Source organism: Enterobacter sp. 296B2 (genome assembly GCF_034106185.1).
Lineage (GTDB): Bacteria > Pseudomonadota > Gammaproteobacteria > Enterobacterales > Enterobacteriaceae > Enterobacter > Enterobacter cloacae_N.
Map to the genome: position 1 here is coordinate 1 of NZ_JAWNCA010000035.1, position 41,229 is coordinate 41,229.

Annotated in this window: 42 protein-coding genes, 2 tRNA genes and 1 other RNA gene; 23 read left to right on the plus strand and 22 right to left on the minus strand. The window is 55.4% G+C overall.

The features are described from left to right. From URZ40_RS20070 to URZ40_RS20090, 5 genes are all read left to right on the plus strand, one after another. On the plus strand, positions 1-1,912 hold a 1,912-nt coding region (locus URZ40_RS20070), incomplete at its 5' end, for a YadA family autotransporter adhesin (protein WP_320721037.1). 50 nt (positions 1,913-1,962) lie between these two features. Further along, entirely contained in the window at positions 1,963-2,736 is a 774-nt protein-coding gene (locus tag URZ40_RS20075) for an OmpA family protein (protein ID WP_116340784.1), read from the plus strand. A 10-nt stretch (positions 2,737-2,746) separates the two neighbouring features. Continuing rightward, entirely contained in the window at positions 2,747-3,652 is a 906-nt protein-coding gene (locus URZ40_RS20080) for a hypothetical protein (protein WP_302220011.1), read from the plus strand. Between the two features lie 28 nt (positions 3,653-3,680). Further along, complete coding sequence (locus URZ40_RS20085) at positions 3,681-4,280, plus strand: LuxR C-terminal-related transcriptional regulator (protein ID WP_320721038.1); 600 nt, start codon at positions 3,681-3,683, stop codon at positions 4,278-4,280. Positions 4,281-4,309: 29 nt separating this feature from the next. Then, entirely contained in the window at positions 4,310-4,864 is a 555-nt protein-coding gene (locus tag URZ40_RS20090; RefSeq protein WP_116340778.1) for a hypothetical protein, read from the plus strand. Between the two features lie 189 nt (positions 4,865-5,053). Here URZ40_RS20090 and URZ40_RS20095 read toward each other — a convergent pair whose 3' ends face one another. Further along, complete coding sequence (locus tag URZ40_RS20095) at positions 5,054-5,617, minus strand: hypothetical protein (RefSeq protein WP_320721039.1); 564 nt, start codon at positions 5,615-5,617, stop codon at positions 5,054-5,056. Positions 5,618-6,014: 397 nt separating this feature from the next. Here URZ40_RS20095 and agp point away from each other — a divergent pair, with 397 nt between their 5' ends. Beyond that, a complete protein-coding gene (gene agp, locus URZ40_RS20100) occupies positions 6,015-7,256 on the plus strand; it encodes a bifunctional glucose-1-phosphatase/inositol phosphatase (RefSeq protein WP_116340774.1) in 1,242 nt (413 codons plus the stop codon). Between the two features lie 33 nt (positions 7,257-7,289). Here the strand turns inward: agp and URZ40_RS20105 are convergent, their stop codons facing one another. Next, entirely contained in the window at positions 7,290-7,517 is a 228-nt protein-coding gene (locus URZ40_RS20105) for a YccJ family protein (RefSeq protein ID WP_014883300.1), read from the minus strand. A 20-nt stretch (positions 7,518-7,537) separates the two neighbouring features. Next, positions 7,538-8,134 (minus strand): NAD(P)H:quinone oxidoreductase, encoded by a 597-nt coding sequence (gene wrbA, locus URZ40_RS20110; protein ID WP_041910554.1) that lies wholly within the window; start codon positions 8,132-8,134, stop codon positions 7,538-7,540. A 390-nt stretch (positions 8,135-8,524) separates the two neighbouring features. Here wrbA and URZ40_RS20115 point away from each other — a divergent pair, with 390 nt between their 5' ends. The 4 genes from URZ40_RS20115 (at position 8,525) to URZ40_RS20130 (ending at position 10,590) form a co-directional block, all read left to right on the plus strand. Beyond that, positions 8,525-8,695, plus strand: a complete 171-nt coding sequence (locus URZ40_RS20115; RefSeq protein ID WP_023311077.1) for a general stress protein — start codon at positions 8,525-8,527, stop codon at positions 8,693-8,695. Between the two features lie 118 nt (positions 8,696-8,813). Beyond that, on the plus strand, positions 8,814-9,731 hold the full coding sequence (locus URZ40_RS20120; RefSeq protein WP_320721040.1) for a DMT family transporter: 918 nt from the start codon (positions 8,814-8,816) through the stop codon (positions 9,729-9,731). Between the two features lie 61 nt (positions 9,732-9,792). Next, positions 9,793-10,062, plus strand: a complete 270-nt coding sequence (locus URZ40_RS20125; RefSeq protein WP_008499829.1) for a DUF1778 domain-containing protein — start codon at positions 9,793-9,795, stop codon at positions 10,060-10,062. 27 nt (positions 10,063-10,089) lie between these two features. Beyond that, the gene (locus URZ40_RS20130; RefSeq protein ID WP_320721053.1) at positions 10,090-10,590 is read left to right on the plus strand and encodes a GNAT family N-acetyltransferase; all 501 of its coding nucleotides are present in this window, start codon (positions 10,090-10,092) and stop codon (positions 10,588-10,590) included. A gap of 58 nt (positions 10,591-10,648) precedes the next feature. On the opposite strand, the gene rutG is transcribed toward URZ40_RS20130, so the two are convergent. From rutG to rutA, 7 genes are read right to left on the minus strand one after another with little or no spacing between them, the layout of a single operon-like run. Then, complete coding sequence (gene rutG, locus URZ40_RS20135; RefSeq protein ID WP_192983046.1) at positions 10,649-11,971, minus strand: pyrimidine utilization transport protein G; 1,323 nt, start codon at positions 11,969-11,971, stop codon at positions 10,649-10,651. 21 nt (positions 11,972-11,992) lie between these two features. Beyond that, on the minus strand, positions 11,993-12,484 hold the full coding sequence (rutF, locus tag URZ40_RS20140; protein ID WP_407065519.1) for an NADH-dependent FMN reductase RutF: 492 nt from the start codon (positions 12,482-12,484) through the stop codon (positions 11,993-11,995). 12 nt (positions 12,485-12,496) lie between these two features. Beyond that, positions 12,497-13,087 (minus strand): malonic semialdehyde reductase, encoded by a 591-nt coding sequence (locus URZ40_RS20145; RefSeq protein WP_163328696.1) that lies wholly within the window; start codon positions 13,085-13,087, stop codon positions 12,497-12,499. 9 nt (positions 13,088-13,096) lie between these two features. Further along, a complete protein-coding gene (gene rutD, locus URZ40_RS20150; protein ID WP_320721041.1) occupies positions 13,097-13,897 on the minus strand; it encodes a pyrimidine utilization protein D in 801 nt (266 codons plus the stop codon). A 7-nt stretch (positions 13,898-13,904) separates the two neighbouring features. Beyond that, positions 13,905-14,291: a pyrimidine utilization protein C gene (gene rutC / locus URZ40_RS20155; protein WP_008499822.1), complete on the minus strand. Its 387-nt coding sequence runs from the start codon at positions 14,289-14,291 to the stop codon at positions 13,905-13,907. Positions 14,292-14,302: 11 nt separating this feature from the next. Then, positions 14,303-14,992 carry a pyrimidine utilization protein B gene (rutB, locus tag URZ40_RS20160; RefSeq protein ID WP_320721042.1) on the minus strand — a complete coding sequence of 230 codons (690 nt, stop codon included), beginning with the start codon at positions 14,990-14,992 and terminating at the stop codon, positions 14,303-14,305. Continuing rightward, on the minus strand, positions 14,992-16,083 hold the full coding sequence (rutA, locus tag URZ40_RS20165; protein ID WP_116340761.1) for a pyrimidine utilization protein A: 1,092 nt from the start codon (positions 16,081-16,083) through the stop codon (positions 14,992-14,994). Before rutA ends, rutB begins: the two co-directional genes overlap by 1 nt. A 245-nt stretch (positions 16,084-16,328) precedes the next feature. Here rutA and rutR point away from each other — a divergent pair, with 245 nt between their 5' ends. Next, on the plus strand, positions 16,329-16,967 hold the full coding sequence (gene rutR, locus URZ40_RS20170; RefSeq protein ID WP_116340759.1) for an HTH-type transcriptional regulator RutR: 639 nt from the start codon (positions 16,329-16,331) through the stop codon (positions 16,965-16,967). 211 nt (positions 16,968-17,178) lie between these two features. Here rutR and URZ40_RS20175 read toward each other — a convergent pair whose 3' ends face one another. Together URZ40_RS20175 and putA are read right to left on the minus strand one after the other, a co-directional pair. Next, the gene (locus tag URZ40_RS20175; protein WP_320721043.1) at positions 17,179-17,580 is read right to left on the minus strand and encodes a lysozyme inhibitor LprI family protein; all 402 of its coding nucleotides are present in this window, start codon (positions 17,578-17,580) and stop codon (positions 17,179-17,181) included. Positions 17,581-17,631: 51 nt separating this feature from the next. Further along, positions 17,632-21,594 carry a trifunctional transcriptional regulator/proline dehydrogenase/L-glutamate gamma-semialdehyde dehydrogenase gene (gene putA / locus URZ40_RS20180; protein ID WP_320721044.1) on the minus strand — a complete coding sequence of 1,321 codons (3,963 nt, stop codon included), beginning with the start codon at positions 21,592-21,594 and terminating at the stop codon, positions 17,632-17,634. A gap of 422 nt (positions 21,595-22,016) precedes the next feature. Between putA and putP the strand changes: the two genes are divergently transcribed. Together putP and URZ40_RS20190 are read left to right on the plus strand one after the other, a co-directional pair. After that, a complete protein-coding gene (gene putP, locus URZ40_RS20185; RefSeq protein ID WP_116340753.1) occupies positions 22,017-23,525 on the plus strand; it encodes a sodium/proline symporter PutP in 1,509 nt (502 codons plus the stop codon). 70 nt (positions 23,526-23,595) lie between these two features. Next, complete coding sequence (locus URZ40_RS20190) at positions 23,596-24,015, plus strand: DUF3574 domain-containing protein (protein ID WP_320721045.1); 420 nt, start codon at positions 23,596-23,598, stop codon at positions 24,013-24,015. A gap of 48 nt (positions 24,016-24,063) precedes the next feature. On the opposite strand, the gene URZ40_RS20195 is transcribed toward URZ40_RS20190, so the two are convergent. Then, positions 24,064-25,248, minus strand: coding sequence for a nucleoside transporter C-terminal domain-containing protein (locus URZ40_RS20195; protein ID WP_320721046.1), 1,185 nt, complete (start codon positions 25,246-25,248; stop codon positions 24,064-24,066). 251 nt (positions 25,249-25,499) lie between these two features. Here URZ40_RS20195 and efeU point away from each other — a divergent pair, with 251 nt between their 5' ends. The 5 genes from efeU (at position 25,500) to URZ40_RS20220 (ending at position 31,970) form a co-directional block, all read left to right on the plus strand. Then, positions 25,500-26,333 carry an iron uptake transporter permease EfeU gene (gene efeU, locus URZ40_RS20200; RefSeq protein WP_192983067.1) on the plus strand — a complete coding sequence of 278 codons (834 nt, stop codon included), beginning with the start codon at positions 25,500-25,502 and terminating at the stop codon, positions 26,331-26,333. A gap of 40 nt (positions 26,334-26,373) precedes the next feature. Further along, positions 26,374-27,501 carry an iron uptake system protein EfeO gene (gene efeO, locus URZ40_RS20205; protein ID WP_320721047.1) on the plus strand — a complete coding sequence of 376 codons (1,128 nt, stop codon included), beginning with the start codon at positions 26,374-26,376 and terminating at the stop codon, positions 27,499-27,501. 5 nt (positions 27,502-27,506) lie between these two features. Continuing rightward, positions 27,507-28,790 (plus strand): iron uptake transporter deferrochelatase/peroxidase subunit, encoded by a 1,284-nt coding sequence (gene efeB / locus URZ40_RS20210; RefSeq protein WP_320721048.1) that lies wholly within the window; start codon positions 27,507-27,509, stop codon positions 28,788-28,790. Between the two features lie 499 nt (positions 28,791-29,289). Then, on the plus strand, positions 29,290-30,081 hold the full coding sequence (gene phoH, locus URZ40_RS20215; protein WP_029740192.1) for a phosphate starvation-inducible protein PhoH: 792 nt from the start codon (positions 29,290-29,292) through the stop codon (positions 30,079-30,081). Positions 30,082-30,464: 383 nt separating this feature from the next. Further along, on the plus strand, positions 30,465-31,970 hold the full coding sequence (locus URZ40_RS20220; RefSeq protein WP_320721049.1) for an alanine/glycine:cation symporter family protein: 1,506 nt from the start codon (positions 30,465-30,467) through the stop codon (positions 31,968-31,970). Between the two features lie 61 nt (positions 31,971-32,031). On the opposite strand, the gene URZ40_RS20225 is transcribed toward URZ40_RS20220, so the two are convergent. From URZ40_RS20225 to URZ40_RS20240, 4 genes are all read right to left on the minus strand, one after another. Beyond that, positions 32,032-32,168: non-coding RNA, RtT sRNA (locus tag URZ40_RS20225), on the minus strand. Positions 32,169-32,213: 45 nt separating this feature from the next. Continuing rightward, positions 32,214-32,301, minus strand: a tRNA-Ser gene (locus URZ40_RS20230). 147 nt (positions 32,302-32,448) lie between these two features. Next, positions 32,449-33,126 (minus strand): hydrolase, encoded by a 678-nt coding sequence (locus tag URZ40_RS20235; RefSeq protein ID WP_320721050.1) that lies wholly within the window; start codon positions 33,124-33,126, stop codon positions 32,449-32,451. Positions 33,127-33,152: 26 nt separating this feature from the next. Continuing rightward, the gene (locus URZ40_RS20240) at positions 33,153-34,013 is read right to left on the minus strand and encodes a pirin family protein (RefSeq protein ID WP_320721051.1); all 861 of its coding nucleotides are present in this window, start codon (positions 34,011-34,013) and stop codon (positions 33,153-33,155) included. A gap of 109 nt (positions 34,014-34,122) precedes the next feature. Here URZ40_RS20240 and URZ40_RS20245 point away from each other — a divergent pair, with 109 nt between their 5' ends. Beyond that, positions 34,123-35,028, plus strand: a complete 906-nt coding sequence (locus tag URZ40_RS20245; protein WP_316378895.1) for a LysR family transcriptional regulator — start codon at positions 34,123-34,125, stop codon at positions 35,026-35,028. A 297-nt stretch (positions 35,029-35,325) separates the two neighbouring features. Here the strand turns inward: URZ40_RS20245 and URZ40_RS20250 are convergent. Then, a tRNA-Ser gene (locus URZ40_RS20250) sits at positions 35,326-35,413 on the minus strand. Between the two features lie 232 nt (positions 35,414-35,645). Between URZ40_RS20250 and ghrA the strand changes: the two genes are divergently transcribed. The 4 genes from ghrA (at position 35,646) to URZ40_RS20270 (ending at position 38,560) form a co-directional block, all read left to right on the plus strand. Then, positions 35,646-36,584: a glyoxylate/hydroxypyruvate reductase GhrA gene (ghrA, locus tag URZ40_RS20255; protein WP_320721052.1), complete on the plus strand. Its 939-nt coding sequence runs from the start codon at positions 35,646-35,648 to the stop codon at positions 36,582-36,584. An 84-nt stretch (positions 36,585-36,668) separates the two neighbouring features. Then, the gene (locus tag URZ40_RS20260; protein ID WP_028012671.1) at positions 36,669-37,406 is read left to right on the plus strand and encodes a phosphatase; all 738 of its coding nucleotides are present in this window, start codon (positions 36,669-36,671) and stop codon (positions 37,404-37,406) included. A gap of 20 nt (positions 37,407-37,426) precedes the next feature. After that, positions 37,427-37,981 carry a molecular chaperone gene (locus URZ40_RS20265; protein ID WP_116340732.1) on the plus strand — a complete coding sequence of 185 codons (555 nt, stop codon included), beginning with the start codon at positions 37,427-37,429 and terminating at the stop codon, positions 37,979-37,981. 96 nt (positions 37,982-38,077) lie between these two features. Continuing rightward, entirely contained in the window at positions 38,078-38,560 is a 483-nt protein-coding gene (locus URZ40_RS20270; protein ID WP_162874951.1) for a DUF1097 domain-containing protein, read from the plus strand. A gap of 43 nt (positions 38,561-38,603) precedes the next feature. Here URZ40_RS20270 and csgG read toward each other — a convergent pair whose 3' ends face one another. From csgG to csgD, 4 genes are read right to left on the minus strand one after another with little or no spacing between them, the layout of a single operon-like run. Continuing rightward, the gene (gene csgG, locus URZ40_RS20275; protein WP_028012674.1) at positions 38,604-39,437 is read right to left on the minus strand and encodes a curli production assembly/transport protein CsgG; all 834 of its coding nucleotides are present in this window, start codon (positions 39,435-39,437) and stop codon (positions 38,604-38,606) included. A gap of 26 nt (positions 39,438-39,463) precedes the next feature. After that, complete coding sequence (gene csgF, locus URZ40_RS20280; protein WP_116340728.1) at positions 39,464-39,877, minus strand: curli production assembly/transport protein CsgF; 414 nt, start codon at positions 39,875-39,877, stop codon at positions 39,464-39,466. 23 nt (positions 39,878-39,900) lie between these two features. After that, on the minus strand, positions 39,901-40,290 hold the full coding sequence (gene csgE, locus URZ40_RS20285; RefSeq protein WP_048998812.1) for a curli production assembly/transport protein CsgE: 390 nt from the start codon (positions 40,288-40,290) through the stop codon (positions 39,901-39,903). A 4-nt stretch (positions 40,291-40,294) separates the two neighbouring features. After that, complete coding sequence (gene csgD, locus URZ40_RS20290; RefSeq protein ID WP_028012677.1) at positions 40,295-40,945, minus strand: biofilm master transcriptional regulator CsgD; 651 nt, start codon at positions 40,943-40,945, stop codon at positions 40,295-40,297. Between the last annotated feature and the right edge of the window lie 284 nt (positions 40,946-41,229).

Genomic DNA, 41,229 nt, shown 5'->3' on the forward strand with positions numbered 1-41,229 from the left:
GCTCAATAACAACGTGAGCGGATTGCAGAACGATGCGCTGCTGTGGGACCCGACTCTGAATGCGTTCAGCGCCAGCCACGGCACCACTGCGGTCAACAAGATCACCAACGTCATGGACGGTGAGCTGTCGGATACCAGTACCGATGCGGTGAACGGTTCGCAGCTTAAGGCCACCAACGATCAGGTTGCGACCAATACGCAAAATATCACACAAAACACGCAGGATATCGCCAACGTTGATAACAGAGTAACGAATATCTACGACACGGGTACGAAGTACTTCCATGCTAACTCGACCGGGAAGGATTCCAGCGCCTTAGGTGATGATTCCGTTGCTATCGGTATGGGCGCCGTTGCTAACAACGATAATGATATTGCGTTGGGAGCAGGCTCAAAGACGGCGAAGGCGGTTAAAACGGAAAAAACGACCCTGGCAGGAACCGAGTACTATTTTGCTGGAATAGACCCGCAAAGCACGCTCAGCATTGGCGACGTCGGCAGCGAGCGTACCATCACCAACGTGGCTGCCGGGCGGCTGACGGAGACCAGCACCGATGCCGTCAACGGTTCGCAGCTGTTCGCAACGAACAGCGCTATTGAGAACATTTATGGCGATGTGCAGGGCCTGCAAAATGATGCCTTACTGTGGGATCCCGCCCTGAATGCCTTCAGTGCCAGCCACGGCAGCAAGGTGATCAACAAGATCACTAACGTGGCTGAAGGCGAACTGTCTGCAACCAGTACCGATGCCGTCAATGGTTCACAGCTTTATGCGACCAACGTCAAGGTAGAAAATATTGATAACCGTCTGATTGGCGTCGAAGACGTTGTCTACGGCAGCATCGTACCGACAATGCGCTATCTGAAGGTGAACTCGACGGGAACAGAAGCGATGGCGATCGGCGCCGATGCCGTGGCGCTGGGTCAAGGAACCCTGGCATCGGGTGATAATTCGGTGGCGACGGGTAATGGTGCCCAGGCCACCGGAAATGGGGCAATTGCTAATGGCCACAACGCGAATGCCGCAGGTGAAGGAAGCGTGGCGATAGGTGAAAACGCCAGCGTGATGGCCAACAACTCCGTCGCCCTCGGTGCGGGATCCGTTGCCGATCGCGACAATACCGTTTCTGTAGGCGCTAAAGATAATGAACGTCAGATTACCAATGTTGCCGCCGGTACCGAAGATACCGACGCGGTAAACGTTGCGCAGCTGAAAGAGGTAAGTGGCGATGTCTCCAACATCGGCAACACGGTGAATAATATTGCCAACGGAACGGAAGGGATGTTCCAGGTGAATAATACCGATAACTACGCCAAGCCAGTGGTTAAAGGGAATAACGCCGTCGCAGGGGGGGCGGGCTCGAAAGCGTCGGGAAGCAATAGCATGGCAATCGGCACGCTCGCATCTTCGACGGCGGAAAATAGCGTTGCGCTGGGTAACGGTTCTTCCGCTACGGCCACCAACTCAGTGGCCCTGGGCGCAAACTCGGTTGCCGATCGCATGAATACAGTATCCGTAGGGGTTGCCGGGGGGGAACGTCAAATCACGAACGTTGCCGCCGGTACGGAACTAACGGATGCCGTAAACGTAGGCCAGCTTAAGCAGACGGAAGCGAATGCTAACCAGTATACGAACAACCAGTTCAAAGCCTTAAAAAATATGGTGAACGACCAGAAGGATAAATTAAGCGCGGGTATTGCAGGCGCGATGGCGATGTCTGGTCTGCCTCAGCCTTATTCTCCTGGCGCCAGCATGGTTGGTATGGCGGGGGGGACCTATCAGGGGCAGTCTGCCATTGCCTTAGGTGTTTCCACGATTTCTGATAACGGCAAATGGGTAACAAAATTGTCTGGCTCGACAAACAGTCAGGGTGATTTTGGCGCGGCTATCGGCGTAGGCTATCAGTGGTAATTATATTTCCCCGCCTCCGGGCGGGGAATATAAAAATTAAAGGACACAAAATGAAACTGCACATTAATAAACTGGCCATTGCCTTTTCAATGGCGCTGGTCGGCTGTACTCACTCTATCAGCGACGTGGATAAAGCAGGAAAAACGGCTTCACCTATTTTCCCGGATTTAAACCAGGCGGTAGTCGGAGAGGGGAGTTACGTTACGCTGGAGAATATTTCCAGAATAAAACCCGGCATGACCAAGCATAATTTATATGAAATGATTGGCGTTCCACATTTCAATGAGGGTGTATTAGGCGTAAAAGAATGGGATTACATTGTCCATATTCCCAACGCTGAAGGCGAAGAAATTACATGCCAATATAAGGTTCTATTTGATTCCCGTATGAAAATTGGCAGCACCTGGTTTAAACCAGAAAATTGCCTGACGTTAGCGGGCCAAAAAACAAAAGGCAATACGTATAATAAAGATATCTCGGCGGAAGCCTTGTTCGCCTTCGCAGAGAGCAGATTAAGCCCGCAGGGTGTGCGTACAATTCGCCAGGTTGCGGAGGAGATTCAACAGACGAGTAACAAGCCTCAGAGTATCAAGGTCACTGGCCATACGGACAGAATTGGTTCGCAGGAGAAAAATTACCTGCTTTCAATGGCCCGTGCGCAGGCAGTAAAAGAAATTCTTATCGAACAAGGCATTTCTCCTTCTGTGATCGCGATTGAAGGTATGGGATCGATGATGCCACGCGTGATGTGTCCAGGGCCTGTATCACCAACCGTGATCGCCTGCCTGGCAGAAAACCGTCGAATTACAATAGAAGTAAAATAAGGAATAGCATATGAGCGCAAAAATGGCCTTGATTTCATCACAATTACTGTTAAATCCTGCGAATGCCGTTGCTGAGCAGGATTACAGACCGTTCAATACGATCAGCATGCCGGCCTATACGGTAATCAATGATGCACTCAAGAGCGCCTTTCCGCTGGTTAATGGAAAAGAGAATAAGCCACTGATGCGCCTCATATGCGATCTTGCCCGCGGTGTAAAACGTCAGGATGAGATCAATTTCATCCTGACGAAAAATAATGTCAATATCTCTTCCATTCCCGCTTCGGGGAACCCGCTTTCGCTGCTGGTGAATAGAGACAGTAAACATCAGCAAAAAGCTTGTGCATCGTGGCTTGCGATCTCCCTGCACAATAAAATGAATCTGGATGCATATAAGATCAAAAAGACGAAAGACGCAGATAATAATAAGAGCAAAACGTGGTCATTCTGGCCACTGATGAATCAAAGCAATAAACAGGAACCATCCGTGACTATCGAATGGGATAAAGCACGTTTCAACGAACTGGCCATCGATCAAATGGCCGTGGCGAAATCCACGGCCCAGTTTTATTCGTTAATAGCCAATGATTTGCAACAGAAATCTGAATATTCTTTTTCTGAGCTTAAAAAAGATCTTGATACGTCAATTGCTAGCTACGCCGCCCAATATTTAAATGCGATTAAAATTAATGCTGAAACACTTCGGTCTGCTGGTGTTGAAGTGAGTGAACTCTCAAGCGCAGGGTACAAAATAACTGATAATCAAGGGACTTCCCTTTCAAAAGAAGGTGACGGTTTTCTTCTGGCTTATCAGCAAATCCCATGGCTTGGGAACGGGAAAATCATGGGTAAAGATTATTACATAACCGTTAATCTGGCTGCTGACGCAAAAGTGACTACGATACCCGCTGAATGATTATGTTTCATTCCATACAGGAAGTTTTATGAACCGTTCAATACTCATAGCCATACATTGCAAAAATCCCTATTTTACGCATGGGTTGAAATGCTTAATTGAGGAGCGCATCGCACCGAAATTAAGCCGCGATGGCCTGAAGATTGCCGTGGCCGAGAACCCTGCATTGTTAACGAAGCACCATGGGGCCTCGCGAATTATCAACCTTATTGATGTGCGTTACAATGGGGTAAATGAATTTATTACACCCCGCAGTGTCACCAGGGAGTCATTTATATTCGCAATCATTCGTGATATTGTCAGGATTCAGGTTAGAGGCAATGTCTACCTAATCAAAAATACCTTAAATTGTTTTCTGAAGGCAATCTGTAATGTATTAACCAATAAGGTAATAGCTTCAGATCACATTACTTCGTTTGCAAGTTTGTACTTAACATTTACAGAGCGATACATCATGAATGCGATCATCGCGGGAAGGAGTATTCATGATATTGCACGAAGTCTGAATATGTGTGTGAAAACCGTCTATACCTACAAATATAGAGTCTTCACCAAGTGTGGAATCAAGACCCTGGCTGATGTTTTCATTGTTAAGAACACGATATTAAATACTGACAGTAAGCTGTAAATATTTTCTCTAACAGGGAGATCGATCCGATGTACGATGAAGATAAAAACATTGAGTTAACGGTTTCTGGAATAGACAGGGATGTGCTTTACGCCCTAAGTGCTATATCCAGAACCTTAGGCAAGACCAAGAATGAAGTTATTCTGGGATTGATAAACAAGGAGTTTCTCAATCCGATTACCACCTACGCAAAAAACAGTTTGCTCGTAAAGGCTATGGACAAGGATCTGTGTGAAAGGTTTGGCTGTACGTTAATGAGTGCCGATACCGTAAATGAACATGCGATTATCTCTGACCGATTTTACAAGGAAATTTTAGATTTGAAGACCGAGAGAGATGTTGATCTCCTCTTCAAAAAGAATATCTCTCTTATCGAGTTCAGGGCTAACCAGGTATGTAGTCGAAGAGCTTACACCCATCTGCCTGAAGGGATTTCACTTATCTTTGCACTGTTTATTGAGGTTGCCGTTTCCACGCCAGAGGTCATTAACCAGATTTGGGAAAATATTTTCAAACCGACTGACGTGGAAGGATATTTCCACAGCGACCTGCAGGAGATTGAGATGAAGATCGCATCCGTTTAAAGCCTGATGAGTAAGCCATCATTACCGCCGGCGCTGACCTACAAGGCACGTCAACCTACCCGCTTTCAAAGGATTTCTGAGTCGACCGTTTGTACCCCCGTAGGAAGCGGGGTTATCCGGGACGGGGCACATGACCAACCTCATACTGGTGCTGCTGGAGTCGAAAGGGCTTAAGGCTCCAGCATATTTTTACCACATTGAGTGCGAAGCCTTATAGTTGATGAAATCAGTTTCACCCGAGAAATAGGGGAGAGGACCAAATTCAATTTTACTCTCTTTTAATTCATTAATGACCAGGTCGGTAATATCAATATCATCAGAACCTGACAAAATCAGAGAACCATATCTGACAAGGCGTAATCCATTTATATTACCGATCGCCTCGGCTGTCTCAATGGCCTGGTTGATAATCCTGGTTTTCGCCGTCCGTTTGGCCGTCGTCAACAGCTTATGAAGCCTTATCGCATTAGATTCCAGAGCCGCTATACGTGCTTCTTCTTCCAGATTTTCGTACCGTTTCAAGGCATTTATCTCTTCTTGCTTTACGACTTCTATAACTGAATCTAGCCACGCCCTCTCCTGCTGCCTAAGTTCTGGCAAACTCATAACCTTCGCCAGATCAAAATAAGCAACGTTCTGCTCCGCCTGGCTCTTGCCGCAGCCAGAAAAAAGAGAGAGCAGTAGTACTATAGTTGTTGCGTAAAAAGAGTATGATTTATTTATCATCTTTATTCCCTGTTTGTGGGCGATCATGTTAAATAAAATCCTGTGGCTTCCTGAGTATTATTTTCATGGTAAGCCTGAAGGCCCTTGTATATTACTTTTATGCTGAATTAAATTTCAAAAAACCTGTTTCATAAAAACAATTGACCAGCAGAGTAGGGTGAGGCAGTACTACGCTCTGAAAGAATGAAGTTTATGCATGTTAAGGTCTGAATAGCCTTGCATTTCACGCGCGGTAAGTTGGTGAAAGGAAATTTATTAATGAAGCGTTTTATTCTTATTATTCCTGTCTGCTGATGTTTTATATCCTTCATACCGTTTTCGTTGCACTGGCGCACCCAACTCCGCACTTTGCGACCCCCATCCGCGCAATCTGTCACAAACCTGTCACACTCATTACGATGATTAAAAAAGCGAGGAATGAGGGATGAAAAAAGCACTACTGGCGATCGCCGTGGCAAGCAGCGTCGCGCTCAGCTCCGGGGTACAGGCGCAAACCGCGCCGGAAGGCTATCAACTGGAGCAGGTGTTAATCATGAGCCGTCACAACCTGCGTGCGCCGCTCGCCAATAACGGCAGTGTGCTGGAGCAGTCCACGCCGAAGCAGTGGCCGGAGTGGGAAGTGCCGGGCGGTCAGCTCACTACCAAGGGTGGCGTGCTGGAAGTCTATATGGGCCATTACATGCGCGAGTGGCTGGCGCAGCAGGGGATGGTGAAGACGGGAGAGTGCCCGCCAGCAGATAGCGTGTATGCTTACGCCAACAGCCTGCAGCGTACCGTCGCGACCGCGCAGTTCTTCATTACCGGTGCGTTCCCGGGCTGCGACGTTCCCGTGCATCATCAGGAAAAAATGGGCACCATGGACCCGACCTTTAATCCGGTGATTACCGACAACTCGCCGGAATTCCGCGAAAAAGCGCTCAAGGCGATGGAGACGGAACGGCAGAAAATGCAGCTTGGTGAAAGCTATAAGCTGCTTGAGCAGATGACGAACTACGCGGATTCCCCGTCCTGCAAGGAGAAAAAGGTCTGCTCGCTGGCAGACGCGAAAGATGCCTTCAGCGCCGACTATGAAAAAGAGCCTGGCGTGTCCGGGCCGCTGAAGGTGGGTAACTCGCTGGTGGACGCGTTCACGCTGCAGTATTACGAAGGCTTCCCGGCCGACCAGGTGGCCTGGGGCGAAATCAAAACCGACCAGCAGTGGCGCGTGCTGTCGAAGCTGAAGAACGGTTATCAGGACTCGCTGTTTACCTCGACCGAGGTGGCGCAAAACGTGGCGAAGCCGCTGGTGAAATATATCGATAAAACCCTGGTCACCGAACAGGCAAAAGCGCCGAAAATCACCCTGCTGGTGGGGCACGATTCGAACATCGCTTCCCTGCTCACCGCGCTGGATTTCAAGCCGTATCAGCTGCACGACCAGCAGGAGCGTACCCCGATTGGCGGCAAAATTGTCTTCCAGCGCTGGCATGACAAAAACAGCAATCAGGAGCTGATGAAAATTGAGTATGTCTATCAGAGCTCGGAGCAGCTGCGAAACGCCAGCGTGCTGTCGCTGCAGTCGCCCGCGCAGCGCGTGACGCTGGAGCTGAAGGGCTGCCCGGTGGATGCGAACGGCTTCTGTCCTGTCGATAAATTCAATGCGGTGATGAATAACGCGGCGAAGTAAAAGAGAACCCCCCGCTGCGGCGGGGGGAAACGCTTAGACGTTTTTACGTTCGATGGTTTGCTCGCCCCAGAAGAGCGAATCTTTGTCCGTTTTTTCGAAGGCGCGCACCAGCACTTCATCGCTGCCTTCTTCCCAAATCTGCTCCGCCAGCTTTTCATCGTACTTCGCGACTTCAAAGATAGCTTCGGCAATCTCCGGAGAGGTATTGCGTAAACTTGCCCATTCGCCCACGCGGTGGGCTTTGGATTCTTGAGTTGGCATGCTTGTCCTCCTGTTGGGTATTAGCCGTTGAGTTTTTTGGCGAGACCCGCGACGTATTCACCCTGATAGCGGGCGATAGAGAGTTCTTCATTGCTTGGCTGACGCGAGCCATCCCCACCGGCAATGGTGGTTGCGCCGTACGGCGTACCGCCGCGCACCTGGGAAACGTCAAACAGCTCCTGCGCGCCGTAGCCAATCGGCACGATTACCATCCCGTGATGGGCAAGGGTAGTCCAGGTTGAGGTAATCGTCTGCTCCTGGCCACCGCCGGTGCCGGTAGAGCTGAATACGCTGGCGAGTTTGCCGTAGAGCGCCCCGGACGCCCAAAGCCCGCCGGTTTGATCGAGGAAGGTTCGCATCTGGCCTGACATATTGCCGAAGCGGGTCGGGGTGCCGAAGATAATCGCATCATACTCCGCCAGCTCCTGCGGAGTGGCGACCGGGGCGTTTTGTGTTTTTCCCCCGGCTTTGGCGAAGGCTTCCGCCTGCATGGTTTCCGGTACGCGCTTCACCACAACCTCAACGCCGTCCACCCTGTTTGCGCCTTCTGCTACCGCGTGAGCCATGGTTTCAATGTGTCCATACATGGAATAATAGAGCACCAGAACTTTTGCCATTTTGCATCACTCCTCGTTGGTTTTTCTGACAGCGGATCGCTGCGTTCTTTTAAAGATATGTCATCACGGCCAGACTGCAAAAATGAACGGCATTTCTTTGATTTATAACAATATGGTGGGTAAACAGGTTTGTAGCAAAATGAAACAACTTTCTCGCCGCCGTTTTTTGAAATGATAAGAAAGGTTTATGAGTCTCCGTCGCGTCAACTCACCCGAAAGACTGAGATCATGTTGCAGGATATTACCTGTGACTTGCCGGATAGCCTCAGTCCACTAAGCTTAGTTTCACGCGGCACAGATAAAGGCGCTGTCCTTGAGCCGCGAGGTGAAAGAATCCTCTTTTACTGAATGCAATATGATGTCTAATGTTTCACACTCTGGAGGTTAGAGATGGCAAACCATCGTGGTGGTTCAGGTAATTTCGCTGAAGACCGTGAAAGAGCATCAGAAGCAGGTCGTAAAGGTGGCCAGCACAGCGGGGGGAACTTCAAAAATGACCCTCAGCGCGCATCAGAGGCTGGTAAAAAAGGGGGGAAAAACAGCCACGGCAGCAGTAAGTAACACGCCGGGTTGACTCCCTGCCGCCGGGTTTCCCCCGGCGGTTTTTTTATTTCTGCAACATTGAACTGTAACCAAAGGCGACGCACACTAGAGAATTGATCTCACTTGCTGGTGCCGCATGTCCGTCTCACGCTTTAAATTTTCCGTAAAACCGCAGGAAGCTATCCTCATTCTCATCACCATGTTCTGGGGCGGGACCTTTCTGGCCGTCCAGTACGCGGTGACCCTCAGCGATCCCTTCTTTTTCGTTGGCCTGCGCTTCGCGACGGCGGCGATAGCCGTGGGGCTGATATCCCTTAAAACGCTGCGGGGCCTGACGCTGAAAGAGCTCAAGGCGGGCGTGGCGATTGGGGTGGCAATAGCGATGGGCTACAGCCTGCAGACGTGGGGGTTGCAGACCATCTCCAGCAGCAAATCCGCGTTTATCACAGCGATGTATGTTCCGCTGGTGCCGCTTTTGCAGTGGCTCTGTCTCGGCAGAATTCCGGGTTTGATGTCCTGTATTGGCATCGTGCTGGCGTTTATCGGCCTGATCCTGCTGGCCGGGCCGGAAAATAATCTGCTGGCGCTGGGGCCGGGCGAAATCATCACCCTGATTGGGGCGATTGCCATTGCGGCGGAAATTATTCTGATTAGCGCCTGGGCGGGCAAGGTCGACGTCAAACGGGTGACGGTGGTGCAGCTCGCCACCGCGTCGCTGGTGGCGTTTGCGACGATGGTGCCGGCAGGGGAGTCCGTACCGCCGATCTCCACCGGGCTGGTGGTGGTCGCGCTTGGGTTGGGTATCTTCAGCGCCATTATTCAGGTCACCATGAACTGGGCGCAGCGCAGCGTATCGCCAACCCGCGCGACGGTGATTTATACCGGAGAACCGGTCTGGGCGGGGATTTTCGGACGTATTGCAGGTGAGCGTTTACCGCTGCTCGCGCTGGTGGGCGCGGCATTTATTGTCGCCGGGGTGCTGGTGAGCGAGTTAAAGCTCAGAAAGCGTCGGAGTGAAGCGAGTCATTTGACTGCTGAAAAAGGTTTAGATTGAAAAAAAGCGCAACGTTACTTAGGATATGTACGGATAAATACCGTACACGGTGAAGTAAACCATGCCAGCACTTAAAAAACAGCGTATCGATCTTCGCTTAACGGACGAAGACAAAACAATGATTGAAGAAGCGGCGGCGATGACGAATCAAACGATCACCCAATTTATGGTGAACAGCGCGTCAGAGCGTGCTGCTGAGGTCATCGAGCAGCACCGTCGTCTCGTATTAAACGAAGCCTCATGGAATGCGGTGATGGATGCCATCGACAATCCGCCTGAGCCAAATGAACGCCTGAAACGAGCAGCAAAACGTCTTCGAAACATGGAGTGAAGCGTCGTGGCAAATCTCACGATCGAAATGTTATCTGAGGGAACCGATTACGACTTCGAGGATTTTGATTGTGGTGAACCCTCGCTAAATGCCTTCCTTGCAGAACACCTGGTGCGTCAGCACAATGGGCGTATTTTACGAGCCTACCTGCTTAAAGAGCGCGATCGTCCGCGCGTCCTGGGCTATTACACGCTATCGGGAAGCTGCTTTGAAAGAGCGATGCTTCCTTCAAAGACTCAGCAGCGTCGGATCCCTTATAGCAACGTACCCAGCGTGACGCTGGGACGTCTGGCTATTCATAAAGAACTACAGGGAAACGAGTGGGGAACAACGCTTGTTGCACACGCTATGCGCGTGGTTTACCTGGCGTCGCAGGCTGTGGGAGTACACGGAATATTTGTTGATGCCCTTAGCGAGCAGGCTAAACGATTTTATCTGAAGCTGGGGTTTATCCCGCTGGCAGGCGACAACAGCCATTCTTTGTTCTTCCCGACAAAATCTATCGAACGGCTGTTTGAGCAGGCGTGATCGCTCTTAAGGAGCATGCAGGTCGGGTAAGGCGTAGCCGTCACCCGACATATCGATTTCACGAATCCTGATGTACCACCTCGCCCTGCGGCGCAGCGGCCATCCGGCGGCTCAACAGGGCGTTAAGCAGGATCGCGCCGAAGGTCGCCGTACCAATTCCGCCAATCGTAAACCCGCCCAGCGTCAGGGCAAAATCGCCCGCGCCCAGCACCAGCGTGACGGCCACCATGATCAGGTTGCTGTTCTGGCTGAGGTCGACCCGATGCTGCACCCAGATACGCGCGCCGGCCACGGCGATCAGCCCGAACACCACAATCGACGCGCCGCCGATGACCGGTGACGGAATGGTGTGGATCAGCGCGCCGAACTTCGGTGAGAAGCCGAGCAGCATCGCCATCACCGCCGCCGCCACGAAGACCAGCGTGGAGTAAACTTTGGTTACCGCCATCACGCCGATGTTTTCGGCATAGGTGGTGACGCCGCTGCCGCCCACGGAACCGGAGAGCATAGTCGCCAGCCCGTCGCCGACGAACGCGCGGCCCATGTACGGGTCCATGCTGCGCCCGGTCATCCCCGCCACAGCTTTCAGGTGCCCCAGGTTTTCCGCCACCAGGATCACCGCCACCGGGGCGATAAGCATCATCGCCTGGGTGTTAAAGGTGGGTGAGGTCACCTTCGGCAGGCCGAACCAGGCGGCCTGGTGAAGCAGGGTAAAATCAACCGGCTTGCCGAGGCCAAAAACGTTGGCCAGCAGCGCATAAACCAGACAGGCAACAATCAGCCCGACCAGAATCAGCAGCCGCTGGATCATCCCCCGCGTAAATACCGCCACCAGGCCAATGCACAGCACCGTGATCACCGCCATCCAGCTTTCAAACGGCGAGGCGGAGACGCTTTTTACCGCAATTGGCGCAAGGTTCAGGCCAATCGCCATCACCACGGCGCCCGTCACGACGGGGGGCATCATCCGTTCGATCCAGCGCGTGCCGATCTTCATTACCACCAGACCAATCAGGGTGTACACCAGACCGCAGGCGATGATGCCGCCGAGGGCCACGCTCAGGTTGGGGTTGATCCCCTGGCCGTTAAACCCGGTAGTGGCGATGACAACGCCGACAAAGGCGGCGCTGGATCCGAGGTAGCTGGGCACGCGCCCGCCGGTGACGAAAAAGAACAGCAGCGTGCCGATACCCGACATCAGAATAGAGAGGTTGGGGTCCAGCCCCATCAGCATTGGCATCAGTACCGTGGCGCCAAACATGGCGACCGCGTGCTGAACGCCCATCACCATCGTCTGCCCGAGCGGGAGGCGTTCATCCGGCGCGACCACGCCTGCTTCTGTGGAGGTCGATTTCAACTGCCAGTGGGGAAATCCGAACATGGTCTGTCTCCTTAGAGCGGGTTAACAGGCGGGTCGCATAAGCGCGTGGTAGCCGCGGTCAAACCACACCAGCCCTTGCGGCGCGGGGTGGCGAACAATCGAAACAATGTCGCAAAACAGAATGTCGTGGGTGCCGACGCTCACCACCTGGCTGATGCGGCAGTCAAACGAGGCCAGCGCATCCTCCAGGCGCGGGCAGCCCGTGTCGCCCGTCTGCCAGCGGGCAGCGGCAAAGCGTTCCTCCATCGGCGTTTTCCCGCCAAACAGATTGGACAGCGGCTCCTGCCCGGCGCTCAGGGTATTCACGCAAAGGGTGCGGTTTTCGCTAAACGTTGGCCAGACGGATGCGCCGCGGTTCAGGCACACCAGCAGGGTGGGCGGTGAATCCGTGACGCTGCACACCGCGCTGGCGGTGAAGCCTGCCATCCCCGCCGGGCCGTCGGTGGTGATGATGTTGACCGCCGCGCCAACGCAGGCCATGGCGTCGCGAAAGGTTTGTTTATCCGGTGTCATCACGATCGCTCCTTACGCCAGTCCGCAGGCATCGTCGAAGGCCAGGCGCGGCAGGCGCCCGTAGAGTTTGCGGGTATCGCCGTAGCCAATGTTGATCAGCAGATTGCTTTTAAGCGTTGTGCCGGTGAAAAAGGCCTCGTCAACCTTTTGGCGGTCAAAGCCCGACATCGGGCCGGTGTCCAGCCCCAGGGCGCGACAGGCGAAAATCAGGTAGGCGGCCTGCATTGAGCTGTTGCGAAAGGCGGTCTCTTCCGCCAGCGCGTGGCTTGCGGTAAACCAGCTTCTGGCATCGCCGTGCGGGAACAGTTCAGGCAGGCGCTCGTAGAATTCACCGTCCCAGGCGACAATTGCCGTAACCGGGGCGGTGAGCGTTTTCTCCAGGTTGCCGCTGGAGAGCGCCGGGCGCAGCTTCTCTTTTCCCTCTGCGCTTCGCACAAACACAATCCGTGCCGGGGAGCAGTTGGCGGATGTTGGCCCCCATTTCATCAGATGGTAGATCTCGCGCAGCGTCTCGTCGCTGACCGGAATATCCAGCCAGCCGTTGTGGGTGCGGGCGCTGGTAAACAGGGTTTCCAGCGCAGCGGGCGTAATGGCTTCGCTCATCAAGGCTCCTTATAAAGCGGGTTCAGGGCTGTGCAGCAGGCTGGCAAGCCCGTTCAGCAGCAGGGTGTTAAAGGTGTCCGGCTCGGTAACGTTGCAGGCATGCCCGCCCTGGCGCATTACCGCGCTGTGGCTGTGCGGGATCGCCGCCTGCAGCTCGGACGAGCAGACAGAGGGCACCAGCATGTCGTCGGCGGAACAGATGATCTGTACCGGGCAGCGGATCCGCGCGGCATGGCGGCTGAAGTCGGCCTTTTTCAGGGCGCTGAGCCTGTGCAGCAGGTTGTCTTTGCCCTGGAAATGGGCCAGCGCCAGCGCTTCTTCTGCCTCCAGGCGTGGCGCGCGGGCCGCCATCCAGTCTGCCGGATAAAGAAACAGCGGCTGCGCCTCGACCCACGCCTGGGCGCCGCCATAATGGAGCAGGCGCTCGCGGATCTGAAAGCAGCGGCGAGTGTGGGCGTTGAGGGTCAGCCAGCCGTTGACGCACACCAGCGCGGTGAGTGCTTCGGGCCTGTCGATGGCCAGCTGCAGGCCGACCAGCGCCCCCAGCGCGTGACCCACGACGCTGTAGCGGGCAATCCCGGCATCAGCCAGCGCCTGGGCCAGCTCGTCCGCCATCTGCGCAAGGCTGTACCCTTCCGGCAGGGTGTCGGGGTTATTGCCCGTTCCCCGCTGGTCATAGCACACCACCTGATACTCCGGCTCCAGCGCGGCCAGTTGGGGCAGCCAGTAGCTGCCGCTGCCGCCGAGACCGGAAATAAAGACCACTACTGGCACGCCCTCATACGGGGGCGGCGAGACGGAGAGTTTCATGGCTGCCTCACTTCGCGATGTGCGCAACGGTGGCGATTTCAACCAGCGCGTCCGGCTTCACCAGCCCGCACTGAATGCAGAACCGGGCCGGTTTATCGCCGGGGAAGAACTCGGCGTAAATCTCGTTAATCGCGGCGTAGTTTTTCCAGTCGGTGATAAAGATGCTGTTGAAGGTCACGTCCTCCATGGTGCCACCCGCCGTTTCGATCACGGTTTTGATCGTCTCCAGCACGTGGCGGGTTTGCGCCTTTGGGTCGTTGATAAACACCACGTTGTTGTCTTTATCAAACGGCAGCGTGCCGGAGACATACACCACGCCGTCGGCGAGGGTGCCGGGAACAAACGGGGCAATCGGGGTGCTGGTCCCCGGCGGAATAATCACGGATTTTGGCATCAGGTGTCTCCTCAGGCGATACGGGCGAGCGGGGGATTCAGGGCGTCGCAAAAATCGCTGACGTTACTGACCCAGCCAAAAAAGGTTTCGATATTGAACAGGGCCGCTTTCTGAGCGAATTCCGGCCCGGCCTGATGGGTCGCGTCTTCCAGCACCACGCCAAAATATTCGAGGAAAAAGCCGTCGCGCAGGGTCGACTCCACGCAGACGTTGGTGGCGATCCCGGTGAAGACCAGATGGCGAATGCCCCGGCTGCGCAGCAGGCTGTCGAGCGGGGTGTTAAAAAAGCCGCTATAGCGCGGTTTCGGCAGGACGAGATCACCCGCCTGCGGTACCAGCTCGTCCACCAGCTGATAGTCCCAGCCGCCTTTTGCCAACAGCTTGCCCTGCAGTTCGGGCCGCCTGCGCATGGTTTTCAGGGCGTTCGACTTGTGGAAGTTGGGCGAGCCGGGGCCGCCGGCCTCGACGTACTGGTCATCCCAGCCGTTCTGAAACCAGATGATGAGCATCCCCGCTTCGCGCGCGGCGGCGACGGCGGTTTTGATGTTCTCGATCACAGGCCTTGTGGCGGAGACGTCGAACCCCGCCAGGTCCAGATAGCCGCCTTTACTGGCGTAGGCGTTTTGCATATCCACCACGATCAGCGCGCTCTGCTCAGGCGCAAAGGTAATGGCTTCGGGGCGTGCGTTAAGGGTCGTCATTACGCCACCTCCTTCGTGACGGCAGGGATGTGAGCGCGGCACTGCATCAGCGGCTGGACGCGCTCGCCGAAGGTCTCCACGCCGGTGAGGAAATCATCAAAGGTAAGCAGGACGCCCTCGGCACCGGGCACGGCCGCCACTTCGTCAAGCATTCTGGCGACGCTGGCATACGAGCCGACCAGGGTGCCCATGTTGATATTGACGGCAGAGGTCGGGTCGGCCATCTGGCGCACGTTGGTATCCGCGCCGGAGCGGGTATCCTTCTGGCTCTGCTCCGTAAGCCAACTCAGGGCCTCCTCGTCGGCGCCGTCCTTATAGCGCTGCCATTTGGCGCGCGCGGCCTCGTCGGTTTCGTCGGCAATGACCATAAACAGCACGTAGGAGCCCACGTCGCGCCCGGTCCTGTCGGCGGCCTCTTTCATCCGCGCGGCGGTCGGGGCGAAGGCAGCAGGCGTGTTGACGCCTTTACCGAAGCAGAAATTGAAGTCGGCGTATTTGGCGGAGAATTCCATCCCCGCGTCGCTCTGCCCGGCGCAAATTACCTTCATCGGCACCGACGGCTGCGGGCTGACGCGGCAGTCGTTCATGGTGAAGAAGTCGCCCTTGAAATCGCTTTTGCCGGTGCCCCACAGATCGCGCAGGACCTGCACGTATTCGGTCAGGTAGTCGTAGCGCCGGGAGAAGTAATCGTCGCCCGGCCAGAGCCCCATCTGCTCGTACTCCGGCTTTTGCCAGCCGGTGACCAGATTAACGCCAAAGCGCCCGCCGGAGATGGAGTCGATGGTGGACGCCATGCGCGCCACGATCGCGGGCGGCAGGGTGAGCGTGGCGGCGGTGGCGTAGATTTGGATCCGCGAGGTGACCGCGGCCAGCCCGGCCATCAGGGTAAAGGACTCCAGGTTGTGATCCCAGAATTCGGTTTTACCGCCAAAGCCGCGCAGCTTGATCATCGAAAGCGCAAAGTCGAAATGGTAGTGCTCCGCTTTCTGCACGATGGCTTTATTCAGCTCGAAGGTCGGCATGTATTGCGGTGCAGTGGTCGAGATAAGCCAGCCGTTGTTGCCGATAGGTACAAATACGCCAATTTTCATCACGAACCTCTCTTCATTACGTCGCAGGTGTAACGGTGGTTTTGCAAAGGCGGTGCCAGTTTTGAAAATGGCTGTGTTATTAATGTGTTAATCAGAGGTTGGGGAATTGATGTCGGCAAATGTGGACTAACTGGTCAAAAACGTTGCACAGAAAACAGGCATTCATGCGCGATGGGAGTGCAGAATGTCGTGGCGAGACGGGGGTTTTGCTATGCTGAGGGCAACGCAGAATAAGGAGAGCGGGAATGGCACAAGGCGCAGTGAAAACACCAGGTAAACGTTCGCAGGCGGTGAGCGCCAAGAAGCAGGCGATCCTCAGCGCGGCGCTGGAGACCTTTTCGCAGTTTGGCATTCACGGCACGCGCCTGGAGCAGGTGGCGGAGCAGTCCGGGGTATCCAAAACCAATCTGCTCTACTATTACCCGTCGAAAGAGGCGCTGTACGTGGCGGTGATGCAGCAGATCCTCGATATCTGGCTGGCACCGCTGAAGGCCTTCCGTGAAGAGCTGGCCCCGCTGGTAGCGATCGAAGAGTATATTCGCCTGAAGCTGGAGGTGTCGCGCGATTACCCGCAGGCATCAAGGCTGTTTTGTCTTGAGATGCTACAGGGCGCGCCGCTGCTGCAGGCGGAACTCACCGGAGATTTAAAGCAGCTGGTTGACGATAAGTCGGCGATTATTGCCGGATGGGTAGCCAGCGGTAAGCTAGCCCCGGTTGACCCGCAGCACCTGATCTTTATGATTTGGGCCGCCACCCAGCATTACGCTGACTTTGCGGCCCAGGTTGAGGCGGTGACCGGCAAAACGCTCCAGGACGAGGCGTTTTTCCAGAGTACGCTGGAAAACGTGCAGCGGATGATTATTGAAGGGATCCGCGCGCGCTAGTTCTCCCCTCACCCTAACCCTCTCCCCAAAGGGGAGAGGGTACTGTTCTGTGCTGTCTTTTAGCCCTCGCCCCTATGGAGAGAGGGGGACTGCTCTGAGCTGTCTTTTCTCCCTCGCCCCTATGGGGAGAGGGGACTGTTCTGTGCTGTCTTTTAGCCCTCGCCCCTATGGAGAGAGGGAACTGCTCTGAGCTGTCTTTTCTCCCTCGCCCCTATGGGGAGAGGGCCGGGGTGAGGGGGCAGCTTAAGTCGCCCTCTTCACACTGCATCAGAGAGGCCAGAAACGCTTCACGCTCCACGGTTTTCTCCGCCAGGCACTGGTTAACAATCATTGGCTGGACGCTCCCGCCTTCCGTCCCCGAACCGATAAACGCGCAGTCCGCGTCGCGCAGGGCAATCCAGGCCTGCTGCGCCTTTTTCAGCAGGTCGCGCTGGGGAGTCGCTGCACGTTTAATGGCGGCCTGATAGGTCTGGTTGAGCTTTTTATCGGCAGCCTGGTACTGCTGCGCGCTACAGGTATTCATTTCAAGCTGGGTGGTTGCTTTGTCGCACTCGTTGGCCAGCGCGCTGGCGCTCAGCAGCAGTGCGGCACCGGCGATAAGATATCGTTTCATATACTCCCCAATAAAATAAGGCTCCGTCTCCGGAGCCTTATTAGCACAGCGTTAGCCGATTGTCATCAGGCTGGCGTTACCCCCCGCCGCCGCGGTGTTGACGCTGAGCGAGCGCTCCACGTACAGGCGCTCCAGCAGCAGGTTAGTTTCCCCGCGGGCGAAGCCCTGCACTGAAACAATCGCCCCGCTGCGGGCTGCCACCTGCTCGCAGAGCTCGCGCAGCTGGTCGGAATCGCCGTGGTAAATCACGGCATCAAACGGCTGCGTCAGCAGCGCATCGGCCTTCGCAAAGCGAATACGGGCCGAGACCGCTTTCGGCAGCTGTTTGGCGAGATCGCGATGCAGCGCGTCTTCCGGCCACAGCACCTCACAGCCGGTTGCCATCGCCGCGGCCAGCTGCACCAGCGCGTCCTGCTCGTTATCGGCCACGCACAGCACGCGCTCGCGCGGCATCAGCGTCCAGGTGTTGCGCTCGCCGGTTGGCCCCGGCAGCAGGCGCTGGGTGCCCGCCTGCGCCAGCTCCCCGTACTGCCGGGCAACCGCACGCAGCTCAGGACGTTTTTCCGCCCAGGCGATCATCGCCTCCAGCGGCTGCGTCAGCACGGTTTTCACCTGCGTATCCACCGGATAACTTGCGTCCTGGCGCGCCAGGGTGACGCCCAGGGCGTTTTCCGGACGGTTCGCCAGCAGACGGTACAGGTAGAGCGGACCGCCCGCTTTTGGACCGGTGCCGGAGAGGCCTTCGCCGCCGAACGGCTGCACGCCCACGACCGCGCCAACCATGTTGCGGTTAACGTACAGGTTGCCGACTTTGGCATTGCCGGTGACCTGCGCAATGGTTTCGTCGATACGGGTATGCACGCCGAGCGTCAGACCATAGCCGGAGGCGTTGATCTGATCGATAAGCTCCTTGAGATTGTTACGGCTGTAGCGCACCACGTGCAGCACCGGGCCGAAGACCTCTTTTTTCAGCTCGTCGAAGCTTGCCAGCTCAATCAGCGTTGGTGGCACAAAGGTGCCGGTCCGCCATTCGCGGGCATCTTCGCTGTTCTCGCGCACCGCCTGGAACACCGGACGGCCTTTCGCGCGCATGGCCTGAATGTGGTTTTCAATGTTGGCTTTGGCTTCCGCGTCGATCACCGGCCCAATGTCGGTGGTGAGACGGCCCGGGTTGCCCATGCGGCATTCGGCCATCGCGCCGCGCAGCATCTTCAGCGTGTGGTCCGCCACGTCGTCCTGCAGGCACAGCACGCGCAGGGCGGAGCAGCGCTGACCAGCGCTGTCGAACGCGGAGGCCAGCACGTCGACCACTACCTGCTCGGTGAGGGCAGAGGAGTCAACGATCATGGCGTTCATGCCGCCGGTTTCCGCGATGAGCGGGGTAGGACGGCCCTGCGCATCCAGACGGGTGGCAATATTGCGCTGCAGCAGGGAGGCCACTTCGGTCGAACCGGTAAACATCACGCCACGCATGCGGTTATCGGAGGTCAGCTTAGCGCCGACGGTTTCACCGCGGCCCGGCAGCAACTGGACCACGCCCGCCGGCACGCCGGCTTCCAGAAGAATGTTGATGCCCTGCGCGGCAATCAGCGGGGTTTGCTCTGCCGGTTTTGCCAGCACGCTGTTGCCTGCGGCCAGAGCGGCGGCAATCTGGCCGGTGAAGATCGCCAGCGGGAAGTTCCACGGGCTGATACAGACGACCGGACCCAGCGGACGGTGGGTTTCGTTATCGAAATCATCGCGCACCTGACCGGCGTAGTAGTGCAGGAAGTCAACAGCCTCGCGCACTTCGGCGATGGCGTTGCTGAAGGTTTTACCCGCTTCGCGCACCAGAATGCCGATGAGCGACTGCATCTGATCTTCCATCAGTACCGCGGCGCGTTCCAGAATGGCGGCACGCTCCTGCGGCGGGGTGGCGAACCAGATTGGCGCGTTATTCACAGCGCTGTCCAGCGCCTGGTCAACCTCCGCTTCGGTCGCTTCACGCACGTAGCCGACGATGTCTTTTGGCTCTGCCGGGTTGATCACCGGCTGCATTTCGCCGTCTGCAACGGGCTGCTCCAGCATCGGTTTGGCCTGCCACTTCTGCAGCGCGCTGTTGAGGAGGGCAGAGGAGAGGGACGCCAGACGGTGTTCGTTGGCGAGATCCAGACCCGCCGAGTTAACGCGACCGGCGCCATACAGCTCGCGCGGCAGGGCAATCTTCGGATGCGGCAGGCCAATCTGGCCTTCCTGCGCCGCCATCTTCTCAACGGCCTGCACTGGATCGGCCACCAGCTCGTCCAGCGGCAGGGTGGTGTCGGCGATGCGGTTAACGAAGGAGGTGTTCGCGCCGTTTTCCAGCAGACGACGCACCAGGTACGCCAGCAGGGTTTCGTGGGTTCCCACCGGAGCATAGATGCGGCACGGGCGGTTCAGCTTGCCGTCCGCCACTTTCCCGGTCACCTGCTCGTAAAGCGGTTCACCCATGCCGTGCAGGCACTGGAACTCGTACTGCCCAGGATAGTAGTTTTGACCCGCGAGGCTGTAAATGGCGGCCAGGGTGTGGGCGTTGTGGGTGGCGAACTGCGGATAGATCAGGTTCGGCACGCCGAGCAGCTTTTTCGCACAGGCGAGGTAAGAGACGTCGGTGTAAACCTTGCGGGTATAAACCGGATAGCCTTCCAGCCCTTCCATCTGGGCGCGTTTGATTTCGCTGTCCCAGTAGGCGCCTTTCACCAGACGGATCATCAGGCGACGGCGGCTGCGGCTGGCCAGGTCAATCAGGTAATCAATGACGAACGGGCAGCGCTTCTGGTAGGCCTGAATAACGAAACCAATGCCGTTCCAGCCTGCCAGCTCCGGCTCGAAGCACAGTTTTTCCAGCAGATCGAGAGAGATCTCCAGACGGTCGGCCTCTTCGGCGTCGATGTTAATGCCGATGTCATACTGGCGAGCCAGTAGTGTTAAAGACTTCAGGCGGGGGTAGAGCTCTTCCATCACCCGGTCGTACTGCGCGCGGCTGTAGCGCGGGTGCAGGGCGGAGAGCTTAATGGAGATGCCAGGACCTTCATAAATACCGCGACCGTTGGACGCTTTACCGATGGCGTGGATCGCCTGCTGGTAAGAGACCATATAGGCCTGCGCGTCGGCGGCGGTCAGGGCCGCTTCGCCCAGCATGTCGTAGGAGTAGCGGAAACCTTTATCTTCCAGCTTGCGGGCGTTCGCCAGCGCTTCGGCAATGGTTTCCCCGGTGACGAACTGCTCGCCCATCAGGCGCATTGCCATGTCCACGCCCTTGCGGATCAGCGGCTCGCCGCTCTTACCGATGATGCGGTTCAGGGAGCGGGAGAGGTTGGCTTCGTTATGGGTGGAGACCAGCTTGCCGGTAAACAGCAGGCCCCAGGTCGCCGCGTTGACGAACAGCGACGGGCTGCGGCCAATGTGGGAGTGCCAGTTGCCGTTGCTGATCTTGTCGCGGATCAGCGCGTCGCGGGTGGCTTTATCCGGAATACGCAGCAGCGCTTCCGCCAGACACATCAGCGCCACGCCTTCCTGTGAAGAGAGGGAAAACTCCTGCAGCAGACCCTGAACCATCCCGGCGCGGCCGGTGGCGGTTTTCTGGTTGCGCAGCTTGTCGGCTAACTGATACGCCAGGCTGTGCGCCTGGGCGGCAATGGCTTCCGGCAGGCGGGCCTGCTCCAGCAGCATCGGCACGGCATCGGTTTCTGCACGGCGGTAGGCGCCGGTAATGGCGGCGCGGCTGACGGACTGCGGCAGGATCTGCTCGGCAAATTCGAGGAACGGCTGGTGATTCTCTTCCACCGCCGTCGCGGCGTCGTCGCTTTCGTTCGCTGCGCCCGCCAGCAGTGCAGGCAGCTCCGGCAGGCCTTCTTCGCTCTCCAGCCTTTCCAGATAGTTGAAAATCGCCTGCTTGATTAACCAGTGCGGTGTGCGGTCAATGCGGGTTGCTGCGGTCTTAATCCGTTCGCGGGTCGCGTCATCCAGCTTAACCCCCATGGTGGTCATCCCCATGCCAAAACTCCTGTTGTTCTGTAATAGCGTTCTGTAGATAGCGTGAAATATCCACCATGTTGCAACTTTGTGCAACCGTGTTAAATGTGACCTGGTTTGCAACCCGGAAAATGAATGGATTGTTAACGAATGGTTAGCTGGAAAAACGCGCTGGCTTTTGTGCGGGAAGCCTGTTTTTATGCGGGAGTTAACACTTTTCAAAGGTGCAACCCGTAAAAGCGTGAGCGAGTGCAACCTATAGGAAACTCGTATCAAACCGGGGATGAATTTGATGTAAATGCAGTGTTAAATCGTTTGTCAGCGGGATGCGCATACGGCAGGATAGCGCGCCCAACGGAAACACATACACACATCACTACGTTCCGGTGATGACATAACAAGGCAGCCCGGACGGCTGTCGCTCGACATTTTGGAGAATTTGAATGGCTATTAGCACACCGATGCTGGTGACATTTCTCGTTTATATTTTTGGCATGATCCTGATAGGGTTTTTGGCCTGGCGTTCGACGAAGAACTTTGACGACTACATCCTGGGCGGCCGCAGTTTAGGCCCGATGGTGACCGCACTCTCTGCGGGCGCCTCCGACATGAGCGGCTGGCTGCTGATGGGGCTGCCGGGCGCGATTTTCATCTCTGGTATTTCCGAAAGCTGGATCGCCATCGGCCTGACCGTCGGCGCGTGGATCAACTGGAAGCTGGTGGCAGGCCGTCTGCGCGTGCATACCGAGGCCAACAACAACGCCCTGACGCTGCCGGACTACTTCACCGGACGTTTTGAAGACAACAGCCGCATCCTGCGCATTATCTCTGCGGTAGTCATCCTGCTGTTCTTCACCATCTACTGTGCCTCCGGCATTGTGGCCGGCGCGCGTCTGTTCGAAAGCACCTTCGGCATGAGTTACGAAACCGCCCTGTGGGCCGGTGCCGCGGCGACCATCCTCTATACCTTCGTGGGCGGTTTCCTGGCGGTAAGCTGGACCGATACCGTGCAGGCGAGCCTGATGATCTTCGCCCTGATCCTGACCCCGGTGATTGTGATTTTCACCGTCGGCGGCTTTGGCGAGTCGCTGGAAGTGATCAAGCAGAAGAGCATCGAAAACGTCGACATGCTGAAAGGGCTGAACTTCGTGGCCATCGTCTCCCTGATGGGCTGGGGGCTGGGCTACTTCGGTCAGCCGCACATTCTGGCGCGCTTTATGGCGGCGGATTCTCACCACACCATCGTGCATGCCCGTCGCATCAGCATGACGTGGATGATCCTGTGTCTGGCGGGGGCGTGCGCGGTCGGCTTCTTCGGTATCGCGTACTTCAACAACAACCCGGCGCAGGCGGGCGCGGTGAACCAGAACGCCGAACGCGTGTTCATCGAGCTGGCGCAAATTCTGTTCAACCCGTGGATTGCCGGCATTCTGCTCTCCGCGATCCTGGCGGCGGTGATGTCTACTTTGAGCTGCCAGCTGCTGGTCTGCTCCAGTGCGATCACCGAAGACCTCTACAAGGCCTTCCTGCGTAAAGACGCGAGCCAGAAAGAGCTGGTGTGGGTAGGGCGCTTTATGGTGCTGGTGGTGGCGCTGGTGGCGATTGCGCTAGCGGCCAACCCGGAAAACCGCGTGCTGGGCCTCGTGAGCTACGCGTGGGCGGGCTTTGGCGCCGCGTTTGGTCCGGTCGTCCTGTTCTCCGTCATGTGGTCACGCATGACCCGCAACGGCGCGCTGGCCGGGATGATTATCGGTGCGGTCACCGTTATCGTCTGGAAACAGTTCGCATGGCTGGGCCTGTACGAAATCATTCCGGGCTTCCTCTTCGGCAGCATCGGTATTGTGGTGTTCAGCCTGCTGGGTAAAGCCCCGTCAGCCTCCATGCAGAAGCGCTTTGCGGAAGCGGACGCGCACTACCACACTGCGCCGCCGACTAAGCTTCAGGCAGAGTAATTTTCCCCTCACCCTAACCCTCTCCCCAAAGGGGAGAGGGGACAGACCGTTCACCAGTTCGAGATGATAAATGATGATTAAAACAGGGTTAATGGTGGCAGCATTAATGCTGCTGGCGGGTTGTAACGCTCCCACGCAGCGCGCGGCGGTAGAGACCTGCAACGCGGATAACCAGATGCAGCAGACCACGCTCTATTTCGGCTTAAATCGCCCGGCAGGGGCGCAGATTACCGGCAACGAGTGGCAGCAGTTTGTCGACCAGGACGTGACGCCGCGCTTTCGCGATGGCTTAACGGTGTTTGATGCGCGCGGCCAGTGGCTGGGGAATGACGGGAAAGTGGCGCGCGAGCCGAGCAAGGCGCTGATGCTGATCCACGGGAAAGATGCCCAGAGCGAGAAGAACATCGAAGCGTTGCGCGGGATTTATAAGTCACGCTTCGCGCAGGAGTCGGTGATGCGCGTCGACCAGCCGGTGTGCGTGCAGTTTTAATAAAAAACGGCGGGAAATCCCGCCGTTGTTGTTTTGTAGCAAAGCAATTTACAGCACTAATCCCGCAAAGCTCGCCGACAGCAGGCTCACCAGCGTCGCACCGTATACGAGGCGCAGACCAAACCGCGACACCACGTTGCCCTGATGCTCGTTCAGCCCCTTAATCGCCCCCGCCACAATGCCGATGGAGGCGAAGTTCGCGAACGACACCAGGAAGACGGACAAAATGCCCAGCCCGCGCGGTGACATTTCATGGGCAATTTTTTGCAGCTCAATCATCGCCACAAATTCATTTGCCACCAGCTTGGTTGCCATAATGCTGCCCGCATTGAGCGCATCGCTCAGCGGAATACCGATAAGCCACGCCAGCGGATAAAACACATAGCCCAGGATCTGCTGGAAGCTCATGCCGAATACGCTGGAGAAGAGGGCGTTAACCGCGCTGATGAGGGCGATAAAGCCAATCAGCATTGCCAGAATAATCATCGCCACCTTAAAACCGGCCAGAATATACTCGCCGAGCATTTCAAAGAAGCTCTGAGATTCGTGCAGCTTCTCCAGCTTGATATCCGGCTCGGCTTCCGGACGCACCGGGTTAATAACCGAGAGAATAATAAAGGTGCTGAACATGTTCAGGATCAGCGCGGCAACGACAAATTTGGCGTCGAGCATGGTCATATAGGCGCCGACAATCGATAGCGAGACCGTCGACATGGCCGTGGCCGCCATGGTGAACAGGCGACGTGAGGAGAGATCCCCCAGCACGCCTTTGTAGGCAATAAAGTTTTCCGACTGGCCGAGGATCAGCGAGCTCACCGCATTGAAGGATTCCAGCTTGCCCATGCCGTTCAGTTTTGACAGCAGCGTCCCGATGATTCGAATAAAAATCGGCAGGATCCGCCAGTGCTGGAGAATACCAATCAGCGCCGAAATGAAAATAATCGGGCAAAGCACGCCGAGGAAAATAAACGCCAGCCCTTTTTCACCCATTCCGCCAAAGACGAAATTCGTCCCTTCCGAGGCAAATTTCAGCAGTGACTCAAAGAAGCCGGAAACATATTTAATCAGGAAAAGCCCGCTTTCGGCGTGCAGGAAAAAGAACGCCAGCGCAATTTCAATAACTATCAGCTGTAAAACATAACGAATGCGAATTTTTCGGCGGTCGAAACTCACCAGCCAGGCGAGCGCAAGAATAATCACCAGCGCCAGCAGGAAATGGACAATCTTAAACATGGGTTATTTTCAGTTGGTTTTTGAGGCGGATATTTAGCCACAGCGCTGGTTAACCGTAAATGGGCATTTTTATTATAACTTATAAACTTAACGGTAACGGCGGTAACTATTAACAGGCTTTGCGTTTACAACTCGTCATCAAATCACCACACATTTCGCTTGTGTTTCTTTTTGCCGTAATGATAATCACTATCACAAGAATTTACCTTTCTTTGCATCAGTTGACCGCGATAAACATTTAAGGTGTCGGCATGTTTGTTCCATTTCTCATTATGTTACGTGAAGGCCTTGAAGCGGCCCTGATTGTCAGCCTTATCGCCAGTTATCTGAAGCGCACCCAGCGAGGGCGCTGGATTGGCGTGATGTGGGTTGGCGTTTTCCTTGCCGCGGCGCTCTGCCTGGGTTTAGGTATCCTCATCAATGAAACCACCGGCGAATTCCCGCAGAAAGAGCAAGAGCTGTTTGAAGGTATCGTCGCCGTGATTGCGGTGTTCATCCTGACGTGGATGGTGTTCTGGATGCGCAAAGTATCCCGCAACGTGAAGGTGCAGCTGGAGCAGGCGGTGGATAACGCCCTGCAGAAGGGGAATCACCACGGCTGGGCGCTGATTATGATGGTCTTTTTCGCCGTTGCGCGCGAGGGGCTGGAATCGGTCTTCTTCCTGCTGGCGGCATTCCAGCAGGACGTGGGTATCTGGCCGCCGCTGGGCGCCATGCTCGGTCTGGCAACGGCGGTGGTGCTGGGCTTCCTGCTCTACTGGGGCGGCATTCGCCTTAACCTGGGCGCCTTCTTTAAATGGACCAGCCTGTTCATTCTGCTGGTGGCCGCGGGGCTGGCGGCAGGGGCGATCCGCGCCTTCCACGAGGCGGGCCTGTGGAACCACTTCCAGGGCGTGGCGTTCGATCTCAGCAACGTCCTCTCCACCCATTCACTGACTGGCACCCTGCTTGAAGGGATTTTCGGCTACCAGGAAACGCCGAGCGTCAGCGAAGTGGCGATGTACTTTATCTATCTGGTTCCGGCGCTGGTGCTGTTTGCAATGCCGCCGCGTACCGGTTCGCAGACGTCGCGCGTTGCGCCGTAATTATCGTTTTAGTTACAACATACTTTTTAAGGGAAGAGTCATGGCAATTCAGTTTCGTCGTAGTGCATTGTGCGCAGGCATTGCCGCGCTGTTCGCTTCTGCCTTCACCGCGCAGGCTGCGGATATTCCGCAGGTGAAAGTCACCGTCAACGATAAGCAGTGCGATCCGATGACCATCACGGTTAAGAGCGGGAAAACCCAGTTTATCATTCAGAACCATAGCCAGAAGGCACTGGAGTGGGAGATCCTCAAAGGCGTGATGGTGGTGGAAGAGCGCGAGAATATCGCCCCGGGCTTCAGCCAGAAGATGACCGCCAACCTGCAGCCGGGTGAATACGACATGACCTGCGGCCTGCTGACCAATCCGAAAGGCAAGCTGATCGTCAAAGGTGCAGCGACGGCGGACGCCGCCAAAGGCACGGCCCTGCTGAGCCTGGGCGACGCCATCACCGCCTATAAATCCTACGTCACCAAAGAGACGGCGGACCTGGTTACGGGCACCAAAGCCTTCACCGACGCGGTGAAAGCGGGCGATATCGAAAAAGCGAAATCCCTGTATGCGCCAACCCGCCAGCACTACGAGCGCATCGAGCCGATTGCCGAACTGTTCTCTGACCTTGACGGCAGCATTGATGCCCGTGAAGACGACTACGAGCAGAAGGCCGCCGATCCGAAATTCACCGGCTTCCACCGTCTGGAAAAAGCCCTGTTTGGCGATAACTCCACCAAAGGAATGGAGAAATATGCCGGGCAGCTGAACGCCGACGTGCTGGAGCTGCAAAAGCGCATCAGCGAGCTGGCCTTCCCGCCGTCAAAAGTGGTGGGCGGCGCGGCGGGGCTGATTGAAGAAGTGGCCGCGAGCAAAATCAGCGGGGAAGAAGATCGCTACAGCCATACTGACCTGTGGGACTTCCAGGCCAACGTCGACGGCGCGCAGAAAATTGTCGACCTGCTGCGTCCTCAGCTGCAGAAAGAGAACGGCGAACTGCTGGCGAAAGTGGATGCCAACTTCAAAAAAGTGGACACCATTCTGGCGAAATACCGCACCAAAGACGGGTTCGAAACCTACGACAAGCTGACCGACGCTGACCGTAATGCGCTGAAAGGCCCGATTACGACCCTGGCGGAAGATCTCTCCCTGCTGCGCGGCGTACTGGGTCTGGACTAAGCACGATGAACAAGCATGACGAGCACGACGTGGCGGAACCTTCCCGACGTCGTTTGTTAAAAGGGGTCGGGGCGCTGGGCGGCGCGCTTGCCCTGGCAGGTGGCTGCCCGGTTGCGCATGCGGCGAAACCGCAAAGCGCTCCCGGCACGCTGTCGCCGGATGCCCGGATGGAGACGCAGCCGTTTTACGGTGAGCACCAGGCGGGCATTCTGACGCCGCAGCAGGCTTCCATGATGCTGGTGGCCTTTGATTCGCTGGCCAGCGATAAGGCGGATCTGGAGCGGCTGTTCCGCCTGCTGACGGCGCGCATCGCGTTTCTTACCGCGGGCGGTCCGGCACCGGAGACGCCAAATCCGCGCCTGCCGCCGATGGATTCCGGTATCCTCGGGGCGTTTATCGCGCCGGATAACCTGACCATCACCGTGTCGGTGGGGGAGTCGATGTTTGATGGCCGCTATGGCCTGGCAAAGCAGAAGCCAAAAGCGCTGCAAAAAATGACGCGCTTCCCGAATGACTCCCTCGACGCGGCGCTGTGCCACGGCGACCTGCTCCTGCAAATTTGTGCCAATACCCAGGATACGGTGATCCACGCCCTGCGCGATATCATCAAGCACACGCCGGATCTGCTGAGCGTGCGCTGGAAGCGGGAAGGGTTTATCTCCGATCACGCCGCCCGCAGCAAGGGGAAAGAGACCCCGGTGAACCTGCTGGGCTTTAAGGACGGTACGGCCAACCCGGACAGTCACGATGGTGCGCTCATGAAGGAGGTGGTGTGGGTCACTGCCAATCAGGGCGAACCGGCGTGGGCGGTGGGCGGCAGCTACCAGGCGGTGCGGATTATCCAGTTCCACGTGGAGTTCTGGGACCGCACGCCGCTGAAAGAGCAGCAGACGATTTTCGGCCGCGACAAGCAGAGCGGGGCACCGCTGGGTATGAAGCACGAGCATGATGTGCCTGACTATGCGAGCGATCCGGATGGCGACGTTATCGCGCTCGACAGCCATATTCGCCTTGCTAACCCGCGCACCAAAGAGACGCAGTCCAGCCTGATGATGCGCCGTGGTTACAGCTATTCACTGGGCGTGACCAACTCCGGGCAGCTTGATATGGGGCTGCTGTTCGTCTGCTATCAGCACGATCTGGAGAAAGGTTTCCTGACGGTGCAGAAGCGGTTAAACGGTGAAGCGCTGGAAGAGTACATTAAGCCCATCGGCGGCGGGTATTTCTTTGCCCTGCCCGGCGCGCGCGATGCTGGTGCGTATCTCGCTCAAGGGCTGCTCGAAGCCTGATAATTGTCCCTGCGATAGTTCGCAGGGACATTATTTTTTCATATGACTAACATATTGTTATATTTCTGTAATATTTCTATATAAGACTGAATCCGCTGCAGGAGCAGTCTGAAAAGTTGCATTCAGGTAAAATAAATGTTGCATTTATGATAACTCCTGATGTACTTAAGATAAGACAGCGGTAGTTCCCGGCAGTGATGCTGAATCACTATGGAGATCGCGAATGGTTGCGTCCTGTACTGGACATGGTAAACATAACAACCGCAGCACCCGGCGCGGAGGCTCAGACTCCGGCAGCGATTTCCTCACCACTAAATTCTCCCCCACACCTCAAGAATCTGATTCGACCGACGTGCAGACCGGTGCGCGTAGCCGTTCTGTATCGTCATCTGATAAAGCAAGCAATGGCTTACAAGGAAGCCAACCCTCTGATGTTCGTGCGCATAATCGTGCCGAAGCTGGCGCGTGTGATGAATACCAACAACTCAAGGTGCTATCCATGGGAAGACAAAAAGCAGTGATCAAAGCTCGTCGCGAAGCAAAACGTGTGCTGAGACGGGACTCACGTAGCCATAAACAGCGTGAAGAAGAATCGGTCACCTCGCTTGTGCAGATGAGTGGCGTAGAAGCAATTGGCATGGCCCGAGACAGCCGTGATAATTCTCCAATTGTGGCGCGCAATGAGGCTCAGGCGCACTACCTGAATGCTATCGAGAGTAAACAGCTCATCTTTGCAACCGGTGAAGCCGGATGCGGGAAAACGTGGATCAGTGCGGCCAAAGCGGCGGAAGCGCTGATTCATAAGGACGTGGAGCGCATTATTGTTACCCGTCCGGTACTGCAGGCGGATGAAGATCTCGGCTTCCTGCCCGGAGACATTTCGGAGAAGTTTGCCCCTTACTTCAGGCCCGTCTATGACGTGCTGGTGAAGCGACTGGGTGCATCCTTTATGCAGTACTGCCTGCGGCCAGAGATTGGCAAGGTGGAAATCGCGCCGTTCGCCTATATGCGCGGACGTACATTTGAAAATGCGGTCGTCATTCTTGACGAGGCTCAGAACGTGACCGCTGCGCAAATGAAGATGTTCTTAACGCGCCTCGGGGAGAACGTGACGGTTATCGTTAACGGCGATATTACCCAGTGTGACCTGCCGTCCGGCGTAAAATCCGGGCTGAGCGACGCCATGTCACGTTTTGAGGAAGATGAGATGATTGGGGTGGTACGCTTCACCAAAGAGGACTGCGTGCGTTCAGCGCTGTGTCAGCGCACGCTGCAGGTCTATTCCGACTAAAGGTAAAGCATTATCGTTTTGCCGCTTTCCTGTAATTTCTTCCCGGCGTCATGCCGGGAAGCGTCTTTTATTCTTTGCAGAATTCACCTGTTATTGATAATTAACCATTTCGATTATTAATTTTTTTACGGCTGCTTTTTATTTGAGCGGTAGAAGTGTGACATGTGTTTATAATACCCACAAAATATCTATGAATATAATGATCCCGCTAATTGTTAGTTAAAAATTAAACGTGAATGTTGTCACAGATCATTACTACGAAGTAAAAATTAAGTTGGTGTCTGAAGGGGAGTTATCTATGTTTCGTACTTGTTCGAACAAAATTCTAAGAAGAAACACAACAGGGGATCCGTTCCCCCGAAACATCACGCTGAGGGTCATACATGAACGAACTGGTTGGTGCTATTAATGGTGTAATCTGGAGCCCTGCGTTAATATTTTTATGTCTGGGTGTTGGCCTCTATTTCTCACTGCGTAGTCGCTTTCTGCAATTACGTCATATCAAGCACATGATTACCCTGATGTTCCAGGGGCGTCCTACGGATGCAGGCGTGTCGTCGTTTCAGGCACTGACGATGACGCTGGCAGGCCGTGTGGGGACAGGGAATATCGCTGGTGTGGCCACGGCAATTACTTTTGGCGGTCCGGGCGCGCTTTTCTGGATGTGGATAGTCGCTTTTTTAGGCGCCAGTTCAGCATTTGTCGAATCCACCCTGGGCCAGGTTTATAAAGAAAAAATTAACGGTGAATATCGTGGTGGTCCTGCCTTTTATATTGAAAAAGGTTTAGGCGTTAAGTGGTACGCATGGTTATTTGCCATTGTGACTATTTTCTCCTGCGGGTTATTACTTCCGGGCGTGCAGGCAAACTCAATTGGTGCGAGCCTGGATATTGCCTTTGGTCTGAGTCCGAACGTGACGGCGGCATTACTTGCTGTGCTGTTAAGCTTTATTATTTTCGGCGGCGTGAAAAGGATCGCCAGCTTTAGCAGTATGGTCGTTCCATTTATGGCGCTGGGCTATATTATTGTCGCCTGCGTGATTATCGCCATTAATATTAACCAGCTCCCTTCGGTTATTCTGCTGATCTGGAAAAGCGCGTTCGGCCTGGAAGCAGGCTTTGGCGCCATCCTCGGTCAGGCGATTATGTGGGGTGTTAAGCGTGGCGTCTATTCTAACGAAGCGGCGCAGGGGACCGGGCCGCATGCGTCATCCGCGGCGGCGGTAAGCCATCCGGTGAAGCAGGGGCTGGTTCAGGCATTCTCGGTCTATATCGACACGCTGTTTGTCTGCTCCGCGACCGGGTTTATGCTGCTAATTACCGGGCTGTATAACGTCCAGGGCGTCGACGGCGCCGCGCTTTATACGGGAATTGCAGGCGTGGCCGCAGGTCCTGGCTACGTGCAGACGGCAATGGAAAGTATGATGCCGGGCTTTGGTAATTACTTTGTTGCTATTGCGCTGTTCTTCTTTGCCTTCACTACGATTATTGCTTACTACTATATTGCCGAAACCAATATCGCCTACATCAACCGCAAAATTCACCGCCCGTGGCTGACGTTCCTGCTTAAGTTATGTCTGATGGCGTCCACGGTCTACGGCACGGTTCGTACCGCGGATCTGGCCTGGGGACTGGGGGATATTGGCGTAGGGCTGATGGCATGGCTCAACATTATTGCCATTGTTCTGCTGCATAAAAAAGCGTTTGCCAGCCTGAAGGATTATGAAATCCAGAACGCGCAGGGGCTGGATCCACAGTTTGATCCGGTGCGTCTGGGGATTAAAAATGCGGATTACTGGCTGGAGGAGCGCAAGGATGAAGAGGGTTTGAATATCGGCCAGAGACCTGCTCCCGAGGGAAAGCAACCGGCTGGAAAGCTGAATAGCTGAGGAATGGTTGAGACCGGCCCGTGCTTTTGTACGGGCTTTTTTTTGTAGGTGGGGCAGCTCGTGTCGCACCGGGGGGGATTGACTCGCTTCGCTCGCCCTTCGGGCAGCCTGTTCGCTACGTTCTCAGTCTGTCCAACTGGCTGCGCCAGTTGTCGAACCCCAGTCGGGGGTTCTCATCCCCCCCCTTACGGAGAATATAAAAGAAAAAAGCCCGTACTTTCGTACGAGCTCTCATCTCAAATATGGCGGTGAGGGGGGGATTCGAACCCCCGATACGTTGCCGTATACACACTTTCCAGGCGTGCTCCTTCAGCCACTCGGACACCTCACCATATTGTTTTGCTGCCTGACCGCTTGGGGGGCAACGGGGCGCTACTATAGGGAGTTGCGCTAACACGGTCAAGCAGATTTTCAGCTTTAGTGCCTGTTCGGTTAAGCATTAATCAGCTCCACGGTTTTTACGCCGTGGAGCAGGGGATTAACGCTGTGAATCGAGTACTTCGCTGTTTTTAACCACTTCCTGTGCTTTGCCGTAGCTTTCGATCAACAGCTGGTAAGCCGGGAAGATGTGGGTATACACCTCAGCCCATTCAGCCGCGTCCTCACGGTTCCAGGTGCGCTGGATCTCAGAGGCCACCGCGGCGGTATCCATTGGTACCACACCGGCCTGGACCACGCGTGCCAGGGTGATCTCCTGCGCCATTTTGCTGTAGGTGCCGGAAGCATCAATCACCGCAAACACTTTATAGCCGTCCGCCACCGCGCTGATGGACGGGAAGGCCATGCATACGCTGGTGATCGTGCCGGCAATAATTAACGTCTTGCGACCGGTGGCTTTTACCGCCGCCACGAACTCCGGATTATCCCAGGCGTTGATCTCACCTTTGCGTGCCACATACTGCGCATGCGGCGCGTTGGCGTGGATCTCAGGGATAAGCGGGCCGTTCGGTCCCTGTGGAACGGAGGCCGTGGTGATCACCGGGATCTTCGCCAGCGTAGCAATTTTTGCCAGCGCCGACGCACGGGCGCGCAGCTCCGGCATGGGCATGTCGCCGACGGTCTGGAACAGCCCGCTCTGGTGATCGATAAGCAACATCACCGCATCGTTCACATCAATAACCGGACGGGTACCATTAAAATTCGCAGGTGTAGACATGTTCTTCTCCTTTATTACGATTACGTTCAGATCTGGCCGAAGCGGCCGGAATTGAAATCACGAATGGCTTCCGCGATCTCGGTTTTACTGTTCATCACAAACGGGCCGTAGCCCACGATGGGTTCATTCAGCGGCTCGCCGGCCATCAGCAGCACTTTGGCATCGCTGTTCGCCTCCAGGTGCAGCTTGTTGCCTTCCTGACTCAATACGACCAGCTGGGCTTCACCTGCCTGCGTTGTACCGTTCACCGTTATGTTGCCTTCAAGCACGACCAGCGCGGTGCTCCAGCCTTCGGGCTGATTGAGCGTCAGATGGCTTCCCTGGTTCAGCGCGATGTCCCAGACGTTCAGCGGTGAGAAAGTGTGCGCAGGGCCGGTAACCTCGTCGTAGCGACCGGCAATCACCCGCAGGGTGCCGCTGTTATCCGGTAGCGTCACAACCGGGATATCGCTTTTGGTGATGCTCTGGTAGCCCGGTGCCGCCAATTTGTCTTTCGCCGGCAGGTTGACCCACAGCTGCATCATTTTCAGCTCGCCACCTTTCTGCGCGAAGGCGCTGGAGTGGAACTCCTCGTGCAGGATGCCTGCGCCTGCCGTCATCCACTGCACGTCGCCCGGGCCAATGACGCCGCCTCTGCCGGTTGAGTCGCGGTGCTCCACTTCCCCGGAGTAGACGATAGTGACCGTTTCAAAGCCGCGATGAGGATGCTCGCCCACGCCGCGTTTCGCGCCGTCCGCCGGGAAGGTGTACGGTCCGGCGTAGTCCAACAGCAGGAACGGGCTCAGCGGCTCGCCGTGCGTCTGGTAAGAAAACATTGAACGAACCGGGAAACCGTCACCGACCCAGTGCGGACGAGGTGCGGTATAAACGCCTGTTACGTTTTTCATGATGAGCTCCTGATGTTCTGTTGATGTAATTAGCTTATATTCAAGGTTAATATCCCGGTAGATAGTGAAATTGACATTCACTGTTCTGAAAATGGAACGATGAGGGCGTATGCAGGATCTCAATGATTTCGCGTGGTTTGTGAAGGTGGTGGACCATGGTGGGTTTGCGGCGGCGGGTCGGGCGCTCGATCAGCCCAAGTCGAAACTGAGCCGCCGGATTGCTCAGCTGGAAGAGCGCCTTGGCGTGCGGTTGATCCAGCGCACTACGCGGCAGTTTACGGTGACCGAAGTCGGGCAGACCTTCTATCAGCACTGTAAAGCGATGATGGTGGAGGCCGAAGCTGCGCAAGAGGCGGTGGCGGCTTTACAGGCCGAGCCGCGCGGTGTGGTCAGGATCACCTGCCCGGTAACCTTGCTGCACGTTCACGTGGGGCCGATGCTGGCACGGTTTATGGCACGCTATCCGGGGATCAATCTTCAGCTTGAGGCCACCAACCGGCGAGTCGATCTGGTGGGCGAGGGCATTGACGTGGCGATCCGCGTTCGTCCACGTCCCTTTGACGACAGCGATCTGGTGTTAAGAGTGCTGGCAGACAGGGGGCACTGCCTGGTGGCGAGCCCTGCGCTGATTGAGCAGATGGGCAACCCTGCCGTGCCCTCTGAGCTGAGCGAATGGCCGGGCTTGAGCATGGGGGCGGGAAAGCAGCTGCATAAATGGGAACTGGGCGGGCCGGACGGGGCAAAAGCGGAGATTCACTTTACGCCGCGCTTGATTACCACCGACATGCTGGCGCTGCGTGAAGCGGCAATGGCGGGGGTAGGGGTCGTGCAGCTGCCGATTTTGATGGTCAAGGATCAGCTGGTATCAGGGGAATTGGTGCGGGTGCTGGACGCATGGGAACCCAGACGGGAAGTTATTCACGCGGTTTATCCTTCCCGGCGTGGTTTACTGCCGTCGGTCAGAACGCTGGTGGATTTTCTTACCGAAGAATATGCCCGGATGGTGGAGGAGTAACAATCCCCTCGCCTTGCGGGCTGAGGAATCCCCCGAAACTAATGCGAGCAGTAAATAATTCCCTCGCCCCTTTGGGGAGAGGGTTAGGGTGAGGGGCTCAGACCGCACCGAGCTGCTTATAGCTCCGGGGGGATTGACTCGCTTCGCTCGCCCTTCGGGCAGATTCCTCGCAGGCTCGTCATCTGTCCAACTGGCTGTCGCCAGTTGTCGAACCCCGGTCGGGGGTTCTCATCCTCCCCTTATGGAGAATATAAAAGAAAAAAGCCCGTACTTTCGTACGAGCTCTCATCTCAAATATGGCGGTGAGGGGGGGATTCGAACCCCCGATACGTTGCCGTATACACACTTTCCAGGCGTGCTCCTTCAGCCACTCGGACACCTCACCATATTGTCATCCCGTTGTTGTCGGGACGGGCGCTAATGTAAGGAAAAGCCGAACTGCCGTCAACTCACTTTTTCAGTAATTTAGCGCGTTTAGACAAACTTCAGGCAACATGATTCTTAAATGTGCTGAAAGCGTCTTTTTTATCAACAACACAGTCGCGCAATAAATTTGCTATGCTGACCGTCCAGTTAAAAAGCAAACTAAATCAGCGCAATAAAAGGCAGGAATGACTATGGATATACTCTTCTATCACCCCACTTTTGATACGGCTTACTGGATTGAAGCACTTTCTGCGGCGCTGCCGGGCGCTCGCGTTCGTGAATGGAAGCGGGGTGATAACGAACATGCCGACTACGCGCTGGTCTGGCATCCTCCGGTGGAAATGCTTCAGGGCCGTAAGCTGAAGGCCGTTTTCGCGCTCGGGGCTGGCGTGGATTCCATTCTGAGCAAACTGAAGGCACACCCTGAAATGCTGCCGGAAGAGATCCCTCTGTTCCGCCTGGAAGATACCGGAATGGGGCAGCAAATGCAGGAATATGCCGTGAGCCAGGTGCTGCACTGGTTCCGCCGCTTCGACGATTATCAAGCCTTTAAACAGCAGGCCCACTGGGAGCCGCTGCCGGATTACCGTCGCGAAGATTTTACAATCGGCATCCTCGGCGCCGGCGTGCTGGGCTCAAAAGTGGCTGAAGCGCTTGCCCCGTGGGGCTTCCCGCTGCGCTGCTGGAGCCGCAGCCGTAAAGATTATCCGGGCGTTGAGAGTTTTGCCGGAACGGATGAGCTTCCGGCCTTCCTGAGCGGCACGCGCGTGCTGATCAACCTGCTTCCCAATACGGCGGAAACGGTAGGGATCATCAATGAAGCCTTGCTCAATCAGCTGGTCGATCAGAGCTACCTGATGAACCTGGCGCGTGGGGTGCATCTGGTCGAGCCGGATCTGCTGAAGGCGCTGAACAGCGGGAAGCTTAAAGGCGCCATGCTGGATGTTTACAGCCGTGAACCGCTGCCGGAGGAAAGCCCGCTGTGGCGACATCCGCGCGTGGCCATGACGCCGCACGTGGCCGCCGTCACGCGACCGGCCGAGGCGGTGGCCTATATCTCGCACACGATCGGTGAAATAGAGAAGGGTAACCCGGTTACCGGACAGGTCGACAGACAGCGCGGCTACTGAGAGAAACCCGGCGTTCGCCGGGTTTTTGCTAATATTCGCCGCTGATAACTGCTATCCTTTGGAAAAAACGCAGAGGAGAGAAAGATGTATCCCGTTGACCTGCATATGCACACCGTCGCCAGTACCCACGCGTATAGCAACCTCCATGATTATATCGCTCAGGCGAAGCTTAAAGGCATCAAGCTTTTTGCGATAACCGATCACGGCCCGGATATGGCGGATGCGCCGCACTACTGGCATTTTGTGAATATGCGTATCTGGCCGCGTCTGGTGGACGGCATCGGGATACTGCGCGGCATTGAGGCGAACATCAAAAACACCGACGGTGAAATTGACTGCACCGGCCCGATGCTGACCTCCTTAGATCTGATCCTCGCCGGTTTCCATGAGCCGGTTTTCCCGCCGCAGGATAAAGAGACCAATACCGCGGCGATGATTGCCACCATTGCCAGCGGCAATGTGCATATCATTAGCCACCCGGGCAACCCGAAGTACCCGATTGATATTCAGGCCGTGGCGCAGGCCGCGGCGAAACACCGCGTGGCGCTGGAGATTAATAACTCCTCGTTCGTGCACTCGCGTAAGGGCAGTGAAGCCAACTGTCGAGAAGTGGCTGCCGCCGTGCGTGATGCGGGTGGCATGGTGGCGCTGGGCTCTGATTCGCACACGGCCTTCACACTGGGGGATTTCAGCGAGTGCCTGAAAATATTGCAGGATGTGGATTTCCCGGAAGAACGCATCCTGAACGTCACGCCGCGTCGTATGCTCGATTTCCTTGAGTCGCGCGGCATGGCGCCGATTGATGAATTTGCCGATCTTTAATTGAATAACGGAATAAAATAATGAATGAATTCTCCATCCTTTGCCGCGTGCTGGGCTCCCTCTATTATCGCCAGCCGCAGGATCCGCTGCTGGTTCCGCTGTTTACGCTGATTCGCGAAGGTAAGCTGGCGCAGAACTGGCCGCTGGAACAGGATGAGTTACTGGAACGCCTGCAGAAAAGCTGTGATATGCAGCAGATCTCAACGGACTACAACGCGCTGTTCGTAGGCGAAGAGTGCCGTGTGTCGCCGTATCGTTCGGCCTGGCAGGAAGGGGCGACCGAAGCGGAAGTGCGGGCATTTCTCTCCGAACGCGGGATGCCGCTGAGCGATACGCCAGCCGATCATATCGGTACGCTGCTGCTGGCAGCCTCCTGGATCGAAGACAATGCAGGCGACGATGAAAATGAAGCCATCGGGATCCTCTTCGAGACGTATCTGCTGCCGTGGGTCGGAACCTTTCTGGGTAAAGTGGAAGCCCATGCCACCTCTCCGTTCTGGAGAACGCTGGCCCCGCTGACGCGTGACGCCATCGCAGCAATGTGGGACGAGCTGGAAGAAGAAGCTGAAGAGTGATTTTCATCACAAAAATTCTGCAACGATACATTTCCGCATGCACGTACTGTGCTTTCGATCTCATTTCTATGGCGCGCATCTGCTAAGATGCGCGCCATGAACATATTACTTTGTATTGCGATCACGACAGGCATTCTCTCCGGTGTTTGGGGATGGGTAGCGGTGTCTCTCGGTTTATTAAGCTGGGCTGGCTTCCTGGGCTGCACGGCCTATTTCGCCTGTCCTCAGGGCGGGCTGAAAGGGCTCTTTATCTCAGGCTGCACGCTGATGAGCGGCGTGATCTGGGCGCTGGTCATCATGAAGGGCAGCGCGCTGGCGCCGCATCTGGAGATGCTGGGGTACGTCATGACGGGGGTTGTCGCCTTCCTGATGTGCATTCAGGCGAAGCATCTGCTGCTGTCGTTCGTGCCGGGCACCTTTATGGGGGCCTGCGCGACCTTTGCCGGGCAGGGGGACTGGAAGCTGGTGGTTCCTTCCCTGGCGCTGGGACTGCTGTTTGGCTACGCCATGAAGAACAGCGGCCTTTGGCTGGCGGCGCGACGGGAAAAAACGCAAAACATCACCGCGGTGAGTGAATAAAAAAAGGCGAGATAATCATCTCGCCTTTTTTATGCGCTGCCTGTCAGGATTCCGGAGGCACCGACATATCACGGTATTTCACCAGGATCGGGTTCTGCACGTCCGCTTTGTTTTGCAGATCCCACAGCCCGCGATCGATACCATCATTAATTAAGAAGATCACGCCGGTTTCAATGGCTGACATCAGACACATCATGACCGGTTCGTTAGAGGTGTAGCCAATTTCACCCTCCAGCAGACGCTGGTAGTCGATGAAGCGGAATACCCCAGCCTGAACTTCATAAGACAGTATCGTTTTGCTGGTGTTGACCGAAGATAGCACTTCACCGGTACTGACGTTAACGACGCGCAGGTTAACCGCAATTTGGTCGAGCTGGTACTGGGTATCCGCGCCGATACCGAAGTAGCGCGCCCCAACGCCGCCCGATTTTACGTTACTCTCGTAACCGATAATCGAACCCTCAATCATCACGTTTGCGGCGGCCAGAGACTGCAGAGGCATCCGGTTATTGTCCGCGACGGTGCCATTCTCCTGCGCGGCGCGAATGATTTTGCGTTCATTTAACAGGTTCTGAAGCCCCTGGCGTTCCAGCGGTATAAACCAGTGCGAATCCTTCAGTGCGGTCACCAGCATGGCGGTGGCGCTTTGCGGCACCGCGGTGGAGAAGTTACTTGCCGGGTAAGGCTTAAATTGCCCGGTTTCATCCTGAATGTTGTATACCGAGACAAATATCTTGCCCGTAGGTGAAGGCAAATGGGTTAAATCACGATAACTCTGGGCCCGGGGCATTAATGTTGGTTTTGCAGCTTCTTTAGGTGGAGCAGTTAAACAACCGCTCAATAAGCACACTGCAACAAATATCAGGAAGCGCTGCATGATCGTTGTCCTTATTTAGCTATTGTTTAAAAGTCAGTTGAATTATTTTGCAGGCCGGAAACCTCTATGGTGGAGGTTTTTCCGGTTTTACGATCGGTCACATTCAACTGGAGCTGTCCGTCCCTGTTGGCGATGTCGACAATAAAGTCGTTGGTCATCATTCGGCCGGGTTTGCCGGTATTAATGTTGGTCAGCAATCCCCCTAAAATCTGCGACTGGATAGCCTGGGTGAAGTTATCCAGTGCGGAAGGGGTATCAACGGTAAAATCCTGATAGCTCGGATCTTTATAGGAGTTTTGTGCCTGGGCTTGATTCAGCAGAAAGGCACCGTTGTTGGGGTTGCCGCCAAAGTTAGGGTTACGGAACTGGAAGGTCATATTTCCGGCCCAGCTCAGGGGAGCAATAAGCATGATCGAAACAACTGCATATGCAATACGCATGACAGCCTCCGCATATCGGTTCGCTAGAACTCATCTTTTGCTAAATCGCTGGTGCTTAATAGGGCTTTATCTATTTGCAGGCGATTAATAGCGTCTTCAGTTTGAGCCAGTGCTAAGGCTACGTTTTTATCGAAGTCTGTTTTCGAGGGGAATAAAAACGTTTGATAAATAACGTCCTGATTGGCCGTTATGGTTATCCAGCTTCCCCAACGTGCACTGGGCCGCTCGTTGATTGTTAAATTACCCGTGTAGGGACTGTCCCATTTATCGCTGAAGGCCCGGTAAAAGCTGTGCCCGATCGATGAGACCGTGTGGTCAGTTAACAATCCGGGAACTTCGACCTCAACGGCCTGTAGGTTCCCAGCAGCGAGCAGGAGACTCGCTGCGGCGATCCAACTCAACGTGCGCTTCATGTCATTAACGCCTGAGGTTATCGTTTGCCCATGAAACAGCCTGAGTTCGGTTTTTAACAGCTATCTTCTTGAAAAGATTATAAAGGTGCGTCTTCACCGTATTTTCGCTGATAAATAACGAACGGGCGATTTCAATATTTGAAGCACCAATGCGTAATTTGTTCAGGATCTCTTTCTCACGGTGGGTGAGCAGCGCTGATTCCGAACTGTTATAGCGGTAATTTCCGGAGTGCGTGATGAGGTAGCTGGCCAGCTTTTGCGAGAAATAGCATTCGCCGCGCAATATGCCTTGCAGACCATCTACCACCCGAACCTCTTCTTCAGTGACGTAGAACACGCCATTGATATGCGGCCAGCTTTCAATATCTCTGAAAGGATATTCATCAGGCGTATTCAATAATAACACGCGGATATTATTGTTTTTCCTGCTTAAGTTATCTTGCCAGTAATGGATAAGCTTTTTATCGGCCTCCATCATATCAAACAGAATGATGCTGCCAGGCGCAATATCATCAAAAGAACGTTGAATATTATGCAATTTCCCGTTCAGTGATAAAGATTGCTTTAAATGTTGTAATAAAGCTGTCGCTTGCAGAGAAGGTTTTGTGATCAACAGTAATGTATGACCATGTAAACTATGGACTTCATTATACATGATGAAACCCCACTTATTTTTGGCACCTGACAGCCGCCCTCTCTGTAAACAAGAGGGCACCAGAAGTACTGACAGATGTTGCACTGCTGTGTGTAGAAACAGAACATAACCTCCACAGGGAGGTAAATATAAAACCAATTTCGCACATCTAATTTCAATCTAGCTTTTACGAGTTTTAAAGCAAGTGTTAATCATGTAACAAGATGTAAAAATCAATATTAATTTGTGTAAATTGCAGATTTTTAATGTTGTTATTTGATATGAAAGTTGTACATGTAAATAGT

Coding starts and splice junctions, on each gene's coding strand:
- URZ40_RS20075 (WP_116340784.1), top strand. CDS start 1,963: ATGAAACTGCACATTAATAAACTGGCCATTGCCTTTTCAATGGCGCTG.
- URZ40_RS20080 (WP_302220011.1), top strand. CDS start 2,747: ATGAGCGCAAAAATGGCCTTGATTTCATCACAATTACTGTTAAATCCT.
- URZ40_RS20085 (WP_320721038.1), top strand. CDS start 3,681: ATGAACCGTTCAATACTCATAGCCATACATTGCAAAAATCCCTATTTT.
- URZ40_RS20090 (WP_116340778.1), top strand. CDS start 4,310: ATGTACGATGAAGATAAAAACATTGAGTTAACGGTTTCTGGAATAGAC.
- URZ40_RS20095 (WP_320721039.1), bottom strand. CDS start 5,617: ATGATCGCCCACAAACAGGGAATAAAGATGATAAATAAATCATACTCT.
- agp (WP_116340774.1), top strand. CDS start 6,015: ATGAAAAAAGCACTACTGGCGATCGCCGTGGCAAGCAGCGTCGCGCTC.
- URZ40_RS20105 (WP_014883300.1), bottom strand. CDS start 7,517: ATGCCAACTCAAGAATCCAAAGCCCACCGCGTGGGCGAATGGGCAAGT.
- wrbA (WP_041910554.1), bottom strand. CDS start 8,134: ATGGCAAAAGTTCTGGTGCTCTATTATTCCATGTATGGACACATTGAA.
- URZ40_RS20115 (WP_023311077.1), top strand. CDS start 8,525: ATGGCAAACCATCGTGGTGGTTCAGGTAATTTCGCTGAAGACCGTGAA.
- URZ40_RS20120 (WP_320721040.1), top strand. CDS start 8,814: ATGTCCGTCTCACGCTTTAAATTTTCCGTAAAACCGCAGGAAGCTATC.
- URZ40_RS20125 (WP_008499829.1), top strand. CDS start 9,793: ATGCCAGCACTTAAAAAACAGCGTATCGATCTTCGCTTAACGGACGAA.
- URZ40_RS20130 (WP_320721053.1), top strand. CDS start 10,090: ATGTTATCTGAGGGAACCGATTACGACTTCGAGGATTTTGATTGTGGT.
- rutG (WP_192983046.1), bottom strand. CDS start 11,971: ATGTTCGGATTTCCCCACTGGCAGTTGAAATCGACCTCCACAGAAGCA.
- rutF (WP_407065519.1), bottom strand. CDS start 12,484: ATGACACCGGATAAACAAACCTTTCGCGACGCCATGGCCTGCGTTGGC.
- URZ40_RS20145 (WP_163328696.1), bottom strand. CDS start 13,087: ATGAGCGAAGCCATTACGCCCGCTGCGCTGGAAACCCTGTTTACCAGC.
- rutD (WP_320721041.1), bottom strand. CDS start 13,897: ATGAAACTCTCCGTCTCGCCGCCCCCGTATGAGGGCGTGCCAGTAGTG.
- rutC (WP_008499822.1), bottom strand. CDS start 14,291: ATGCCAAAATCCGTGATTATTCCGCCGGGGACCAGCACCCCGATTGCC.
- rutB (WP_320721042.1), bottom strand. CDS start 14,992: ATGACGACCCTTAACGCACGCCCCGAAGCCATTACCTTTGCGCCTGAG.
- rutA (WP_116340761.1), bottom strand. CDS start 16,083: ATGAAAATTGGCGTATTTGTACCTATCGGCAACAACGGCTGGCTTATC.
- rutR (WP_116340759.1), top strand. CDS start 16,329: ATGGCACAAGGCGCAGTGAAAACACCAGGTAAACGTTCGCAGGCGGTG.
- URZ40_RS20175 (WP_320721043.1), bottom strand. CDS start 17,580: ATGAAACGATATCTTATCGCCGGTGCCGCACTGCTGCTGAGCGCCAGC.
- putA (WP_320721044.1), bottom strand. CDS start 21,594: ATGGGGATGACCACCATGGGGGTTAAGCTGGATGACGCGACCCGCGAA.
- putP (WP_116340753.1), top strand. CDS start 22,017: ATGGCTATTAGCACACCGATGCTGGTGACATTTCTCGTTTATATTTTT.
- URZ40_RS20190 (WP_320721045.1), top strand. CDS start 23,596: ATGATGATTAAAACAGGGTTAATGGTGGCAGCATTAATGCTGCTGGCG.
- URZ40_RS20195 (WP_320721046.1), bottom strand. CDS start 25,248: ATGTTTAAGATTGTCCATTTCCTGCTGGCGCTGGTGATTATTCTTGCG.
- efeU (WP_192983067.1), top strand. CDS start 25,500: ATGTTTGTTCCATTTCTCATTATGTTACGTGAAGGCCTTGAAGCGGCC.
- efeO (WP_320721047.1), top strand. CDS start 26,374: ATGGCAATTCAGTTTCGTCGTAGTGCATTGTGCGCAGGCATTGCCGCG.
- efeB (WP_320721048.1), top strand. CDS start 27,507: ATGAACAAGCATGACGAGCACGACGTGGCGGAACCTTCCCGACGTCGT.
- phoH (WP_029740192.1), top strand. CDS start 29,290: ATGGGAAGACAAAAAGCAGTGATCAAAGCTCGTCGCGAAGCAAAACGT.
- URZ40_RS20220 (WP_320721049.1), top strand. CDS start 30,465: ATGAACGAACTGGTTGGTGCTATTAATGGTGTAATCTGGAGCCCTGCG.
- URZ40_RS20235 (WP_320721050.1), bottom strand. CDS start 33,126: ATGTCTACACCTGCGAATTTTAATGGTACCCGTCCGGTTATTGATGTG.
- URZ40_RS20240 (WP_320721051.1), bottom strand. CDS start 34,013: ATGAAAAACGTAACAGGCGTTTATACCGCACCTCGTCCGCACTGGGTC.
- URZ40_RS20245 (WP_316378895.1), top strand. CDS start 34,123: ATGCAGGATCTCAATGATTTCGCGTGGTTTGTGAAGGTGGTGGACCAT.
- ghrA (WP_320721052.1), top strand. CDS start 35,646: ATGGATATACTCTTCTATCACCCCACTTTTGATACGGCTTACTGGATT.
- URZ40_RS20260 (WP_028012671.1), top strand. CDS start 36,669: ATGTATCCCGTTGACCTGCATATGCACACCGTCGCCAGTACCCACGCG.
- URZ40_RS20265 (WP_116340732.1), top strand. CDS start 37,427: ATGAATGAATTCTCCATCCTTTGCCGCGTGCTGGGCTCCCTCTATTAT.
- URZ40_RS20270 (WP_162874951.1), top strand. CDS start 38,078: ATGAACATATTACTTTGTATTGCGATCACGACAGGCATTCTCTCCGGT.
- csgG (WP_028012674.1), bottom strand. CDS start 39,437: ATGCAGCGCTTCCTGATATTTGTTGCAGTGTGCTTATTGAGCGGTTGT.
- csgF (WP_116340728.1), bottom strand. CDS start 39,877: ATGCGTATTGCATATGCAGTTGTTTCGATCATGCTTATTGCTCCCCTG.
- csgE (WP_048998812.1), bottom strand. CDS start 40,290: ATGAAGCGCACGTTGAGTTGGATCGCCGCAGCGAGTCTCCTGCTCGCT.
- csgD (WP_028012677.1), bottom strand. CDS start 40,945: ATGTATAATGAAGTCCATAGTTTACATGGTCATACATTACTGTTGATC.